Consider the following 57,335-nt stretch of genomic DNA (forward strand, 5'->3'; position numbering starts at 1 on the left):
ACTGCCCGCGATGAGCAAGGACCCCCGCGTCGCGGCCGTGCTCGATCACCCGCTGCAGTCCGAAGAAGTCCTGGAGCAGCGCACCGGCGGCCTGCTGGTGCACCGCACCAAGGCCTCCGACCTGCGCATGGCCGCGGCCATGGAGCATCTGGTGGAGACGCCGGGCAAGCACGCGGTGACCACCGAGGGCCACCCGGACTGGCTGCGCACGACCGTGGCCTGCAAGCTCGAGCCCGGCCAGAAACTCCGCGTCGTCAAGATCGCCGCGTACGGCTGGTCTTCGCACCGCTCGCTGCCGGCCGTCCGTGACCAGGTCGGCGCCGCCCTGGCCAGCGCCCGTCTCGACGGCTGGGAAGGGCTGGTCGACGCCCAGCGCGAATACCTGGACGCGTTCTGGGACCACTCGGATGTGCGGGTCGAGGGTGACCCGGAGGTGCAGCAGGCGGTCCGCTTCGGCCTGTTCCACACCCTGCAGGCCGGTGCGCGGGCCGAGCAGCGCCCGATCGGCTCCAAGGGCCTGTCCGGCCCCGGCTACGACGGGCACACCTTCTGGGACGCCGAGACCTTCGTGCTCCCGGCGCTGACCTACACCCAGCCGTCCGCGGCGGCCGACGTGCTGCGCTGGCGGCACTCGACCCTGGATCTGGCCCGGGAGCGGGCACAGACCCTCGGCCTGCAGGGCGCCGCGTTCCCGTGGCGCACCATCCGCGGGCAGGAGTGCTCGGCGTACTGGCCGGCCGGCACCGCCGGCTTCCACATCGGCGCCGACATCGCCGACGCCGTCCGCCGGTACGTGCAGGCCACCGGCGACTACGACTTCGAGCGCGAGTACGGCCTCGAACTGCTGGTCGAGACGGCCCGGCTGTGGCGCTCGCTCGGGCACCACGACCGGCACGGCCGCTTCCACATCGACGGCGTGACCGGCCCCGACGAGTACACGGCCGTGGTCAACGACAACATCTACACCAACCTGCTGGCCCAGCAGAACCTGCTGACCGCGGCCGACGCCGCCAAGCGTCACCCGGACCTGGCCCGCAAGCTCGGTGTCGACGACGAGGAGACGGCGAGCTGGCGCGACGCGGCGGCCTCGGTGCACATCCCGTACGACCGCGAACTCGGTGTGCACCAGCAGTCGGAAGGCTTCACCCGGCTGCAGGAGTGGGACTTCGAGAACACCCCGCCCGAGGCCTACCCGCTGCTGCTCAACTACCCGTACTTCGACCTGTACCGCAAGCAGGTGGTCAAGCAGGCCGACCTGGTCATGGCGATGTACATCCGCGGTGACGCGTTCACCCCGGAGGAGAAGGCCCGCAACTTCGCCTACTACGACGCCCGCACCGTCCGCGACTCGTCGCTGTCGGCCTGCATCCAGGCCGTCATGGCGGCCGAGACCGGGCACCTGGAGCTCGCGCACGACTATCTGGGCGAGGCCGCCCTGATGGACCTGCACGACCTGCACCAGAACTCCCGCGACGGCCTGCACATCGCCTCGCTGGCCGGCACCTGGATCTCGTTGGTGGCCGGGCTCGGCGGCATGCGCGACTTCAACGGCCAGCTGTCCTTCGCGCCCCGGCTGCCCAGCCGGATCAACGCGCTGGACTTCTCCCTGCTCTGGCGCGGCCTGCGCCTGCGGGTCAACGTCACGCCCGAGGAGGTCACGTACTCCCTGCGCAACGGTGGCGGCTCGGCCCGGCTGGTGCTGCTGCACCACGGCAAGGAGGTCGAGGTCACCCAGGTCAAGCCGGTGACCGTGCCCAACCCGCCGGCGATCCAGGCCGGCCCGTCGCCGGCCCAGCCCGCCGGGCGGGCCCCGGTGCGCCGCGCGACCGCCTGATTTCACGAAGCACGAAAAACGCCCCCCGGTCCTCGACCGGGGGGCGTTCATGTTTCACGTTCTAGAGCATCGACACATGCACGTGGTCGGTGTGGTCGCTGGGCCCGTGATAGGCCCTCCACTCGCCCTCGGAGGGGAACCAGATCTGCTTGTACCAGATCACGTAATAGATGCCGAGCCGGTCCGCGTTGCGGACCAGGAACGCCATCAGGTTGTTCCCGTACTCCTTCATGTCCGCGTTGTGCGCGACCGCGAATCCGCTGTCCTGCAGCGACCAGTCACAGGCCCGGCCCTTGGGATGCTCGAACGGCCCGCCGTCGCGGTGACAGCCCACGAATCTGTCGAAGCCCGCCTTCTTCGTCTCTTTGTACATATTCAATGTACGGGCGGTGATGCAGCCGTTGGTCGTCGGATCCTGGACCGTGCACGACTCGGGCGAGAAGCCGCCCTCGGAGTTACGCGGCGCGGGCTTGGCTTTCGGAGATGAGGCGAGCACGTGGCCCTGGGTGAGCCCCTCGCCGCCGACCAGGTTGAGGGCCTGGTTGGCCGCCTCTTTCTGCTTCTGCATCGCGACGAGATTGGTCTTCTGCTTCTTGACCTCGGAGTCCAGTGCGACCTTGGACTTCGTGACCTCGTCGATCGCCTTGTTGAGCTCGGCGAGCTTCCGGTCGTGCTCGGTGTTGATCTCCTCGAGCGACATCGCCCGGGCCAGGAAGTCGTCCGAGCCCTTGCTGCTGAGCAGGAAGCTGGCCGCGTTGAGCTGGCCGAACCGGTACTGCTGGTTGGCGATCGCGTTGACCTCCGGGATCAGCTCGTTGCGCCGGGCCTCGGCCGCCTTGATCTTGCCGGCGAGGGCCTTCTGCGCGGCCGTGGACTTGGCCACGGCGCCCTTGGCCTGGACGAACCGGCGGTTGGACGACTCGATCAACTCGTCCAGGGTCTGGTTTTCCTTGCCGGCCGCCTCGTCCGGTGCCGCGGAGGTCCCGTCGCCGGGCTCGGCGTAGGCCGGAGAAATGGGCGAGGCCAGGAAAGCGACAGACACGAGCGGCGCCAGGGCAAGCATCAGCCACCGGCGGGGTCGTACGGTCATGCAGGTTCCTTCCGGTTAACCGCCGACCGGGTTAGCTGACGGGTTCGGGACGGAAGCGATCCCTACCGCTGACGCGGATGCACCCCATGACTGACCTGGTTCCCCGGCTCGCCTCTCGGCGATTGGGCGGTGGCCGCCGGCACCTCGGGGGCGGTGCCTGGTTGGGCGGGCCGGCGGCCAGTTTACCCGAGAACAAGGCAGGCTTCAGGCCTCGTAAAACAGTATTCGCGTGTTCCACCTGTGACATTGCGTAATTGCGACTACAGTGCGTCGCCATTCAATTGCGTCGCGTGTGATAACTGTCGATCGTTCGATGTCTTCGGTATGGTCGGTGCCGGTCCCCACCCCCAGGGGATCGCCGCCTAATCGTTTTCGAACGAGCCGGGGAACCAATCTTTCCGGGGTGAATCCGCGCGAGCGGTAGGGATCACTTCCGTCCCGAACCCGTCAGCTAACTCGGTCGGCGGCCGACGGAAGGAACAAGTGTGCGGCAGAAGACTGTCCGGCGACGATTGGCAGCCACCCTGGCGATGCTCGTCGCGATCTCTGGCCTCGCGTTGGCGAGCCCGGCGTCGGCCGCGCCGGGTGACACCGGCGACGACGGCGAGGGCGCCCCCAAGACCCTCATCCAGCAGCTCGAGGCCGCCTCCAAGGGCTTCGTCGAGGCCAAGGAGGCGCTGGAGCGGTCGCGCAAGCGCCAGACCGAGCTCGCCGCCAAGCTCAAGGAGCTCGACAAGCAGATCGCCCCGCGCCAGGCCGCGCTGGACGACATCATCCAGCAGTCCTACCGCACCGGGCGGCTCGGCCCGATGAGCGCGCTGCTCGCGGCCCAGGGGTCCGAGGGCTTCCTCGACCGGGCCGAGACGCTCGAGACGATCGCGGTCAAGGAGAACGCGGCGGTGGCGTCGCTCAAGACCACCCGCGACGCCCAGCAGGCGGCGAAGGTGGCCATCGACACCGAGGTGCGCAACGAGCAGAAGCAGGTCGCCCTCATGGCCAAGCGCAAGGTGCAGGCCGAGAGCGCCCTCAAGGCCGCCAACACCGGCGGGGACGACAAGACCGGCGAGGACGCCCCGCAGTCGAGTGACAAGGCCGTCAGCAGCTCCAGCAAGCAGAAGGCGGGTGCGGCGCCGCGCAACTCCGACGGCTCATTGCCGTCCGAGAGCTGCTCCGAGCCCGATCCCACCACGAGCGGGTGCCTGAGTCCTCGTACGCTCAATGCCCTCAAGCAGGCGCAGGCGGACGGCTTCACCCGCTTCGTCGCCTGTTTCCGCGAGCAGAACAGCGGCGAGCATCCCAAGGGCAAGGCCTGCGACTTCGCCGCCGACAAGAACGGCTTCGGCGGCGTCGCCACGGGCGCGAGCAAGACGTACGGCACCAATCTCGCGAACTACTTCATCAACAACGCGGACCGGCTGGGCGTGCTCTACGTCATCTGGTTCGAGCGGATCTGGCTGCCGAGCAGTGGCTGGAAGGCGTACACCCGAGGAAACGGCGACCCTTCCAGCGACCACACGAACCACGTGCACTTGTCCATGCGCTGAGCTTCGCTCAGCGGGGCGATCGCCTTGTAACCGGTGAGATGGGGCGCGATTTTCCGTCGTCCGCAAACCCCGCGGCCGTCGAAAAACCGAGCCCCATCTCACCGGCGGCGATCGCGGGTCACTTGCGTACGTAGGTCTCGTACTCCTTCATGACGTCATCGGTCGGGCCGTCGGCGCGGATCACGCCCGACTCGAGCCAGATGCTCCGCTCGCAGGTGTCGCGGATCGACTGCTCGCTGTGGCTCACCAGGAAGACCGTGCCGGCCTCCTGGCGCAGGTCACGCACCCGCTGCTCGCTGCGCTTGCGGAATTTCGCGTCACCGGTGGCCAGCGCCTCGTCGATCAGCAGCACGTCGTGCTTCTTGGCGGCGGCGATCGAGAAGCGCAGCCGGGCCGCCATGCCGGAGGAGTACGTCTTCATCGGCAGCGAGCTGAAGTCGCCCCGCTCGTCGATGCCGGAGAACTCGATGATCTCCTCGGTGCGCTCCTTGACCTGGGCCGGCGTCATGCCCATGGCCAGGCAGCCGAGCTCGACGTTTTTCACGCCGGAGAGGTCGTTCATCAGCACGGCGTTCACGCCCAGCAGCGACGGCTGGCCGGCCGCGTAGATCGCGCCGCCCCGCTCGACCGGCAGCAGACCGGCGATCGCCCGCAGCAGCGTCGACTTGCCGGAGCCGTTGGTGCCGATCAGGCCGATCGCCTCGCCGCGGTAGGCGACGAAGTTGACGCCCTTGACCGCGTGCACCTCGCGCACGGCCGCGCTCTTCTTGCCGGTCACGATGCGCTTGAGGCTCGCCAGCGGGCTGTTGGCGCCCGGCGCCACCGAACCGTAGATGCGGTAGACGATGTGCGCGTTGTCCGCGATGACCGTAGGAATCCGCTCGTCAGCCACGGCCGTAGCCCTTCTCTCCGCGCCAGAAGTACACGTATCCACCGATGCCCACGAAGGCCGTCCAGATCACCGCGTACGTCCAGAGGCGCAGCGGCGAGGCGGCCAGCGTCACGTTCTCCATCAGGGCGTGCCTGATCAGCTCGATGAAGACCAGCATCGGGTTGGCCTCGACCAGGGCGAGCTGCCAGCCGCTGATCCGGTCGGAGAAGAAGGTGACCGGGTAGAGGACCGCGGAACCGTACATCCAGATCCGCATGATGTACGGAATCAGCTGCCGGATGTCGGTGATCTTGGCGCAGAGCCGGGACACGAAGAGCGCCAGGCCCGAGTTGAAGATCGCCTGAAGGACCAGGGCGGGCAGGACCAGCAACCACTCCACGGTGATCGGCTCGCCGGTGAGCAGGATGATCGCGATCAGCACGGCCATCGAGGCGATCATGTTGCGGACCTCGACCAGCGAGATCGCGATGGGCAGGCTGGCTCGGGGGAAGTGCAGCGCCCGGATCAGGTTGATGTTCGAGGTGATCGCCATGGCGCCGGCCTGGACCACCGATTGGGTGAATCCGAAGATGAAGACACCGGCGCACAGGTACGCGATGAAGTTGTCGGTGTCCTGCTTCGTGTTGAGCAGAACGCCGAAGATCACGTAGTAGACGCCGGCGTTGATCAGCGGGGTCAGCACCTGCCAGACCGCGCCCAGCCTGGTGGTGCCCAGCGAGGCGCTCACCTTGGCGTTGGCGAAGGCCGCGATGAAGTGCCGGTAGGACCAGAGATGCCGGGTGTACTCGGCTATGCCGGGGAGTCGCCCGGCCGCTGTCAAGCCGTTCCGCCGGGCCAGCTCCTTGAGCGATTGCCCGGTCTCGGAATCGGCGACCGCCGTCTGAGCCATGGGGTGGTGCTCCGATCTCGTCGGCCCGTGGGGGGTGCCGGGCCCTGGTTCTTTCCGCGAGAACACTTAAGCAGCATGTCAAGCCGCCGTCGATGGAACGCCTTCGTATCGACGTGCGGAAGGTTATCCGACCGAACGGCGGAACGCAACCGTTACGTCCTGGCGTATAGTGACCGAGTGGCAACTGGAAAGCGCGCACCAGCCGGAGCGGCTGTGCTCCGAGGCGACATCACCGTAGCGATTCGCAACGCCGTGATGCACGAGCTCGCCGAGGTCGGTTACGGCAGGCTCTCCATCGAGGCGGTGGCGCGCCGCGCCGGCGTGGGCAAAACGGCAATCTACCGTCGCTGGGGCAACAAACTCGAGATGGTCCTCGAGATCGTTTCCGATGTCGCGGGACGGAGCGTCCCGCTGCCCGACACCGGAAGCTTCGCGGGCGATCTCCAATTGATCATGATGATCGTCCACCGGGCCCTCCAACACCGTATCGCGTCGCAGATCATCCCCGACCTGATGGCCGAGGCGGCCCGCAACCCGCAGATCGCCGAGACCCTCCAGGCGGCGCTGCACACCCACCAGCAGGCGGTCGGCGAAAAGCTGGTCGGCCAGGCGATCGCCCGCGGCGAACTGCCCGAGGGCACCGACCCCGAGGTCGCCGTCGACATGATCCTGGGCCCGCTGTACTGGCGCCTGGCGGTCTCCCGCTCGCCGATGCCGGACGACTACCTGGAGAAGCTCACCACGGCCGTCACGGCCGCCCTGAAGTCGACCGCGCCCTGAGAAAAGCTTTCATCCGGCCCCGCGGCGCCGAAGGTAGGGGACCCGTCCCCGACCCCGGAGCCCCGATGCGCCACCACCCCGAACAGCACCTCGACATGACCGTCCTGGACACCGCCGCCCTGCTCGCCATCGCCATGCGCGAGCTGAAGGCGGGCGACGGCCCGCTGGGCGTCGCCGCGCCGAAGAAGACCGACCCGGTCGGCTCCTGACGCAGCGCCGACGGCACGGTCCGTCTGGACATCAGGACCGACGGCACGTACGCGGGAACGGTGGCCGGCCGCAAGAGGGCCGCACACGGCACATATCGGCTGGACGGCTCGACGATGACGCTGCGGGACGACTCGGGCCTGAAGACCCCGGTGACCGTGGGCCACGGCGTGCTGGAGATGGCGGGGCACCGCCTCGGGCCGGCCTGATCGCTCGACGGGTTTTCCACAGCGCCGACATTCGTCCACAGGGCGCCCCCGCGGGTTCGCTCCTACGCGTTGATCGCGTCAGACTGGAGCGGGACGGGGGCCCCCGGGAGGGTGGGCGCTGGACTGGTCAGACTGCGGCGGGCTCGGGGTGACGCTCCGGTTCAGGGGCCGGGACGCCGGGGTCCAGGCGGAAGCTCACCACGGCCAGGGCCAGGCCGGTCGCCGCCAGCAGCACGCCGATCCAGGCCGACGACAGATAACCCCAGCCGGCCGCGATGACCGCGCCGCCCAGGGCGGCCCCCGCGCTGTTCGCCACGTTCGAGGCCGACTGGTTGACCGCCGCGCCCATCAGCTGGGCGCCCGGCGCCACCGCGATGAGCCGGGCCTGCAGGGCCGGGCCGATGAACAGGGCGGCCGCGCCGACCAGGAAAGCGCCGAGGAACAACCCGGCCGGGTGGCGGGAGACGACGCCGAACAGGGCGATCGTGGCGATCATGGCGGTGAAGCCGAGCAGCACGCTGCGCCGCAGGTTCTTGTCGGCCGCGACGCCGCCGACCGCGTTGCCGACGGTCATGCCGAGGCCCATCACAGCCAGCACCCACGGCACGGCCGACTCGGACAGGCCGGTGACGTGCGTGGTGACCGGGGCGATGTAGCTGTTGACCGCGAAGAAGCCGCCGAAGCCGATCGCGGCCACGGCCGCGGCCAGCCAGATGTGCGGGGAGCGGAAGGCGGCCAGTTCCGAGCGCGGCGAGCCGCCGGGCGCGGCCGGGATCTCGGGCACCGTGGCCAGCACGGCGAGCAGGGTGAGGGCGAAGACGCCGGCCACCGCCAGATAGGCGACGCGCCAGCCGGCGGCCTGACCCAGGCCGGTGATCAGCGGAACGCCGAAGACGTTGGCCGCGGTCAGGCCGCCCAGCACCAGCGCGAAGCCCTTGCCCTCGCTGCCCGGGCCGAGCATGGCCGCCGCGAGCAGGCCGGCCGCGCCGAAGTAGGCGCCGTGGGCCAGGGCCGCCACGAACCGGCCGGCCAGCACGAGCTCGAAGGTGGGCGCAAGGGCCGAGGCCACGGTGCCCACGACGAAGAGGCCGAGCAGGGAGACGACCAGGCGGCGGCGCGGCCACCGGGCGGTGAGGGCGGCGATCGTGGGCGCGCCGGCGACCACGCCCAGCGCGTAGATCGAGATCATCCAGCCCGCCTTGGCGACCGCGTCGGCGGCGCTGTGCGCGTACTCGGTGGGCAGCAGGTCCTGCGCGAGGTTGGGCAGCAGGCCCATGGCGACGAACTCGGTGAGGCCGAGGCCGAAGCCGCCCAGGGCGAGGGCGAGCAGGGCCGCCCAGCGGCGGCCGGAGGTCAGGTGTTCCACGTGATCGACTCTAGAACGTTCTAGTAGCCGTGGTCTTAGAACGTTCTAGTCATCACAGGTAAAGTTTCGGCCATGAGCCGGACCACGCTGGCCGACGTCGCCGCCGAGGCCGGAGTCTCGGTGGCCCTGGTGTCGATCGTGATGCGTGACGCGCCGGGCGCGAGCGCGGCCACCCGGGAGCGGGTGCTCGAGGTCGCCCGCCGCCTCGACTACCAGCCCGACAACCGGGCCCGGCTGCTGCGCAGCGGGCAGAGCCGGCTGCTCGGCGTCGTCTTCGGCGTGGCCCACCCGTTCCACGACGACCTGCTCACCGGGCTCTACGACGCCGCCGAGCGGGTCGGCTACGAGCTGACGCTGAGCGCCATCACGCCGCGGCGCGACGAGCGGGCGGCCATCGCCGGGCTGTTGCAGGACCGGTGCGCGGCGCTGGTGCTGCTCGGGCCGCTGATCCCGTCGGCCGAGCTGGCCACGCTGGCCGGGCGGCTGCCGGTGGTGGCGATGATGCGCTCGGTGCGCCAGCGCCAGGTCGACGTGGTGCGCACCGACGACGCCCGCGGGCTCCACCTGGCCGTCGACCATCTGGTGGCGCTCGGGCACAGCCGCATCGCGCACGTCGACGGCGGCAAGCATCAGCCGAGCTCGGCCGACCGCCAGAAGGGCTACCGCGACGCGATGCGGCGGCACGGCCTCGAGGCGTACATCCGGGTCGTCGGGGGTGGCCCGGGAGAGGAGGACGGCGCGAAGGCGGCGCGGGAGCTGCTGACCGAGCCGCCGACCGCGGTCACCGTCTTCAACGACCTCAGCGCGGCCGGGCTGCTCGACGTGCTGCGCCGCGAGGGGATGGCCGTGCCGGGCGACATCAGCGTGGTCGGCTACGACGACAGCAGCTTCAGCAGCATGGCGCACATCGACCTGACGACGGTGGCCCAGGACATCGAGACCATGACGACGCTGGCGGTGGCCCGGGCGGTCGAGCGGATCGACGGCGCGGCCGTGGCCAACCGCGAGGTGGTGATCCCGCCGCGACTGATCATTCGGGGGACAACCGGACAGCTCGACTAAGTTCGTCCCTTTTCGCGCCGACGTTCAGAGTATGAAGGTCGCTCGTCTGGCGATTCTGCCGCTGGTGCTGCTGGCGGCCGGATGCGGCACATCGGGCTCGACCGACGCCCAGGCCAGCGCCCAGCCCGCCGCGCCCTGGGTGCAGGTGTCGTCGGGCAGCCGCACGCCGAGCCCGGTGGTCACCTACACCGGCTCCCCGCGGCCGGGCCTGCCGCCGGTCTCGTTCCTGCCCACCAGCACGGCCTGCGCGATCGGCTGGCCCGACGCCGACCAGGTGCTGATCCCGATGGTCGTGACGCCCGGCGCGGGATCGTTCTCCGTTCAGTGGCCCAACCGGTTCGGCAACACGTACCGGATCACGGCCGTGCCGCAGGAACTCGTCTCCGGCGCCCAGCCCGACCCGGTCTGGCAGACGGTGACCACCGGCGCCGAGTGCAACGCCAGCGCCACCATCACCGGGCTCCAGTCGGGCAAGCCGTACATCATCTGGCTCGACGCACCGGACACCCCGCGCGGCGTCGACGGATCGCGCAGTCTCTACAGCGGCAAGACCGGAGTGGTCAGGCCGAAATAGTGTTCCGGCCGCTCCACTTGGCCGCGTACAACCGGTCGTCGGCCGCCCGGAAAAGCTCCTCGCCCGTCATGCCCTCGTTCAGCGCGGCCAGCCCCACGCTGACGGTCAGGCGCACCCCCGGCAGAACATCGGAGCGGGCCACCGCCGTACGGATGCGCTCACCGACCTCGCGGCCCACCGTCAGATCGCCGCGCAAAAAGACGGTGAACTCGTCGCCCGCGTAGCGCACCGGCACGTCCTCGGCCCGGCAGTGGGCTCGCAGTATGCGCGCCACCTCGCGTAACGCCCGGTCGCCGGTGCTGTGCGAATACGCGTCGTTGATCGCCTTGAAGTGGTCGACGTCGACCAGCAGCAGCACCAGCGGCGCGGTCAGCCGTCCCCGGTCGATCCGCTCGATCAGCAGGTCGAAGCGGCGCCGGTTGTCCAGGCCGGTGAGCGGGTCGCGCAGCACCTCCCGCTCGGCGCGGGCCCGGGCGGCCTCGGACTCCTCGCGCTGGCGGGCCTGGCGCAGCATGCCGAGCCGTTGCAGCCGCAGCCGCCACAGCTCGCCGGTCTGCCCCTCGACCGCCTCGAACAGATCGCGCCCGGCCTGGCCGCCGTCGGCGGCGAGCGCGGTCAGCGCCATCTCGAACCGGATGATCGTCTGCTCGTCGGGGCGCGGGCCGAACGCGCACAGCTCGCGGGCGGCGACGAACTCGGTGCGGGCCTCGGTCAGCGCGCCCTGCTGGCGCAGGCTGATGCCGAGGGCCAGGTGGGCCATCCGGGCGTACCGGTAATTCTCGCTGGTCCGCAGCGGCAGCACGGCCTCGCGGACGGTCTTCTCGGCCAGCACGTCGTCGCCCAGCTTGGCCAGGGCCAGGGCCAGCATCGCGGTGGCGGCCATGTCGTCCGGGCGGTGCTCGACCTGGCGCCGGGTGATGGCGGCGCTGCGGCGCAGCCGGGTGGCGCCCTCGTCGTGCCGGCCGACGTGGCTCAGCCGCAGCCCCCAGTGCAGCAGCGTGGCCGCGTGGACCAGGCCGAACTCGGGATGGGTGACGCTGAGCCGCTCGTACGCCTCGGCGGCCGTCTCGTACATCTCGGCCGAGGACGCCGCCTCGGCGAACGAGCAGAGCGCCGAGATCCAGCGGTCGCGGTCGTGGTGCTCCCGGTCGAGCAGCACGGCCGCCCGGGCCAGGTTGCGCATGCCGTCGACGAACCGGCCGCGCAGCACGTCGAACTGCGCGAGGTCGCCGAGCGCCTTGGCCTCGCCGAGCGCGGAACCGGCCGCCCGGTGCAGGCGCAGCAGCCGCTCGCCGAGGTCGGCCGCCTCGGCGATCCGTCCCATGTGCAGGTTGGCGTACATCTTGCCCTGCACCAGGAAGATGACCGTGCGGTCGTCGCCGACGGCGCGGGCGAGGCTCAGATAGGCGTCGGCGGCCTCGATCGCCTCGTGGCCGTGCCCGGTCGTCGCCAGCCGGTGAACCCGGAGCGCCAGCAGGTGCAGCGGCCCGAACACGGTGACCGGCACGGGGAGCATGGTCCCAGTATCAACAAAAGTTCTCAGATCAACTAACGCCGGCGTACTTGTCGAGACCGTCCACCAGCAAGTCGAGGCCGAGCTCGAATCGCGCGTCCACACTGCCGCCGACCAGCGCCGTGGCGTACGTCGCGATATGGGGGTATATGTCGGCCGGGAGTTGCTCGAAATAGGCGAGGGTCTGGCGGCCCATCTCCGAGATGAAGGTGTCCTTGTCGGATCCGGCGTTGTGCACCTGATCGCGCCAGATCGAGTATTCGTACGCGTCCGCGGTGATGTAGAGGAAGATCCGGTCCATCGCCCAGGCGCCGATCCGCGGCGGGATGCCGCCGGCCAGCATCATCCCGAACATCGCGTTCGAGATGCGCAGCGCGTTCGGCCCGGTCGGTATGGTGGCCAGCGCGGCCCGGGCCAGGTCGTTGTGCTCGATCATCACCTGGTGCCCGGCGCGGGCCAGCTCCTTGATCTGCTCCTTCCACCGGGGCGGGTCGAGCTCCGGGATCGTCAGCAGCGCGCACATCTCGTCGAACATGAGCCGGAGCAGCTCGTCCTTGTTCGCCACGTGGGCGTAGAGGCTGGACGGGCCGGTGCCGATCTCGGTGGCGACGCGGCGCATGCTCAGCGCGTCGATGCCCTCCTCGCGCACGACGCGCAGGCCGATCCGCACGATCTCGGCACGGGTGATGGTTTTTCTCGGGGGACGTTCCGCAGGCCAGGTCATCGGCGCCTAATTTACGTTGCGGCGAACGTCGTTCGCCAGTAGAACGATGTTCGTGCTGACGAACACTGTTCAACCCGACACCGCGTACCGATATCGCTGGGTCGCGCTCTTCGTGATCCTGGCCGTCGAGGTGATGGACCTCCTCGACGCGCTCGTCACCAACATCGCCGGCCCGGTCATCCGCGACGAGATCGGCGGCAGCTACAGCCTCATCCAGTGGCTGGGCGCCGCGTACACCCTGGCCATGGCCATCGGCCTGCTCACCGGCGGCCGGCTCGGCGACATCTTCGGCCGCCGCCGCATGTTCCTCATCGGCGCCGCCGGCTTCACCCTGGCCTCGCTCGTCTGCGGCCTGGCCCAGAGCCCCGCTCAGCTGATCACCGCCCGGGCCGTGCAGGGCCTGTTCGGCGCGGTCATGCTGCCGCAGGGCCTCGGCATGATCAAGCAGATGTTCTCGGCCGACGAGCAGGCCAAGGCGTTCGGCGCCTTCGGACCGGTCATGGGCCTGTCCTCGGTCGGCGGCCCGATCCTGGCCGGCTGGCTCGTCGACGCCGACTACTTCGGCGCGGGCTGGCGCATGATCTTCTTCATCAACCTGCCGCTCGGCCTGTTCGCCCTCTTCGGCGCCGTGCGCTGGCTGCCGGAGTTCCGCAGCGCCAAGGCCCCGCGCCTCGACTGGCTGGGCGTGATCCTGGCCGCCGCGGGCGCCTTCCTGCTGCTCTACCCGCTGGTGCAGGGCCGCGAGCTGGACTGGCCGGTGTGGTGCTTCGCCCTGCTCGCCGTCGGCGTCGTGGTCTTCGGCCTGTTCGCGATCTACGAGGCCCGCCGTGAACGCTGCGGCCGCGACCCGCTGGTCACCCCGAGCCTGTTCCGCAAGCGCGCCTTCTCCGGCGGACTCGCGGTCGGCCTGGTCTTCTTCGCGGCGCTGATCGGCACCGGCCTGGTCTTCACGTTCTATCTGCAGATCGGCTTGGGCTACTCACCGCTGAAGGCCGGACTGACCACATTGCCGCAGGCGCTGGGCACGGTCGCCGGCTTCGTGGCCGCGGGGGCGGGTCTGGCCGAGCGCTTCGGCCGGCGGCTCCTGCAACTGGGCACGGTGGTGATGATCGTCGGTACGGCCGCGTTCGCGGTGTCGGTCCGTCTCGCCGGGGCCGACGTGACCCCGTACAAATTGATCCCGGGTCTGGTCCTGGTCGGCGCGGGCATGGGACTGGCCATGGCCCCGTTCTTCAACATCGTGCTGTCCGGCGTCGACGACGAGGAGACCGGCTCGGCCTCGGGCGCGCTGACCTCGGTGCAGCAGCTGGGCGGCGCCTTCGGCATCGCCGTGCTGGGCACGATCTTCTTCGCGATCCTGCCCGGCCAGGTGGCGTCCCACGTGGACGACTCGTCGGCCCGGCTGACCACCGTCCTGACCGCGGCCGGCGTCCCGTCCGACACTCAGCCCGCGGTGGCGGCCGGTCTGCGCGACTGCCTGCACGACCGCACGGCCGAGGACGATCCGGACGTGGTGCCGCCGTCCTGCCAGGCGGGCCCTCTGCCGGCGCCGGTCCAGACGTACGCCCAGGAGCAGGTCCGGGCCGGTTTCGAAGACGCGACCACCCGCACGACAGGCGTGACAATCGCGCTTTTGCTGCTGGCTTTGTGCCTTTCGTTCCTCTTACCCCATAAAGCAAAGCCAGAGGTACGGGGTTAGCAAAGAGCCGGCCCCCGCCGTAACAGCCGGGCCGTCGTTGGTAACGCCCTCACGCCGCCGCCGGGCTGAGCTGCCCACTCACCCGGCGGCCTGCGGCCGCAAAACCCGCGGCCTACGGCCGATCCGCCGGCCGTCGCCGGCGTGTTGCGCTCAAGTTGTCCACAGGCCGCTGCTTGTCCACAGGCATCCCCGCACGCACGCGCTTTCCGCCACAATGGGACAGGACGGGGGCCCAAGGGCCTGGGGATCAACCGCAAGACCGGCTACGAGTGGCGTAACCCGCTGGCGAAACCGGGTGAGAAGGCCCGCCGGCAGCGGGCCGCTGCGGCGGCACGGGCGGCTGGGTTCTCACCACGATGTCTGTCGCAGGGCCGAGCGGATCGTGATCGCCGACCGGTCGGGGAAGGCACCAGCCAAGCGGCGCTTGCGGCTGAACTGGGCCGGCCGGCGTGCACGGTCAGCCGCGAGATCCGCCGCAACCGGCATCCGGTCAGCGGCGACTACCGGCCGTATGCCGCGCGGAAACGCCGGGCCATGCGCCGCCCACATCGGACCCCTTGAAACCTCCGGGAGGGCGGGGTCTGTCGTCAGCGGGTCACCGGGAGGCCGGCGGCCTGCCAGGCGGCGTAACCGCCGGCCAGGTCGGTGGCGCGGTGCAGGCCGAGGTCGAGCAGGGCGGCGGCGGCCAGGCTGCTCGTGTAGCCCTCCTGGCAGGTCACGATGACCTCGAGGTCGTAGCTGCCGGCCCACGGCAGGCGGGCGTCACTGCGCGGGTCGAGGCGCCATTCGAGGACGTTGCGCTCGATGATCACGGCGCCGGGGATTTCGCCGTGCTGTGCGCGCTGGGCCGCGGGGCGGATGTCGACAAGGACGGCGCCGCGCGCCATCGCGGCGTGGGTCTCCTCCGGGCCGACCCGGGTCAGCCGGGCCCGGGCCCGCGCCAGGATCTCGTCGATGCCGACCGAGCCGGCCGGTGCGGTGTTCGGCGAGGTGCTGCCGATCGAGCTGGCCGGTGCGGTGTTCGGCGAGGTGCTGCCGATCGAGCTGGCCGGCGAGGTGGTGGCGCCGACCGGGGCGGTGAGGGCCGGTGTCTGGCCGGCGACTGGGGAGGTCTGGAGGGTGCTGGTCACCACTCGACTCCGGCGCGCTCGACGCTCAGCACCTCGAGGGCCTCGGCGCCCACGCGGTAGCGGGTCATCGTGGTCAGGGCCGGGCCGTAGACGTGCACGCTGATCGCGGGGCGGCTGGAGCGGTTGGTCATCCGGTGGATGTGGTGGGTGCCGAAGCGGCGGCCGGCGCCCTCGCCCAGCTCGCGTGAGGTGATGCGCGGGGCGCGGCCGGACGCGACCGACACCGTCTCCTCGGTGAGGGTGCCGCCGAAGACGTGGAAGGCGCCGGCCGAGCCGCCGTGGTCGTGCAGGTCGGTGCCCTGGCCGGGGAGCCAGGTCAGCAGCCACACCTCGTAGTCGCCGGTCACGTTCAGCCGGTGGTACCAGCGATCCACGGGGTTGAAGCGCGGGGCCACCGGCCACTGCTCGGGCGCCGCGGCGAAGCGCGTGGCGATGGCGAGATGGTCGAGGCGGGTGTCGACGACGGTCACGGGAGCTCCTCGCTTTGCATACATAACCTACCGGTCCTATAGGTTTACCAGCTCAACGTGCTCCAGGGTAGCGGGACTCGCGGGGTGCTGTCCGGAAGTTGGCCGATCCCGGCCGTGGGCCGGGGTGGCGCCCACCGATTACGGACATGCCCGAATGGTCCACGAGTAGGTCACTGCACAGTGGATTGTCGGAAGACCTGAAAGAAGCTCGCGGCCCTTTGCCTCTTTCGGGGGGAAGAGGATTGCCGCCCTGTGCGATCAGGTCGATACTCTCCGTCAGAGAAATGCACAGAACCATCACCGGATCGGTTCACCGCCTCAGCCGTTAAGGCGGAAATCGCTCTGAGCAGGTTCTTCCTTATCGAGAAAGCTATATGGTGACGTCGATCCTGAGGCCTTTGCCGAAGAGCACCCGACGAACGAGGACGGACACGTGTTGAAGTCACGCCGCGGTCTTCTTGCCGCCGGTCTAGCCGTTGCCGTGGTCGGCGCCTTCGGCGTCGCTTCGACCCTGAGTGCGGGCGCGGACCAGATCGCGCCGCCGACGGCCGCCGAGGTGTCGGCCGCGGTGGAGGCACCGCCGACCCCGCCGGTCAACCTGCCGTGGGGCGAGCGTCCTAAGAAGATCAAGCGTGGTCACGCCGGCGCCAGCTCCAAGTCGCTGCGCGCGGCCGGTCTCTCGGCCGCGGCCAACGACACCAGCGGTTCGGCCATCCCGCAGGACGAGGAGGGGCCCAAGGGCCGCTTCCGCACCACGACCGATGTGCTGCGCACGGAGAAGACCGACATCGCGCCGCCGGAGCCGCCGTCCGACTCCACTGGCGACCAGAAGGTCAACTACCTCTACAACGTGGGCGCGCAGGCCGCCGAGACCGACGGCGTGCACGCCACCGTGACGATCTCGAAGCCCCGCCTCGAGGAGAGCGACTACCACTCGCTGGCCGAGCTGGCCCTCCAGTCGGCCGACGGCCGCCAGATCGTCGAGGTCGGCTGGACGGTCGACCGCCTGGTCAACGGCGACGACGACCCGCACCTGTTCGTCTTCCACTGGATCGACAAGAAGCCCACCTGCTACAACGGCTGCGGCTTCGTCCAGTACAGCAAGAACATCAAGCCCGGCGACACGCTGCCGCAGGACACCGCCAAGAAGTTCGGCATCCAGTACTTCAAGAACGCCTGGTGGGTGGCGTACGACACCGAGTGGGTCGGCTACTTCCCCGAGACGATCTGGAACGAGCAGGGCATCACGTTCAACCGCTCCGGGCTGATCCAGGTCTTCGGCGAGGTCGCCGCGACCACCGCGACCCCGTGCTGGACCCAGATGGGCAACGGCAAGAAGCCCAAGAAGGACGGCCTCGCGGCCAAGATGGCCACGGTCTCCTACCTGAACGGCCCGACGGTCGAGCTCCAGATCCGCACGACCAACCCGGCCTACAAGCCGTTCAACAACCCGACCACCTTGCGGACGTTCCAGTTCGGCGGCCCCGGGCCGTGTGAGCCGGATGAGGACGAAGAGGGTTAAAAGAAGCATCTGAGCGCGAAGCCCGGTCCCAGCGAGGGGGACCGGGCTTTGTTCTTGTCGCGTCGTCGAACCGTGTTCACCGCCTGGGTGTAATAACTTGTGGCGGACAGGTGCGGAGGGGACGGGCGCGATGCGGCGACGGGTGAGCCCCGACGAGGAGCTGATGACCGCGCTCTACAACGAGCACTACGCGGTTCTGCTCAGTTTCGTCATGCGGTACGTGCACGACCGGCACCGGGCCGAGGACCTGGTGCAGGAGACGTTGCTGCGGGCCTGGAAGCACATCGACACCCTCGAGACCGACACCGGGCGCACCCGGTCCTACCTGCTCACCATCGCGCGCAACGTGGTGACCAACGCGTGGCGGGCCGAGCAGCGCCGTCCCCATCTGGTGGCCGACGAGGCCGCGGTCAACGCGATGCCCTCGGCCGACAACGTCGACCAGCTGGTCGAGGGGTGGCTGGTGGCCGAGGCGCTGGAGCGGCTCTCCGACGAGCATCAGGCCGTGGTCCGGGCCATGTACTACGAGGGGCAGAGCGTGGCCGACGCGGCGCGGAAGCTGTCGGTGCCGGAGGGCACGGTCAAGTCGCGGGCCTACTACGCGGTGCGGGCGCTGCGCACGGCGTTCGAGGAGATGGGGGTGCTGCGGTGAGCACCGATCCCCGGGAGAGCCACGACGACCTGCGCCGGCTGCTCGGCGGCTATCTGCTCGGCGGTCTCGACGAGACCGACACCGACCGGCTCGACGCCCACCTGCGCGACTGCGACGAGTGCCGCGACGAGCTCGACCGGCTCGCCCCGGTTCCGGAGTTGCTGCGGCGCCTGCCGGCCGCGGACAGGTCACGGCCGCCGGTCAGCATGTCGGCCCGCCCCACGCAGGAGAACATCGACGGGCTGCTGCGGCGGATGCGGGCCGAGCGCCATCGGCAGACCCGCCGCGCGGGAGTCCGCTGGCTGGCCGCGGCGGCCGTGGTGCTGATCGCCGTGGCCGTCGGCATCGGTGTGATCCGGGGCAGCCGCCAGGACAACCGGCCGGTCGTGCTGCCCAGCGCCGAGCTGGTCACCGCCCAGTTCGAACCGGCGCAGGGCAGCGGCATGTCGGGTCAGGCCGTGCTCACCCCCAAGACGTGGGGGGTGTCGGTCGCCCTCGACGTGACCAAGTTGCGCGGTGACGGTCCGTTCCACTGTCAGGTGCGCGGCTCGTCGGGCCAGGTCGAGCAGGCCATGGTGTGGGGGCCGACGCCGAGTGGCAACGCCAAGGTGATCGGCGCCAGCTCCCTGCAGATCCGCAACGTCCGGTCGATCGAGGTGGCCGACCACAACGGCCACGTGCTGGGCAAGGCGACTCTCAATTGACCCTTCGCAGACGTACGAGATAGGTCTGCGCCACCACGACCAGCGCCAGGAAAGCGCCGCTGATGACCTGTTGCCAGTTGCTGTTGACGTTGCCGACCTGGTTGATCAGGTTTTGGATCACCCCGAGCAGCAGCACGCCCGCGACGGTGCCGGCGATGGTGCCGGCGCCGCCGGTCAGCAGGGTTCCGCCGATCACCACGGCGGCGATCGCGTCGAGTTCCATGCCGGTGCCCAGGACCGTCACCCCGGAGCCGAGCTTGGCCGCGTTGATCGCGCCGGCGACCCCCGCCAGCAGGCCGGACAACACGTACACCCAGACCTTCGTCCGGCGTACGGGCACACCCATCAGCGCCGCCGCGTCCTCGCTGCCGCCGACCGCGTAGACGGAGGCGCCGAAGCGGGTCCGGGCCAGCACGATCATGCCGAGCGCCACCAGCGCGGCGACCAGCCAGACCTGATATCCGATGTCGAACAACGAGCCGTTGCCGAGCCGGCGCAGCGCGCCGTCGCGCACCAGATAGGTCTCCGAGCCCTCGGCGCTGATGGCCCGCATGAGGCCGCGCGCCCCGAGCAGGGCGGCCAGGGTCACAATAAAAGGCGCCATTCGGGTGTACGCAATGAGCAGCCCATTTGCCACTCCGATCGCTCCGCAGACGGCGAGCGGAAGCGCGAACGCGGCGAGAATTCCGTATTGCGAGGCCCAGGCGGCCAGCACGCCGCCGAGCACGTAAAGCGATCCCACCGACAGGTCGATCCCGCCGGTGATGATCACAAAAGTCATTCCGAGAGCGATCAACATGGGCGGCGCGGCGGCCACCAGAATGGTGGCCGCGTTGTCGAAACTGCGGAAGCCGGGAAAGGCCATCAGAGAGATCAACACGACGATGACCAGGACCGCGAGGGCGCCCTGGCGCTGCACGGCGCCGACCACATGGTCGGTGCGCTCGGCCTTACGGACGTCCTCGACCACGATGGCCGGCGCCTCGGACACGGTCACCGCGTCTTCCTCTCTCGGGCTACGTAGACCGCGATCAGGATGATGACGGCCTGCACCATCTCGGTCGTGGAGGGCTGGAGGTCGTGCTTGATCATCGTGGCGATCACCAGCTGCATGAGCAGGGCGCCGGCCACGGTGCCCAGGACGCGGACCTTGCCGCCGGTGAGCGGCGTGCCCCCGACGACCACCGCGGTGATCGCCGACAGCTCGATGAGCAGGCCGACCGCCGACGCGTCGCTCGACTGGATGCGGGCCACCGAGAGCAGGCCGGCGATCGAGGCGAGCACCGCGCAGAGGACGTACACCGTGATCAGCACGCGTGTGACCGGCAGGCCGGCCAGCTCGGTGGCCCGCCGGTTGCCGCCGATGGCCAGCAGCCGCCGGCCGAAGACGGTGCGCCGGACCAGGAACGCCACGGCCAGGACCAGCACCGCGGCCACCCAGACCAGCACCGGGAGGCCGAGCAGGTCGCCCGAGCCGAGGTAGAGAAGGTCGGCGTTGCGGACATCCTTGAGCTTGCCCTCGCTGATCACCACGGCCAGCCCGCGGCCACCGACGAACAGGGCGAGCGTGGCCACGATCGGCTGCAACCCGACCCGCGCCACCAGGACGCCGTTGATCAGGCCGACCGCGACGCCGGCCAGCAGCGACACCAGGACGGCGGCGATGACTCCGTACCCCAGATAAAGGGGTATGAGAGCCGCGGCGAGCGCCATGACCGAGCCGACCGACAGGTCGATGCCCTCCGTCCCGATCACCAGGGCCATGCCGAGGGCGACGATCACGATGGGTGCCACCTGGATCAGCTGGATGCGCAGGTTGCTCCAGGTCAGGAAGTAGGGCGTGAAGAAGATGTTGTAGAGCACGAGCAGCACGACGGCGAGATAGACCCCGTACTGGGAAAGCCAGGTCTTGTCGATCTTCGGCCGGCTGAGAACGGCGGTGGTCATGAGCGTTCCCCCGCGATCGCGGCCATCAGGTCCTCCGTCGTGACCTCGGCGCCGGTCAGCGTGCCGACGACGACGCCGTCGCGCAGCACCACCACCCGGTCCGAGCCCTCGATCAGCTCCTCGGCGTCCGACGAGACCAGCACGACGCCGAGCCCCTCGGCCGCCAGCTCGTCGATCAGCGACTGGACCTCGGCCTTGGCGCCCACGTCGATGCCGCGGGTGGGCTCGTCGAGCAGCAGCGCCTTGGGCCCGGTGGCCAGCAGCCGGGCCAGCAGCACCTTCTGCTGGTTGCCGCCGGAGAGGTCACCGACGGCCTGGTCGGGGCTCGCCGCCTTGATCCGCAACCGCGTCATGTACGCCGTGACGACCTCGTCGACGCGGGCGTCGGAGACGAGCCCGAGCCGGGACAGGCGCGGCAACACGGCGAGCGCGATGTTCTCCCGTACGGAAAGAGTGGGAATGATGCCCTCGGCCTTGCGATCCTCGGGCTGGACGGCGATGCCGGCCTTGACCGCACGCACGGTCGTCGGCTTGCGCAGGTCCTTGCCGTCGACCTCGACGTCGCCGCTGTCCAGGTGATAGGCCCCGCCGATCGCCTTGATCGTCTCGCTGCGGCCGGCACCGAGCAGCCCGCCGAGACCGACCACCTCGCCCGGGCGCACGTCGAAGCTGACGTCGTGCAGCTTGTGCCGGCTGTTCAGGCCGCGCACCCGCAGCACCGGCGGCGCGTCGCCGTCGCCGGTGGCCGCCCCCGAGAAGGCGGTCGCCCCCTCGGTCATCTCCCGGCCCAGCATCAGCGAGACCAGCCGGATCCGGGACAACTCGGCCAGTTGCCCGGTGTGCACGACGCGGCCGTCGCGCAGGATCGTGACCGCGTCGCAGATCTCGTAGAGCTCGTCCAGCCGATGGCTGACGTAGACGATGCCGATGCCGCGCGCGTGCAGGTCGCGGATCACCCCGAACAGGGTCCGCACCTCGCGCGGTTCGAGCGACGAGGTCGGCTCGTCCATGATGACCACCTTGGCCTCGATCATCACGGCCCGGGCCAGGGCCACCATCTGCTGCGCGCCGAGGGCGAGGGTGCCGAGCGGGCGCCGTACGTCGGTGGTGACGCCGTAGCCGGCCAGGAGCTCCCGGGCCTCGCGCTCCATCCGCTTGCGGTCGACCAGGCCGAGGGCGTTGCGCGGCTCCCGGCCCAGGAAGAGGTTCTGGGCCACGCTCATCAGCGGGACGAGGTTGACCTCCTGATAGATGGTCGAGATGCCCGCGTGCTGGGCGTCCATCGGCGTGCCGAACCGGGCGGGCGAACCCTGGTAGGTGAGCTCGCCCTCGTCGGGCTGGTACACCCCGGTCAGCACCTTGATCAAAGTGGACTTGCCGGCGCCGTTCTCACCGACCAGGGCGTGCACCTCGCCGGGCCTCAGGGTGAACGAGACCCGGTCGAGGGCGCGCACGCCGGGGAAGGTCTTGGAGACCTCGGTGACGTGGAGCAGACTCATCCGAGCGGCCCCGCGTTGTTCCAGGTCGCGTCGGCGTTGAAACTCGCGGCGTTGTCCCAGGTGTTGCCGCCGCCGTTGGTGGCGATGTAGACGGCCTCGGCGTAATGCCGCCAGTAGTAGCCCGGATAGTTGATCGACTCGAGCGAGACGTTGCCCGCCCCGCCGTTGAGCGGCGGCTGCCCGCAGAAGGTGGCGTCCTGGGCGAAGACGGCCGAGCCGTCGTTGCTCGCCTTCTGGAGCCGATAGCCGGCGTGCCGCAGGAACTGACCGGGATAGTTGACCGACTCGAAGGTGTAGCAGCTGTTGTCGGCCAGCCCGGTCCGTACGGTGAAGGTCGCGTCCTGCCGGTCGGTGACCGCACTGGCCGTGGTGATCACGTCGGTGCGGGCCAGGCCGTCGCGATGCCGCAGGTAGCGGGTGTCGTAACCGGCCGTGGTGACCCGGAACGACCGGTTCTGCCCGACGGTCAGGTCGGCGCCGCTGCGCCACAGCGGGGCGCCGATCGCCCAGGTCGCGTCGTCGTTGAACGAGCCGCCGCTCGCAGCGTCGACCCACACCTCCTCGTTGCGGTGGCGCAGGTAGTAGCCGGGCAGGTTGGCCGACTCCAGCGAGGTGCCGGCGCCGGACAGACCGGGCCGCCCGCAGAACGTCGCGTCGGCCGCGAACGTGCCGCCGGTGTTGGCCTCCCGGTAGACCCGGTAGGAGCGGTGCCGCAGGAACTGGCCGGGGACGTTGCGCGACTCGAACGAGTAGCAGGACGCGTTGGACAGGCCCGGCCGCACCCAGAAGGTGGCGTCCTGCCGGTCGGTGGTCGGACTCGACGTGCTGATCACATCGGTGCGGGCCGCGCCGGCCGCGTGCCGCAGGTAGCGGTTGGTGTACCCGGGCGTGGTCACCCGCAGCGAGGCGAGCCGGTTGACCGAGAGCGCTCCGCTGATCACCCGCTGGTTGACCTCGCGGACGCGGGCGAAGTCCATCTTCTGGACCTGACGGTCGTACGTGAAGAAGCCGTTGAGCTCCTCTTCGACATCGGTGGGCTCGGTGTAGACGGAGCCGGAGAGCCCGTTGCCGTTCATCAGATCGACCAGGCGGGACGTGATCTGCACGTAGCGGTTGGTCAGCGCGTTGGAGTCGGGCAGCCACTCGTAGGCGAACTTGCCGCTGGTCGGCCACTCGTGCCCGGCCGAGCGCAGGCCGAGGCCGCCGTACTCGCCGTTGACCACGAACCGGGTCGCCGTCGGCGGGCGCGAGATGCCGGGACCGACGTACGCGTGGTCGTCGATCACGTCGCCGTTGCCCGGATCGGGATCGGAGTCGCAGCAGTTGGAACCCGAGTTGTGGTTGACCATGCGGGTCGGGTCGAGGCTCTTGACCAGGTCGGCGATGCGGCCGGCGTCGTACTCGCCCCAGCCCTCGTTGAACGGCACCCACTGGACGATCGACGTGATGCCCTTGTGCTGGTCGATCATCGCGCGCAGCTCCTTCTCGAAGCGCGTGCGTCCCGCCGCCGACGGCTCGCGGCCGCTGGCCAGCGCCGGCATGTCCTGCCAGACCATCAGGCCGAGCCGGTCGGCCCAGTAGAACCAGCGGTCGTTCTCGACCTTGATGTGCTTGCGGACCATGTTGAAGCCCAAGGCCTTCTGCTGCTCCAGGTCGAAGCGCAGCGCGGCGTCGGTCGGCGCGGTCGAGATGCCGTCCGGCCAATAGCCCTGGTCGAGGGTGCCGAGCTGGAAGACGAACTTGCCGTTGATGGTCGGCCGCAGCACGCCGCCGATCATCGCCTTGCCCAGCGAGCGCATCCCGAAGTAACCGCCGACGGTGTCGCCGCTGCCCAGGGTGACGCGCAGGTCGTACAGGAAGGGATCGGTGGGTGACCACAATCGGGCGTTGGGGACCGGGACGCGGAACGAGGCGCCGACCGTGCCGGTGGCCGAGCCGACGACCGTGCCGCCGGAGAGCACCTGCGCGGTGACCGGCTGGCCGCCGGCGTTGGCCGCCTGCACGACCAGGTCGAGGCCGCCGGCGGCGACGTTCGGCGTGGTGTCGAGCCGGGTGATCCGAGCCGGGTTGGTCGGCTCGAGCCAGACGGTCTGCCAGATGCCCGAGTACGGGGTGTAGAAGATGCCGCCGCGGCTCAGGCGCTGCTTGCCGACCGGGATGTCCTGGGTCTCGACCGGGTTCCAGACACCCACCACGATCTCGTTGCTGCCGGACCGAAGGGCGCTCGTGATGTCGTACGAGAACTTGTCGTATCCGCCCTCGTGCGTGCCGAGCAGGGTGCCGTTGACCCAGACCTTCGACTGCCAGTTGACCGCGCCGAAGTTGAGCTGGACGTTGCGGCCCGACCAGCCGGCCGGGACCGTGAAGGTCCGCCGGTAGTACGAGAAGTCCTGGCGGCGCATGATCCCGGAGAGCGCGCTCTCGATCGGGTAGGGCACGAGGATCTCCTCGCCGAGCGTCTGCCCGGTCGGCGGGGTGTTCAGGTTGGAGGCGCCGGCGAACTGCCAGGTGCCGTTGAGGCTCTGCCAGTCGGGCCTGGTCAGCTGCGGCCGGGGGTATTCGGGCAACGGATTCGTGGTCGAGACCTGGTTGGTCCACGGAGTGACCAGTGGCGGGGGCTTGGGGGCAGCGATCTCGGCCGGGCCCGCGGTTCCCGCGGTGGCCACCAGAACGAAGGCGAGTGCATTCCGCACAAAACTGAACATGGACGCCTCTCAGTACGCGCTGGAGAGATCCGACGTGGCATTGCCCGCGTCATATTGACGGTCTTGAATGATGATGTCCTGACCGACCGGCTCGCCGGACAGGAACTTGCCGGCGGTCTCGAAGGCCAGCGGGCCGAACCGCGGGTTCGACTCGATGACGGCCGACGCCCAGCCGTCCACGATGGCCTGCACGGCGCCCTTGGTGCCGTCGATCGAGACGACCTTGACGTCGCCGGCCTTCTTGCCGGCGCCCTTGAGGGCGGTGATGGCGCCGAGAGCCATCTCGTCGTTCTCGCCGTAGATCCCGTTGATGTCCGGATTGGACTGCAGCAGTTGCTCGGTGACTTTCTGCCCGTCCTCACGGGCGAAGTTGCCCGTCTGTTCAAAGACGATCTGAACGTCCGGCGCGATCTTCGCGATCTCGTCCTTGAAGCCGCTCGTCCGCAGCGTGGTCACGTTGTTGCCGGGCGAGCCGAGCAGGATGGCGACCTTGCCCTTGTTGCCGAGCGCCTTCGCCATCTCGGTGGCAGCGCGTTTGCCCTGCTCAGCGAAGTCGGAACCGATGAAGGTCAGATAGTCCCGACACGGCGTGGCATTGATCTTCCGGTCGATCGTGATGATCGGGATGTGCTTGGCCGACGCCTTGGCGAACACCGAGTCCCATCCGTCAGAGTTCAGAGGCGCGATGACAAGCAGCTGCACACCGGAGTCGATCATTTGCTCGACGTCGCTGATCTGCTTGTTGAACTGCGAATTCGCATTGGTGGTCGTCAAATTGACGATGCCTTGTTTCGCGGCCTCGTCCTCGATCGACTGGGTCTCGGCGATCCGGAACGGGTTGGCCTCCTTCTCCGACTGGGAGAAGCCGACCTTGGCCGTCTTGAGGTCCACCTTGGACCCGCCGTACTGCTCGATCGTGCAGGTGGCGGCACCGGCGGCGGCCGACTGGGCAACCTGGGCACCGCCGCCCGCGGCGGCCGGGGTGGGGTCGTTGTCCTCGGACTTGGCGCAGGCGCTGAGCAGGAGAAGGGCCGCGCCGAGAATGGCGGCAGCAGGGCGCACACGGGTCATGAGGAGTGGCTCCTTGCGGTGGATGTGACATCGGGGAGTAACCGCTTGGAAACACATTCCTGCACTAACGAACTTTTCTTGTCAAGAGCATCCGCCGCAAACGATCAGGAACGCACGTGCTTCACCGGAAAGCGCTTTCCCGCATCGACACCGATGATCAGAATGCGACAACCGGCGGCGCTTGCGGGGTTCGGCGCTTCGTGGGCCGCGCTGTGCGCTTCCTTCCTTGCGCAGACGGGTGCGACGCCTGCGTTCCTGCGGCGGCGCCTGCGTTTGTGGTGCAGCGGCGCCTGCGTTTGTGGCGTAGCGGGCCCCCGTTGTGGCGCGGCGGGCCCGCGTTTGTGGTGCGGCGGTGGGGCGGGCTCGCGTTGTGGCGGGGCGGCGCGGCAGGGCCTGCGTTTGTCGTGCTGCGATGCGGTCGGCGCCTGCGTCTGTTTTGTGCGGACGTGTAGGAGACGTCTTGTTTGTTTGCGCGGCGGCGCGTGCGATGCACGGCGTTTTGACGCGGCGGCGCGGGCTTTCTTGCGCGAGGGCGCCCGCAAGGCAAGCGCCTCTTCACGCGGCGGGCCCGGTGGTGTGGGCACTTCGTTCGCGGCGCAGCGGGGGCGGCGTCGGGCGCTTGTTTGCAGGGAGGGGTTGGGCGTTTGTTTGCGCGGCGGCGCGGGCGGCGCGAGGCGCTTGTTCGCGGGGCGGGCTGGGCGGTGGTGGCGCTTTGGTTGCGTGGCGGCGCTGCTTCGCGGGGGAGGTGCTGGCGCTTTGGGTGCGTGGCGGCGCGGGCGGCGCTTGTTCGGGGGAGGGCTGGGCCGTGTGGGCACGTTGGTTGCGCGGCGGCGCGGACGCCGTGGGTGGCGTCGGGCGGTGGTTCGCGGGAAGGTGCTGACGCTTTGGTTGTGCGGCGGCGTGGGTGGCGCGAGGCGTTTGTTCGCGGGGTGGGCTGGGCGGTGCTGGCGCTTTGGTTGTGCGGCGGCGGGGGTGGTGTCGGGCGGTGGTTCGCGGGGAGGTGCTGGCGCTTTGGTTGCGCGGCGGTGTGGGCGGCGCGAGGTGCTTCTTCGCGGGCGGACGGGGCGGTGCGGCGGGTGTTTGCGCGGCGGTGGCCGGTGGGGGACGCCTGGGTTTGGTCAGGTGGCGGTGCGGGTGACGTCCCAGCGGGCCGACATTGCGGCGTAGAGGCGGCGGGCCTCGTCGGGGCGCTCGCCTCTGAGGGTGGCGGCGTCTTCGAGGGCCTGTGCCAGTTCGAAGACCCGGCCTACCTTGCGGTAGTGCTCGGCCGCGGCCAGGGCCGGGGCCGGGTCGCCCGTGGAGAGGGCCTGGCAGCGTAGGTTGGCCGCGTAGGCGCGGGCCGGGCGTACCTCGCGGTCGGCCTCGGCGGCGCAGATGGCGGCCGCGCGTTCGGCGATGTCGGTGCGGTCCTGGGCCAGGGCCAGTCGCACCACGCCGGGCAGCCACTGGTGGCGCAGCATGATCGGCGCGTAGGCGGGCTGGAGCAGGGGCTGAAGCAGTTCCAGGGCCTCGTCCGGCCGGCCCCGCTGCTCGGCCGCCAGCGCCCTCGCGACCAGGAGGAAGTCGCAGTTCTCGCGTTCGGCCTCGCTTGCCGGCACGGCGTCGGCCGCGCCCAGGTGGGCGGCGGCCAGGTCCTGCGCGTCGCGGTGCAGGGCGATCAGCGCCGCCACGCCGTGCAGGAGCATGGTGATCGCGCCCGGTTCGCGCTGGCCGTGGAAGGTGATATCGCCGCTGGCCTCGCCGACCTCGGCCAGCGCCTCGTCCCAGCGGCCGAGCCAATAGTCCTGCACCGCCGCCGTGATCCGAAGACCGGCCGGCAGCGGCACAGCGTCGGGTGGAAGTGGCGCGCCCACGCCGGCGGCCCGCAGGGTTGACTGCGCCTCCTCCAGGCGGTCCAGGTTTTGCAGGGAGAAGAGGCGGTTGTCGAGCAGGTCGAAGTAGGTTCCGGACAGCGACGGATCGCGGCGCACCACGGCCAGGGCCCGGTCGGCGTGTTCCAGGGCCCGCTCGTGGTCGCGCCGGATCGAGCTGGTCAGCCAGATCGTCTGGAGGGCGAACGCCGTCTCGTACGGCTGGCCGGCCGCCACCGCCTCGTCGTGCACCCGGCGCGCCCGCTCCTCGGCCCGGTCCAGGTCGTCCAGGTCGCCGCGGCGGAAGTTGGCCAGCAGCACCCGGTGCCGCGAACGCCAGATCGAGGGCACCCGCTGATCGTCGACCGCGTCGCGCAGCATCGCCACCGCCTCGGCCTCCTCGCCCCGGCGGTGCCGCATCGTGGCCAGCAGCTGGCGCATCTCGGCCCGGTCGCCCGGGTCGGCGGCCAGGCTCAGCGCCTCCTCGGCCTCCGTCATCGGGAAGCGCTCGCGCCGGAACTCCAGCCGCACCAGCGCCACCAGCAGCACCCCGCGCTGCTCGGCCGAGGGCAGGTCGGTGGCGAGCGTGCGCCGGATCAGGTCGCCGGCGATCTGCGGGGCCCGGCGCACCACCTCGGCGTGGTGTTCGACCAGCCACGACAGCACCCAGGTGTCGACCGCGGGGGCCGAGGCGTTGAGCTGCTCGGCGACCCGGGTCAGCGGCGCGCCGCCGGCCGCCAGCACCTCGGCCGCGTGCCGGTGCAGGCCCGCCCGCAGTGCCGGCGGGACGCTGGCGACCAGCGCCTGGCGCAGGAACGGGTGGCGGAACGCCAGGTCGGTGCCGCTGTCCACCAGCACGCTGGCCGACAGGGCCTCCTCCAGCGCCCCGACCAGGTCGAGGGCCGAGCGGCCGGTGACCGCCACGACTTCGCTGACCGAGAACTCCGAGCCGAGCAGGGCCGCCAGCCGCAGCACCTCGCGGGTTTCGCCGGAGAGCACGTCCAGGGCCGCGTGCACCGCGTCGAGCAGGGTCTGCGGCGGGTCGACGGTCACGTCCGGCCCGATGTCGGCCCGGCCGCCCGAGATCTCCACCGCGTCGCGCTGTCGCAGCGCCTCGACCAGTTCGCGGGCGAACAGCGGGTTGCCGCCGGAGCGGGCGGCCAGCGCCCGCAGGTTCGGGCCGGGCGGGGCGCCGATCAGCGCGCCGACCAGGCGGTCGAGCTCGGCCGGGGCGAGCGGGCCGAGGTCGAGCGGCATCCGCTGGCGGGAGCGGACCCGGTTGCGCAGCGCGGCCTGGTGTGCGTCGGGCCGGGCCGCCGCGACCAGCAGCAGCGGCGTGCGGGGGACCAGGGCCAGCAGCCGTTCCCAGACCCGTACGGTCGCGCTGTCGGCCCATTGCATGTCGTCGACGACGAGGATCAGTGGCGCCGTGCCGCAGGCCGAGCGGACGGCGGCCACGATCTGGTCGTCGGCCGGCTCCGGCCCGTCCTCGTCGCGGGGCTGGCCCAGGGCCCGGAACAGCACCTGCAACGGCACCCGGGAGCCCAGCTGGTCGGCCGCGCCCCAGGCCACCCGGCATCCGGAGCGGGCGGCGTCGGCGAAGGCGTGTGTCAGCAGCTCGGTCTTGCCGATGCCGGGCTCGCCGGAGATCCAGACGGCGCCGCCGACACCGGCCGCCACCGAGCGGACCAGACTTCGAAGGTGATCAATTTCGGCCACCCGGCCGACCCAGGATCGAGCGGCCAGCCCGTCCCGCAGGGCCTTGGCGATCGGGGTCGGCACGACCGTGCGGGTCGGCCGCTCCTCGGCCCCGCCGAGCACCTGGCGCTGCACCGACCGCAACCCTGGGCCGGGCTCGATGCCCAGCTCGGCGACGAGGGTGCGCCGGGCCGTGCGGAAGACCTCCAGGGACTCGCCGTGCCGGCCGGCCTGGTGCAGCGCGCGCATCAGCAACTCGTGCAGCGGTTCGTGCAGGGGATGGTCGTGCACGAGCGCGGTCAGCTCGGCGATCAGCCCGTCGTCGCCGCCCGCCTCCAGCCGCAGCCGGGCCTGCTGCTCGGCCGCGGCCAGCCGCAGCTCGGCCAGGCGCTGCCGGTCGAGTTCGAGGAAAGGGCCGGCCAGGGTGGCGTACGCGTCGCCGCGCCACAACGCCAGACCGTCGTCGAGCCGGGCGATCGCGGTGGCCGCGTCGCCCGCCGCCAGGGCGGCGCTCGCCTGCGCACGCAAGGTCTGGAACCGCGCCGAGTCGAGCTGCTGCGGGTCGAGACGCAGCAGATAGCCGCCGGCGCCGGTGCCGAGCATGGGCGGTTCGAGCATGCGGCGCAGCCCCGACACGTACGTATAGACGCTGCCGACCGCCGTGGCCGGCGGTGAGTCGCCCCAGATGGCGGTGATCAGTTCGTCGCGGCCGACCGTGCGGCCGGCGTGCGCCGCCAGCACCGCGAAGACGGCCCGCTGGCGCGCCGGGCCCAGGTCGATCTCGTCGGCGCCGACCCACGCGCGCACCGGCCCGAGCACACTGACGCGCAAGTCGTTCGCCACGTGTCCTCCCAGGTCGGTGAGTGTCAACTTCAGGGGAGACGGGCCGGGTGTCAATGGATAACACAAACGGCACGGACGGGCACTGATCGGGGTGAGCGCTTCCCACCCCGTACGAGCCTCTGTTGAACTGTTTCATCGGCCTTCCCCGCCCGATGAAGGTTCCGTGAAGGTTCCCTGAAGGCGCTTCTCACAGACTGGCTCCACCGCCAGACAGGGGAGCAGCCGTGGAACAGATCCGGGTCGCCGTGCAGGCGACGGACCCGCTCAGTCATGCCGGACTCGCCGCGTTGCTGCAGTTCCGGGGTGACCTGACCGTCCTGCGCAACGCGCAGCGGGCCGAGGCCGACGTGCTCGTGGTGGCCGCCGAGCGGCTGAGCACCGAGGTGGTGGCCACCCTGCGCCGGGCCGGCGGGGAGACGAGCGCGCCGGTGGTGCTCGTGGTGCAGGACATCGACGAGGGCGACCTGCTGACCGCTGTCGAGTGCCGGGTCGTGGCGATCCTGCCCCGCGGCGCCGTGAACCCGGACCGGCTGGCCCACAGCGTGCGGGCCGCGGCCACCGGCGGCGGGGTGATGCCGCCCAACCTGATCGGCGAGCTGCTCAAGCACGTCGAGCGGATGCAGCGTGACGTGCTCGCCCCGAACGGGCTGAACGCGTCGGGGCTGAGCCCGCGCGAGGTCGACGTGCTGCGGCTGATGGCCGACGGCTTCGACACCAACGAGATCGCCGGCAAGCTCTGCTACTCGGAGCGCACCGTCAAGAACGTCATCTACGGCGTGACGCACCGGCTCAAGCTGCGCAACCGCTCGCACGCCGTCGCATATGCGTTGCGGGCCGGGATGATCTAGTGCGGTGTCCACTAACGTTCACCGGTTGAGGTCCGGTGATGTTGTGGATCCTCGCCCACGGGTGTGGGCGAGCGACTCCCTACCGCTAATTAGAGGTGGGGCGGGCCTCCGCCGGCCAACTGACCCGCCTGCCGCCGCCCGGGGTGGGGGGCGGCGAGGGTCACGCCGTGCCGTGGCGACTCCGGGCAGGCGCCGTCCGGCTCGACGGTGCGTGACCACCTGCGCCGCTATGGGGGTGCAGGTGGTGATAGCGCTGCCCGGGGTGCGGGCGGCGATGGTGAACGCCGTGGCGAGGTCGCGATGCCCGGCGAACTGACAATGCCGGCAGGCCATGGTCCTGCCGGATGGTTTGGTGATCTTCTTGCCGCAGTGTGGGCAGGTTGAGGAGGTGCCGCGTTCGTCGACCAGATGCACCCGGATCCCGGCCAGGGCGGCTTTGTCTTGCAGGATTTGCAGTGTGCGGCCGATCTGCCACTGCCGTAGCCGCAGGTTGTGCCGCCGCCCAGCTTGCACGTCGAGGACGTCGCGGGGATCTCCGACGGTCAAGGTGCCGATCCGGTGGTCGACGGCCCAGCCGACCACCGTCTTGGCGGCTTCGTGCAGGGCCTGCCGGGTCCGGCGCCGGTGCCGGCCTCCTATTAGCCGGGCTCGGCGGCGGGTCTTACGCCAGCGCCGTGACCCGCGTTGCCCTTTGCTGGGTGCTCGGCGGGCGGTGGCCCGGCGGCGGCCTTTGGTGTCGGCCAGATGCAGGCGGTGCTCGGCGCGGATCGCCCTACCGGACACCAGCAGGGCGTGGCCGTCGCGGGTGGCGACCGCGAACGGGTGGATGATGCCCAGGTCGACCCCGGCCACCCGGTCCGGGTCGGGTTGCTGGTCGGCCGGGTAGGTGGCGACCGGCAGTTCGGCGGTGACATCGATCCACAACCGACCGTCGGCGAACAGCAACGTCACCGACCGCACTGTTGCGGCCGGATAGGGCACCAGCCGGGCCAACCGCAGCAGCAACGGCGGGTAACCCCGCGCGACCGGCAACCGCACCCGGCACCCCTCGAGGCCGAAGGTGCCGTGATACCAGCGGATCGGCATCAGAGATCGCCGCCGGCGTGGGAACCGCACCTCGACCGCGCCGGCCTTACGGCGGGCGGCGGCGGAGAACCACGCGTCGGAGTAACGGCGTAACACCGATCGGGCACCGGTGCTGTCGAGTTCGCCGAAGGTGCCAGGGCCGGACTGGGCCAGTAGCCGGCACAACTCCTGATAGCCCGCGGCCGGGGCATCCCCGCGCCGGCGCCGCCACCCGTTGATCTCCAGCGCGCAGGACCACACGTCGCCGGCCGAGCGCAGCAGGCCGAAACAACGCTGACGCTGGGCGTGGGTCAGCCGCAACCCGGTCCGGGCGGTGCGATGCACCATCGATGCGGCACTAGCGTCGCGCCGTCTAGGCGTGGGGCTAGCATTCCATGGCTGTCAACCTGGCGAATCTTAATGGACACCGCACTAGCTAGATTCGGCGGCATGGATGTTTCCCCGAAACTGAAACAGGGCGACCGGGTTGCCGTCGTCTCGCCGTCATGGGCCGGTCCGAGCGTCTTCCCGGCCGTGCACGAGCGGTCGCTGCACCGCATCCGTGAGGATCTCGGGCTGGAGCCGGTCGAGTTTCCCACGACGCGCGCACAGGGGACGCCGGCCGAGCGGGCAGCCGATCTGATGGCCGCCTACGCCGACCCGGCGATCCGGGCCGTCTTCGCGACGATCGGCGGCAGCGACCAGATCACCGTACTGCCGCACCTCGATCCCGCGGTTTTCCGGGCCGACCCCAAGCCGTACTTCGGCTATTCGGACAACGCCAACATGCTGAACTGGCTGTGGTCGCACGGGATCGCCGGATATCACGGCGGCTCGACGATGGTGCACCTGTCGCGGGGGCCGGCGATCGACGCCGAGCATCTGGCCTCGCTGCGGGCGGCGCTCTTCGAGACCGTCGACCTGCCGATCACCGAGGTGCCGGGCTTCCGTGACGAGGAGATCAGCTGGCAGGATCCGCGGTCACTGATCGACGCGGCGCCGGCCGAGCCCAATCCCGGCTGGGTGTGGCACAACGCCGACCGGGTGGTCACCGCGCCGACCTGGGGCGGCAACCTGGAGATCTTCCACTGGAACCTGGCCGCCAACCGGTGGATCCTGCCCAACGACGCCTACGCCGGCTCGATCCTGTTGCTGGAGACGTCCGAGGAGATGCCGTCCGCCGAGAGCGTCTTCCGGGTGTTGCGCGACGCGGGCGAGCGCGGGCTTCTCCAGCAGTTCCCGGTCGTGCTGCTGGCCGCCGCGAAGGCCAGCCACTTCGGTTCCCGGCCCGATCGCGCGGACCGGGACGCCTACCGCGATGAGCAGCGTACGGCCGTACTCCGGGCCCTGGAGACCTACAACCCCTCGGCGATGGTGGTCTTCGGCGTCGAGTTCGGGCACACCGGGCCACAGTGGATCTTGCCGTACGGCGGGCGCCTGACGGTCGACGGCCCGCAACGGAAGATCATCGCCCACTTCTGACCGGTGCGGTGCGGCTCGGGTGCACCGGCGGTGCGCTCGGGTCGCAGAACGCCTTGACCGGCGAGTGCGACGGCAGCCGGCTCGGAATCAGGAACCAGGCCAGCACGCCGCCCGCGACCATCAGCGCCGCGCAGATCATCATCGTGTTCCGGTAGACCGGCGACAGCTGCGACGCGTTCGTCAGGCTGCCGCCGCCCAGGCCGGCCGCGAGCGGCAGCACGGCCACCGACAGCAGACCGGCCGCCCGGGCCACGGCATTGTTGACCCCAGAGGCGATTCCGGCGTACGCGTCGTCGAGCGCACCCAGAGCCGTCGACGTCAGGGGCGCCACGAGCAACGTCAGGCCCAGCCCGAAGACGATCACCGAGGGCAGGACGCCGGTCCAGTACTCCGCGCCGGCGCCGATCCGCGACATCATCAGCAGCGCCAGGGCGCAGATCAGCGGGCCCACGGTCATCGGGATGCGCGGGCCGATCCGCTGGCCGAGCGCGCCCGAGCGGGCCGAGAAGAGCAGCATCAGCACGGTCGAGGGCAGCAGCGCCGTACCGGCCAGCAGGGGCGAGAAGCCGGCCACGACCTGCAGGTTGATGACGAACAGGAAGAAGACGCCGCCGTTGGCCCCGTAGACCAGGAAGGTGACCAGGTTGGCCCCGCTGAACGCCTTGTTCCTGAAGATCGACACCGGCATCATCGGCTGCCGCGCCCGGCGTTCGGCCAGCACGAAGGCGGCCAGGCCGAGCACGCCCAGCGCGAGCGTGGCCAGCACCACCGGGTCGCCGGCGCCGCGCATCGGCCAGGCCGTGAAGCCGTACGTCAGACCGGCCAGGCCGATCGCCCCGGTCAGCACGCCGACGTAGTCGATGTGGCCGCTGGCGTCCGGATTGCGCGACTCGGGCACGTGCCGCGCCGCGACCAGCAGCACGATCGCGGCCAGCGGCACGTTGATGAGGAAGATGTAGCGCCAGTCGCCGATGCCGACGAGCCAGCCGCCGAGGAACGGCCCCAGCGCACCGCCGATGCCGGCCAGGCCGGACCAGGCGCCGATCGCCTTGGACCGGTCCTCCCGGTCGAACGACGCCTCCAGGATGGCCAGCGAGCCCGGCGTGAGCAGCGCCCCGCCGATGCCCTGGAGGATGCGGGCGACGATCAGCCACCCGATGTTCGGGGCCAGACCGCAGAGCAGCGACGCCACGGCGAACCAGGCCACACCCAGCATGAAGATCCGCTTGCGGCCGAACCGGTCGCCGAGCGATCCGCCGAGCAGGATCAGGGCGGCCAGGCTCAGCGCGTACCCGTTGATCGTCCATTGCAGACCGGCGGCATCCGCGCCGAGATCGCGCCCGATCTCGGGCAGCGCGATGTTGACCACCGTCGAGTCGATGAAGGCCAGGCTGGAGCCGAGCACCGTCGCCAGCAGCACCCAACGGCCGGCCGCCGTGCTGAACCGCACCATCCCATCCATGGGCCCGACACTATCCCCGGCCGGACCATCCAGGGATCAGTCAGTTGACTGTCAGTCGCTGCGTCCCCGACCAGGTCTTGCGCGGCGACTTCAGGGCGGCCGCGGCCACCGCGGCCGGCGGCCGGCTCACACCGGGCCGGGGCCGCAGCAGGCTGCTCAGCCGCGCGCAGAGCGCTTCCCGCTGGAACGGCTTGAACAGGTAGTCGTCGGCCCCCGCGTCGAGAGCGTGCCGGATCCGCTGGTCGTTGACGTCGGCACTGATCACCATGATCGGCAGAAAGGCGGTGGCCGGCTCCGACCGCAGCCGCCGGCACAGCTCGATCCCACTCTCACCGGGCATCCGCACGTCGAGCAGGGCGGCGTCGATCCCCCCACCGGCCAGCGCGGCCCGCGCCGACTCGGCGTCCGGCGCCCGGATCACGGTGTGCCCGGCCCGCTCGAGAGCCAGACTCATCAGCTCGAGGTGGTCGGCGTCATCGTCGGCTATCAGCACGGTGGGCATGCGAACCTCCAACAAGCGCAGGACCAGCGATCACAAAGATGTTCGGACACCCGGCCGAATCACTGAGCCGTTAAGCGAGTGTGCACGTACGTACACAACAGTTGAAGAAGAGCACGTACGTGCACACGTGCAACCGTGGTGCACGAGCGTGCACACCGGGAGGGCCTGTGAGGCTGGACGATGCCGGCGATCTGGGGCGATATGTTCGTGAACGCCGGATGGCGGCCGACCTCACGCAGGTGGATCTGGCACGCCAAGCCGGAGTGAGTCGTAGATGGCTACTGGAGTTGGAGGGTGGCAAAGCGACCGCCGAGCTGGGTCTGATCTTCAAGGTGATCGCCGCGCTGGGCCTTCGCCTCGAGGTCAGGCCTGCTTCCAGCGATGACATCGACTTGGACGCCTATCTCGACTCCCTGGGCGGCCCCGCATGACCAAGTCGCTGGTGGTGCTTCTCGGCGGCCGCCACTTTCGCTATCGATGCGGCTGATTCAAGGCACCCACACGGGTCCCGTCGTTCGGGCGTTCTGCCAGGGTCTTCTGCCCGACAACGAAGCTGTGCTGGAGCGCTGGGGCCGGGAGTTCCAAGTCTCCGCGGGCAATCCGTTCGCCTTGCTCACGCACGTCGGCGAGTGGCTGGGGTGATCCATCGGGTTCCGTCCCGACCACCCACATCCTCAAGCCGGCGATCGCCGGGTTCGATGAAAACGAGTGCTCTCCTTCAATGGGGAGCGGGCGGTAGCCGTGGATCGTTACGATCGCCTCCCGCGAGGCGACGGCACGATCACGCGGCTGCACCAGGAGGACATGTGCCAGGCGCTGGGCCTACCGCCTTCAGCGAAGTATCAGAGTGAGGGCGGACCTACGCCGGAGCAGATCATCAGCTTGATCCGCCATGTGGTTCGGCCGATGGTGGTGGCGGAAGCCGAAGTTGACCGTTTCGTCGGTGCGCTGGCACTCAACTGGTTGCTGGGCGGAACGGACGCGCACGCCAAGAACTACTCCCTCTTGCTGATGCCGGGGCAGGTGCGGCTGGCGCCGCTCTACGACGTCGCCAGCAGCCTGCCGTTTGACGACATGTATCGGCCCCGGTTGCGGCTTGCCATGAAGATCGGCTCCGAGTATCGGATCGAGGCGATCACCGGGCGGCACTGGCGGGCCTTCGCCGAGCGGAACAAGCTCGACGCCGGCCGGCTGCTGGCCCGGATCGATGATCTGGCCGCGCGGCCGCCGGAGGCGCTGCGGCAGGCGGCGAGTGCCGAGATGGTGGCCTCGCTCGGGTCGTCCCTGCCGGAGCGGCTCGTGGCCGAGGTCCGCGACCACGTCACACGTTGTCGCGGGGCGCTCGCCACCGGGTAGTCCTAGGGTGGGTGGATGCGTGCTGCTGTGTTCCACGAGCCCGGTCCGGCGTCCGTTCTGACGATCGAGGAGCGGGATCTGCCGCCCGCCGGGCCCGGGGAGGTGCGGGTGCGGATCGTGTTGTCGGCGGTCAACCCGACCGACACCGGGACCCGGGCCGGTAAGGGGGTGCCGGACGGCGTGTCGCCGCCCCGGGTGCCCAATCAGGATGGCGCCGGTGTGGTCGACGCCGTCGGGGACGGGGTGACCGGGCTGGAGCCGGGGGACCGGGTCTGGGTGTGGGACAGCGGCTACGGGCGGGAGAACGGGACCGCTCAGGAGTTCGTGGTGTTGCCGCGGCGGCAGGTGGTGCGGATGAACGACGACGTGCCGTTCGAGGTCGGTGCGGCCCTCGGTATTCCGGCGCTGACCGCGCACCGCTGCCTCACCCTCGCCAGCGACGGGCCGCAGCGGCTGGCGCCGGGGGCCCTCGCGGGGCGGACCGTGCTGGTCGCGGGTGGGGCCGGCGCCGTCGGCAACGCGGCCATCCAGCTCGCCAAGTGGGCCGGGGCGACCGTGCTCACCACCGTCTCCTCCAAGGAGAAGGCCGACTTGGCCGTGGCCGCCGGCGCCGACGCGGTCATCAACTACCGCGAGGAGGCCGTCGTCGCCCGTGCCGGTGAGCTCGCCCCGGGCGGGGCGAACATCATCGTCGAGGTCAACACGGACAACCTGCCGATCGACCTCGACGTGGTGGCGCCGGGCGGCAACATCGCCATCTACGTCGGCGGCAAGATCACGATTCCGAGCTTCAAGGCGATGCTCAAGAACGTCAGCCTCGATTTCGTGCTCACCTACACGACCACCGCCGAGGAGAAGGACAACGCCGTCGCCGCGGTGGCCGAGGCCGTCAACGCCGGCGCCTTCCGGGTCGGCGAGGAAGCCGGCCTGCCGATCCTGCGCTACCCGTTCGAGCAGGCCGGCGCCGCGCACGAGGCTGTCGAGGGCAACGCCGTCGGCAAGGTCGTCATCGAGGTGACCCAGCCTTAGCCAACAGCGCGTCGGCCACCCGCGACACGCCCTGGCCGTCGACCGCGGCCCACGCCTTCCGCGCCAGATCGGTGCGGAGGGCCGGGTCGGTCAGCAGCGTCCGCAGCGTGGTGACCGCGTCGGGGCCGAAGTGGCCGAGCTGCCCGATGCCGGCCGCGAAGCCGCGGGCCAGCGTCCGGTCGTAGCCCAGGATCTGGTTGTCGACCACCCAGACCAGCGCGGCCGGCAGTCCGAGGCAGAGCAGTTCCCAGGTCGACGTGCCGCTGGCGCTGACCGCCAGGTCGGCCCCGGCCAGCAGTTTCGGCAGGTCGTCGGTGGGCGGGATGATCTCGAAGCGCTGCCCCTCGGCCGGCGCCACCGCGTACAGCTCCTGGCGCAGTTCCTCATTGGCCCCGATGATCGTGGCGTCGAGGGGCGCTTCCGTCTCGGCGAGCAGCCGGGCGATGGCGGGGGCGGCGCGATAGGCGTCGGTGCCGCCGAAAAAGGCCACGACCTTGGGTGTACGTCCGGAGGTGTGCACCGGCGGCGCGAGCGGCCGCAGCTGCCGCACCGAGCCCCGCAGCAGCGCGTAGTCGAGCCCGGCCAGGCCGATCGCGTCCTCGACGTCGATGACCGCGTCCAGGTTCTGGTCGACGTAGATGTCGGCCGACTGCCCGCGGAAGTCGCCGTCGACGATGGCCAGCACCGGCAGCCCGGTCTTGCGGACCGCGACCGTGTGCGAGGGCGGCAGCGTGTACGAGTCGACCACCAGCGCGTCGAGCTGGAGCCGCTCGGTCGCCGCGACCAGGCCGACCTCGTCGAACGGGGCCGGGTGCCAGGGCAGCCCGCGCTGGGTGAGCTGGGCCTCGGCCCATTCCACGCCGCCCAGGTCGCTGAGGAACCGGACGGACACTCCGCGCGACACCAGCTCTTCGGCCAGGGCCACGCAGCGGACCAGATGCCCGACGCCGGTGCGGGCACCGGCGTCGCAGCGAATTCCGACGATCGTCACCGTTACGCCTGTACCAGGGCCTTCTGAAGGACGTGCGCGTTCAGCTCGGTCAGGTCGGGCCGGCCGGCCAGCCAGTCGGTGAGCTTGCGGACCGAGATGGGCTCGTCGCCGAAGTGCTGGACGATCGCCTCGATCAGCTTCCAGTCGTCCTCGGTGTCGAGCGTGAGCCGCAGGTGCGACAGGTCGGGCTGAAGGGTCAGCCCGATCACGTCGAACTCCTCCGAGTGCGTGTAGATGTACGACGTCACGTGCGTGCGGTGGTGCTCGGTGGCCAGCGCGTCGATCTCGCGCAGGACCGGCGTGCGGACCACCTCGACGTCCAGGCCGCGGGGCAGCGTCTTGACGATCGACGTGGTCATGTAGTCGGCCTCGGCAGCCATGAACACCCGGTAGGCGCGGGCGATCAGCTCCGGGTCGAGCAGCGGCGAGTCGGCGGTGAAGCGCAGCACGACGTCGCTCTCGTGCTCGTCCAGCACGCCCAGAAAGCGGTCGAGGACGTCGTCGACCGACCCGCGGTAGCAGGGCACGCCGAGCGCGGCGCACTCGGCCGCGACCGCGTCGTCGTCGGGCTCGGTGGTGGTGGCCACGACGATCGTGTCGAGGACACCGCTCTGCGCGGCGGCCCGGACGACCCGTTCGAGCACACTGCGGCTACCCAGCTTGCGAAGCACCTTGCCCGGCAACCGGGAGGAGCCCATCCGGGCCTGGATGATGCCGAGGGTTGTCATGAAAGTCCTTTTCGAAGGCGATTGCGGGCCTTGCGGGCTACCCCGACTCCGAGTTTTGCAACACGGAAACTCACGGAGCCGCTGAAGGCGGCGATCTGCATGCGGGCCTTGCGAAGTTCGGAGTCCCGGCGGCCGAGCTCGCGCTCGAACCACTGGGCACGGGTGGTGGCGTCGGCCAGTTGCCGGCGCAGCGCCCGGATCTGTTCCTCGTGCTCCCGGCGCGAGTCCGGCAGCGGTGGTTCCTCGCCCGCCTCCACGTCGTCGCCGGGCAGGCCCGCGGCGGCGTGCAGGATCGAGGTGAGGGTCGGTACGTCGACGGCGGCCGGCCAGGGGTGCGCGTAGCCGCCGCCGATCAGCGTCTGCGCGAACCGGCGGATCACGTCGGTCTGCGGCGGGACACTGGGGTCGAGCACTGAAAAAGAGGGCACTGTGTAGTTGTCCTCGTGGACCACCACGTTGTCGGCGGCGGCGCCGGGGTGCGCGGAGGTCCAGCCGGTGAGCAACCGCCGCACGATCGGAAGATCGTGCCGCAGGCAGGCGGCCAAGAGCAACTCCTCGAGCAGGCGACCCCGCGGCAGCGGCCCGTTCAGCGCGGAGAGGTCTCTACCAGGGACTTCATGGAGTACGCGCCGTGTCCACACGCCGTCACGGCCGGGCGCCAACTCGACCACCGGGCCGTCACCGATCAGCACCGGCGGCAGGCTCAGGGCGGCCGCCGGGCGCGGCGCGCGGTGGGCCACGACGAGCCAGGCCGAGGCGAGCTCCGGCCCCAGGCCGCCGCGCACCGCGGCCGCGGCCAGCCGGCGGGGATCACTCAGGACCGACTTCTCGGCGTACGCCCGGCCGGCGGCGCCCGCGGTGACGGCGGCCAGCGCGTCGGCCGGTCCGTCCTGAAGCGCGTTCGGCGTGGCGATCAGGGTCGGCTCGTGCGGAACGGGCCAGGCCGCGCCCAGCCAGTCGACGGCCAGGCCCTCGGCGGCGAGCCGGCCGGCCAGGCGGCCCGGGTTGCCGGGCTTGGTGTCGAACTCGCCCAGCGGGCGCCAGGCACTGTCGGCCTGCGACGCGGTGGACGACGACGGGTCGACGAGCTTGTGCACGCCGAGCTCGTTCTCGACGGCCAGCAGCAGCGTGCCGCCGGGCCGCAGCAGACGGTGGAGCGCGCGCAGGCTTTCCACCCAGTCGAGCTGGGGTCCCTCGACCGAGCAGAGGCGCTCGAGGCCGTCGAGGGCGACCACGACGTCGTACGACTCGTCGGTGACCTTGGCCAGGCTGCCGCACAGGACGCGCACTCCGCGGCTCTCCAGCCCGATCGCGTCAGGCTGGGAGCGGAGCAGGCAGGTGACGGTGGCGCGGGCGGCGAGCGCGTCGATCAGCGCGGCGTCGTGCGGCCCGGCGACGAGCACCTCGGCGCCGTCGGGCACCTGCTCGGTGAGGTAGCCCAACAGGACGCCGCCGGCGGATGGCCGATCCTCGGTGAAAGAGGGCATCTCACCCCCAACCATTTGCATCACGCGGGCACCCTAGCCTTCGCGCTCCACCCCAGAATCGCGCGGAGCTCGGCCGGCGAGGCGAGGTAGCCGTCGCCGAGCTCGCTCAGCGCCGACGGCCCGGCGACGGACATGTCGAGGTGCTTGCCGTGCAGCTCGGGCCACTCGCGGCGGATCCGCTCGGCCATCGGCAGGTCTTCCCGGTCGAGGTGCATCGGGTCGCCGTAGACGGCCGGCTCGCAGCCGGCCGCGACGCCGTGGAAGATCGCGCTGCTCAGCCTGTTCGAGGCCACACGCTTGTGCCGCCGCAGCTCGGCCAGCTGCTTGTCGAGGAAGTGGCGGTCGGTGTCGAGCCACTGCTTGCCGCGGTAACCGTGGCAGACGACGCGGCCGTACCGCTCGTACGACTCCCGGACCTGGTCGTTCTGGAATTCGTTCCAGTACAGGCAGAAGGTGACCGGGCCGTCCTCGGTCTCCAGGATCTCCTCGACCTGCCGCTGGTGGTCGCCGACGACCTGCTGGTTCTCCCAGCCGTGGAACGGATAGAAGATCGTGCCCTCGCGCTCGGGGGCGTCCTCGGCCTCCGGCCGCATGGTCAGCAGATAGAGGAAGGGGGCGCCGATGACCGTGACATGCCGGCGCCCCATCGACCACGCCCGTCGCCTCGTGCGCTCCGAGTAGACGAGGATGGGCCGGCCCGGCACATAAGGCGTGCCGTAGCCGAGCCCGTCCACCACGTTCCAGCCGTGCTGCACGAAGCCGTTGATCCGGGGTGGATCGTCCGGATCGAGGCCGCAGTATTCCGCGAGGATGTGCGCGTGGCCGTAGAAGTGGTTGGCGTGGTGCACCCGTCTAGCTCCCGAGGATGGTCCGCAGCGCCTCGACGACTCGGTCCTGGTCGGCATCGCTGAGGTCGACGAAGAGCGGCAACGATAGCTCTTCAGCGTAGAAGGCCTCGGCGACGGGGCACATCCCGCGGCGGTAGCCCAGCTCCTCGAAGGCCGGGTGCCAGTAGACCGGAATGTAGTTGACCTGCACACCGATGCCCGCCTCGCGCAGCCGGTCGTACACCTCGCGGCGACGGCCGTCCAAAACCCGAACGGGGTACAGGTGACGCAGCGGGTCGACGCCGTCACGCTGGATCGGCAGCCGCAGGCCGGGCACGTCGGCCAGCAGCGCGTCGTAGCGGGCGGTCAACTCCTGCCGGCGCGCCTTGAACGCGCCCAGCCGCTTGAGCTGCGAGCTGCCCAGCGCGCACAGGATGTCGGGCAGCCGGTAGTTCAGCCCGAGCTCCTGCACCTCGTAGAACCAGCCGCCCTCGTCCGGGTGACGCAGCTTGGCCGGGTCTTTGACCATGCCGACGTTGTGGAACGTGCGGGCACGCTCCAGCAGGTCGGTACGGATCGAGGCGACAGCGCCGCCCTCGGCCGTGGTCAGGTTTTTCGTCGGGAAGAACGAGAACGTGGTCAGGTCGGCCAGCGAGCCGACCGGACGGCCGTTCAGCGACGACCCGATCGAGTGGGCGGCGTCGCCGATCAGCACCGCGCCCGCGCCCTCCGAGATCTTCCGGAGGGCGTCGTAGTCGGCCGGGTGGCCCGCGTAGTCGACCGCGGCGATGGCCTTGGTCTTCGACGTGACCAGCGACTCGACAGCGGCCGGGTCGATGTTGGCGGTGTCGTCCTCGATGTCGGCGAAGATCACCTTGGCGCCGAGCATCATGGCGGTCGAGGCCGTGGCCACGAACGTCATCGGGGTGGTGACCACCTCGTCGCCCGCGCCCACGCCGGCCGCCGCGTACGCCGTGTGCAGCGCGGTCGTGCCGTTGGTGACCGTGACGGCCGGCGCGCCGGCCGCGGCCTCGATGTCCGCCTCGAACTGGGCGACCCGCGGCCCGGTGGTCAGCCAGTCGCTGCCCAGGGCCGCGACGACCGCCTCGGCGTCGGACTCGTCGATGGACTGCCGCCCGTAGGGCAGCATCAGTTGTCCTCGAGGAGGGCGCGCATGTCCTCGACCGACAGCCAGAGGTCGTTGTTGTCGGAGCGGTAGTTGAAGCCGTCCGGCACCTCTTCGCCGCCCTCGGGAGCCTCGTAGCCCCAGCTGGCCACGACCGGCTGGACCACGTAGCGGTCGGGGAAGCGCAGGGTACGGCGGCTGTCGTCGGAGGCGATCATCTCCTCGTGGAGCTTCTCGCCCGGCCGGACACCCATCTCGTGGGTCGGCGAGTTCGGGGCGACGGCCTCGACCAGGTCGAGGATCCGCATGCTCGGGATGCGCGGGACGAACAGCTCGCCACCCTGCATCACGTCGAACGAGTCGACGACGAACTTCACGGCCTGGGGGAGCGTGATCCAGAAGCGGGTCATCCGCTTGTCGGTGATCGGCAGGCTCTTGCCCTCGGCGGCGAGCTTGCGGAACAGCGGGACGACCGAGCCGCGGCTGCCCATAACGTTTCCGTAACGAACGACCGCGAGGCGCGTCGGGTGGGTCGCGGCGTAGTGGTTGCCGGCGATGAAGAGCTTGTCGGCGACCAGCTTGGTGGCGCCGTAGAGGTTGATCGGGCTCGACGCCTTGTCGGTGGAGAGCGCGACGACCTTCTTGACGCCCTTGTCGATCGCGGCGTCGATGACGTTCTGCGAGCCGTTGATGTTGGTCTCGACGAACTCCGAGGGGTTGTACTCGGCGGTGTCGACCTGCTTCAGCGCGGCGGCGTGCACGACGTAGTCGACGCCGTGCATGGCGCGCTCCAGGCGAGACTTGTCGCGGATGTCGCCGAGGAAGAAGCGCAGGCGCGGGTCATCGTTGAACATCTGCCGCAGCTCGTACTGCTTCAGCTCGTCCCGGGAGAACACCACGATGCGCTGCGGGTCAAGGTGGGTCAGGGCGTAGTTGAGGAACGCCTTTCCGAAGGAACCGGTCGCGCCGGTGACCAGGATCGACGATCCGCTCAGAACAGACACTTGATTTTCTCCCGGGGGGTGGGACAGGACGCAGTACGAGCCGGAAGCATAACCATCCGACCTGCCGATTCGCGGGTCAAGCCCAAACGATCACCGTAGTTCACCTCGTGTTCAGCTAGCATTGGCCCGGCCTTCATGAGCCACCGTCAGTTTTAGAATCCTCTGTCCACACCCCCTTGGAGTAACCCCGTGAGCGAACTGCAGAGACTGCGTGAGGCGTTCCGTACCGCCCTCGACCTTCCGGCGGACGCCCCCGTGGACGACCTGCGGTACCAGGACAACGAGAAGTGGGATTCGCTCGCGCACATGTCCCTGGTGGCGACCATCGAGGACGAGTTCTCGGTGATGATTGACACAGACGACGTCATCAACATGTCGAGCTTCCAGGAAGCGATCAGCATCCTCGGTAAGTACGGGATCAACTTCAATGAGTGATCGGGCGGCCCTGGTCACAGGCGCCTCCCGCGGCATCGGCAAGGCGACCGCCACCAAGCTGGCGGAGCGCGGCTACGACCTGGTCCTGCACGGCCACGGCGCCGACGCGGTGGCCGCGGTCGCGACCGAGCTGAGTGACAAATTCGGCGTCACCGTGCTGCACGCGCACGGCGACATCGCCGACCCGGCCACGAGCAAGGCGCTGGTCCAGCTCGCGTTCCAGAGTTTCAAGCGCCTCGACGCGCTGGTCGTCAACGCCGGCACGCACGCGGCCGGCATGCTCGGCATGACCGACGACGCCACCATCGAGCGACTCTTCGCGGTCAACGCGACCGGTGCCGTGTTCACCCTCCGGGGTGCCGCGCGGCTGCTGGCGCGGGGCAAGAACCCGGCCGTGGTGCTGCTCTCGTCGATCACCGCCAGCCGCGGCATCGCCGGGCAGGCGGCCTACTCGGCCTCCAAGGGCGCGGTGGCCGCGCTGGCCCGTTCCGCCGCCAAGGAGCTCGGGCCGCAGGGCATCCGGGTCAACGCGGTGGAGCCCGGATTCATCCGTACGGACATGCTCGACACCCTCGACGAGAAGGGCCGCGAGCAGACCGTCGGCGACACCGCCCTCGGCCGGCTCGGCGAGGCCGACGATGTGGCCGACGTGATCGCCTTCCTTCTTTCCGACCAGGCCCGCTTCGTCACCGGACAGGTGATCGGGGTCGACGGAGGACTCAAGCTGTGAACCTGTTCCACCCCGGTGCCCGCGTCGTCGACGCGGCCACCGGCGAGACGCTGACCGAACAGACCATCGCGGCGGCGGCCGCCGTCCTGGCCGAGGAGCCGGGCGGGGTGGTCTTCCTGCCGATCGAGACGACCATCGCGTCGATCGCCCGCTACCTGGCGGCGCTGCGGCTCGGCCGTCCGGTCGTCCTGCTCGACCCGGACGGCGACCACAGCGACCTGGTCGAGCGGTTCAGCACCACCGAGGTGCACCCCGACCTGGCGATCCTGCTGACCACCAGCGGCTCGACCGGCAACCCCAAGCTGGTCCGGCTCTCGGCGTCGGCCGTCGAGACCAACGCCGACCAGATCGCCCAGGTCCTGGACATCACGGCCGACTCGGTGGCCATCACCACACTGCCGCTCTTCTACTCGTACGGCATGTCGGTCCTGAACTCGCACCTGCTGCGCGGAGCGACCGTCGTCCTCGAGCGCACCGGCATCATGCAGCGCGACTTCTGGGCCGCCGCTGTCGAGCACAACGTCACCTCGATGGCTTTCGTGCCGTCGCAGTACGAGATGTTGCGCCGGCTGCGCTTCGACCCGGCGAAATACCCGTCGCTGCGCAACCTCACCCAGGCCGGCGGCCGCCTGCGGGCCGAGCTGGTCACCGACTTCGCCGAGCGGATGGCGAAGGTCGGCGGCCGGCTCTACGTCATGTACGGCCAGACCGAGGCCGCCCCGCGCATGACGACGCTGCCGCCCGGCCGGCTCGCCGAGAAGCTGGGCTCGGTCGGCCTCGCGCTGCCCGGCTCGCACTTCACGATCGAGGACGACGAGGTCGTCTTCCACGGCCCGAACGTGATGATGGGCTACGCCGACACCGCGGCCGACCTGGCCAAGGGCGACGAGCAGGGCGGCGTGCTGCGCACCGGCGACCTGGGCCGGCTCGACGACGAGGGCTTCCTGTTCATCACCGGCCGGATCAAGCGGATGGCCAAGGTCTTCGGCGTCCGGATCAACCTGGACGACGTCGAGAAGAACTTCCCGGTGACGGCCGTGGCCGGCGACGACAAGCTCGAGGTCTTCGCCGTCGGCGTCTCCGACGACGACGCCCGCAGCCTCCGCACCAAGATCGCGGAGTGGCTCGGAACACACTTCACCGGCGTGAACGTGCGTACTGTTGACGCGCTGCCGTTGCTGCCGAACGGCAAGATCGACTATCGCGCGTTGGAGTCGTCGCTGTGAGTGTCTTCACCCTTCCGCAGGCCGCGAAGGAGGAGGTCCTTCTCAAGGAGCTCTCCGCGCTGGTCGAGCACCACCGGGAAAAGTGCGAGCCGTACGAGCGGATCCTCGCCGCGTCCGGCTACACCCCGGCCGACTCGATCGCCGGCCTGCCCTGGCTGCCCGTGCGGCTGTTCAAGAACCTCGAACTCAAGAGCATCCCGGACGACGAGATCTACAAGGTGCTGACCTCCAGCGGCACCACCGGCGAGGTCAGCAAGATCTACCTCGACAAGGAGTCGGCCGCCGAGCAGACCCGCCGCCTCGGCGCCACCGTGCAGAGCGTGCTCGGTCCCAAGCGGCTCCCGATGATCCTGGTCGACACCAAGGCCATGCTGAAGGACCGCAAGTCGTTCAGCGCCCGCGGCGCCGGCGTGCTCGGCATGTCGAACTTCGGCCGCAACCACGTCTGGGCGCTCGACAACGAGGGCCACGTCGACCTGCCGGCACTGAAGGAGTTCCTGGAGAAGTACGGCGACGAGCCGTTCCTCATCTTCGGCTTCACCTACCTCGTGTGGCTGCACCTCTACGAGGTGGCCCGCGACAACGGGCTCGACCTCAGCAACGGCATCCTGATCCACTCGGGCGGCTGGAAGAAGCTGATCGACCAGGCCGTCTCGCCCGAGGAGTTCCGGGCCCGGCTGGCCGGCGTCGGCCTGACCAGCGTGCACAACTACTACGGCATGATCGAGCAGATCGGCACGGTCTTCCTCGAAGGTAAGTCCGGCGGCTCGCTCTACTGCCCCGACTTCGCCGACATCGTGATCCGCAACCCGCAGACGTGGGAGGAACAGCCCGTCGGCGAGCCCGGCCTGATCGAGGTGATCAGCACGCTCCCGACCTCGTACCCGGGGCACATCATCCTCACCGAGGACCTCGGTGTGGTGCACGGCGTCGACGACGGCGACTGGCCCGGCAAGCGCTTCTCGGTGCTCGGCCGGCTCCCGCGGGCCGAGGCCCGCGGCTGCTCCGACACCTACCGGGAGGCGGCGTGACCACGATCAGGTACAGGTTCGGGGCCGAGGGCGACCTCACCGCGCCGTCGGACGACCGGCTCACCGTCGGCGACCCGCGGGTCATCGACTTCCTCGGCAAGCTGGCCCGCAAGCTGCTCGTGCCGGCGGTCGCCCGCCGCCACCCCGAGCTCGGCTCGCTCGGCTTCTTCCTGCGCCCGGCCGAGCTGCACCGCGTGGTCAAGCACATGCAGCGCGACGACGACGCGATCGTCTTCCCGCGCGGCAACGTCTTCCACGTGCCGCCGGCGAACGTCGACACGATCTTCGTGTACTCGTGGGCGCTGTCCGCGCTGGCCGGCAACCACAACGTGGTGCGCATCTCGGAGCGCTCGGCCACCGCGGCCGACACCATTCTGGGCGCGCTCAACGAGGTGCTGGCCGACGCCGACCCGGTGATCGGCCGCACCCAGCGGATGATCACCTACGGCCGCGACGACGCCGTCACCGGCGCCCTGAGCAAGTGGGCCGACCTGCGGGTCATCTGGGGCGGCGACAGCGCCGTGGAGGCGATCCGCAAGCACCCGCTGCGCCCGTCCGCGCGCGACCTGACCTTCCCCGACCGCACGTCGTGGGCGGCCCTCTCGGCCGCCGGCTGGCGCGCCGCCGAGCCCGCCCGCAAGCGCGAGGCCGTCCTCGGCTTCACCAACGACGCGTACTGGTTCGACCAGGCCGCCTGCTCGTCGCCGCGCACCGTCTTCATCGTCGGCTCCGACACCGGTGACGTGCGCGAGGAGTTCATCGAGCTGCTGATCGAGGTCTCCGGCCAGCGCGGCTGGGAGGTCGACGCGGCCATGGCGGTCGAGAAAAGGGTCAACGCGTACGGCCTGGCCGCCACTGGCGCGATCTCGTCGATGGAGTTCCCGGCCAACTCGGTCACCGCGATGTCGCTGGTCACCGTGCCGGACGCGCCGCGGCGCTGGATCGGCGCCGGCGCCTTCCCGTTCGCCGAGGTGAGCTCGCTGCTCGACCTGGTGCCGGCGATGAACCGGCAGGACCAGACGTTCAGCCACTTCGGCTTCGAAGCCGAGGAACTGCGCGAGTTCGCCCAGGCGCTGGGCGGCCGCGGCGTCGACCGGATCGTGCCGTTCGGCTCGGCGCTCACCTTCGGGTCGATCTGGGACGGCTACGACCTTCCGCGCGAGTTCACCCGATTGACGACGCTTTCCCTGTGACGGGGGCGACGACCGGCCTGAAGAACGTGACCGGGCTGATTACGCTCCCTGTGTGACAGCTGTTCTCGAGACCGCCGGCCCGCCGGCGGTCTCGACGCATAATCGCCTGACCTCCGTGGCCCTCCGGGCGCTGCCGTGGCTCCTCCCGGCCGCGGCGCTCGTCGCCGGGCTGCTCCACACCGGTGTCTCCGTCGCGGAGATCGCGCTCTACACGGCGTACTTCGCCCTGGGCGTGGTGCTCCCGGGCACGCTCGTGCACCGGGCCGTGCGGGGCAGCCGGGGCAACCTGCCCGAGGACCTCGGTCTCGGCGCCGCCACCGGCATGCTGGTCATGCTCGGCGGGTGGGCGCTGGCCGCCGCCCTCGACTGGTTCTGGCTGCTGCCCTGGTGGCCGGCGCTGATCGTGGCGCTGTTCCTGGCCGTGCCGGGCCTGCGGCGGCACTGGCGGATGAGCGAGCCGCGGCCGTTGCCGGTGCTCTGGTCGTGGATCGTCGCGGCCGGCCTGCTCCTGGTGGTCGTCGTGGCGTACCCCAACTGGGTCCGTAGCCCTTTGCCGCCGGCCGGCGGGGCGATCTATCAAGATCTGCTCTACCACCTGGCGCTCGTGCACGAGATGACCCGGGCCATGCCGTTCCAGGTGCCGCAGGTGGCGGGCGAGGCGCTGCACTACCACTATCTGAGCGACGCCGACATCGCCGTGGGCAGCATGATCACCGGGATCGATCCGGCAGTCATGCTGCTGCGCCTGTGGTTCGTGCCGGTCACCGGGGTCGCGATCTTCGTGTGCGCCGCGCTGATCCGCGAGCTCAGCGGTCGCTGGTGGGCCGGCGCCGGTGGCGGGGTCGCCGCCATCCTGGCCTTCCCGCTGCTGCTCGGTAGCCCGGTCACCCCGATCGGCGTGATCCCGATCAGTTTCGTCAGCCCCTCACAGACGTACGTCCTCGGACTGCTCGGTCTTTTGATCGTCTTCGCCGTCGACGTGCTGCGGGGGCGCCCGCTGCGCTGGGGCTGGCTGGTGATCTTCCCGCTCGCCCTGGCCGTGGCCGGGTCGAAATCCAGCGCCCTTCCGCCGTTCCTGGCCGGGCTGGCCGCCGCCGTGCTGATCGTGCTGCTGCGCGAGCGCCGCCGGCTGCTGCCCGTGCTCGGCCTGTTCGGCCTGGTGCTGGCGGCCGTGGTGGTCGGCTTCCGCCTGTTCGCGGGCGGCGGCGCGGGCACGCTCAAGCTCGAGCCGCTCGCGGTGCTCTACTGGGTGGCGCCCTATCGGCAGACCTTGGGGCGGGAAGACACGATCGAGGTTCCGTACGGGGTGGAGCACGCCGGCCTGACCGGCGGAGTGTTCCTGGCCGGGCTGCTGATCTGGTGGGTGATCATGCAGGCGCCCCGGATGCTCGGCGTGGCCGGTCTCGCCCTCGGGCGCACCCGGCGCGAACCGGCCGCCTGGCTGTTCGCCGGCATGATCACGGCCGGCGCGGGCGCGGCCTACCTGCTGTGGCACCCGTCGGCCAGCCAGAACTACTTCTACCTGTGCGCGGTGCCGTTCGGCACGGTCCTGACCGCCTGGCTCCTGGCCGACCAGGCCCGCAGCCTGCGCCCGGTGGTGGCCGGCGCGATCGCCGGCGGCATCTGGGCGGCGATCGCCCCTCGCGTGCCCGCGCCGAAGCCGCCGACCAAGGCCGGATGGGCCTGGGCGCTGGCCGAGCCGCTCCTGCTCACGGCGGCCGTCGCGCTGATCGTCACCCTGATCGCGCTGCACCTGTGGCGGCGGCGGACCGGCCGCCTGGCCTGGCGGGCGATCTTCCCGGCGCTCATCGCGGCCACCCTGATGGCCGGGCTCGTCGGCGGGGCCGAACAGCAGGCCCGCGGGGTGGCGAGCGCGGTCAAATGGTCGCACTCGTCCCGTCCGGCCCTCGACCGGCAGCGGGTCATCCAGCCCGAGGAGATGCGGGCCGCCGCCTGGCTCGACCAGCACGCCGGCCGGTACGACCTGGTCGCCACGAACGTGCACTGCCGACCCATCGCCGGCACGCCCGAGTGCGACTCCCGGGCCTTCTGGGTGGCCGGGCTCGGCGGGCGCCGCACGCTGGTCGAGAGCTGGGGCTACACCGACTCGGCGGTCGCGGCCGAGGGCGTCAACGGCAAGCGCTACATGTACCAGCCCGCCCCCGACCAGGAGGCGTACCAGCTCAACCAGCGGGTCTTCGCCTCGGGCCGGCCGGCCGACGTGGCCGAGCTTCACCGCCGTTACCAGGTGCGATGGCTCTTCGGCGACTCCCGCGCCCAGGGCGGCGTCTCGCCTCAGCTCTCCTCGGTGGCGACGCTGCGCTACCGAGCCGGGCCCGTGAGCATCTATCAACTACCGTGACGGTAGGGCCAGCCCTACCAAACAGACGGCGGTCAGCGGGATCGGAACGGGGGGCGCCGATGCCTAACGTCAAGGACATGACGACGTACGCCTCACCCGCGCCCACGCAGGCCCCCGCCGCCCGGCTCCTGCGCCGGATCGGCATCGACACGCAGTACGTGCTGCTCGGCTTCCCGCTCGGACTGGTGACGCTGGTCGTCTGCATGACCGGCTTCTTCACCGGCCTCGGCCTCGTGGTCATCTGGGTCGGCCTGCCCCTGCTGGTCGGCACCCTGATGGTCTCCCGCGGCTTCGCCACCATCGAACGGGCCCGCATCGGCCCCGTCTTCGGCTACCGGATCCCGCACCCGGCCTACAAGAAGAACCCCGGCGGCGACCTGCTGCGCCGCACCTTCACGCCGTTCACCGACGGCCAGTCGTGGCTCGACATGCTGCACGGGATGTTCCGCTTCATCCCCAGCACCATCGGTTTCAGCTTCGTCATCACCTGGTGGATCGCCGCCATCAGCGGCCTCACCGTCCCGCTCTGGGACTGGGCCATCCCGGACGGGCCCGACCGGCACGACCTGCCCGAGCTGCTCGGCATGGGCGACGCCACCAGCACCCGGCTGATCTTCTACTTCGCCATCGGCGTCTTCTTCGCCGGCACGCTCTACCCGGTCGTCCGCGGCGCCGCCCTGATGGAGGCCTGGTTCGCCCGCGGCCTGCTCTGCGGCGTCAACGAGCTCCGCGAGCAGGTCAACCAGGCCAACGCCGCCCGCGACGTGGCCCAGCAGCAGAAGGCGGCCGCCGTCTCGGCCGAGGCCACCGCCCTGCGTCGCCTCGAACGCGACATCCACGACGGCCCCCAGCAGCGCCTGGTCCGCCTGGCCATGGACCTCGGCCGGGCCGAGCAGCAGTTCGCCACCGACCCCGACGCGGCCCGGGCCACCGTGGCCGAGGCCCTCGCACAGACCCGCGAGACCCTCGACGAGCTGCGCGCCCTCTCCCGCGGCATCGCCCCGCCGATCCTGGTCGACCGCGGCCTCCAGGCGGCGCTCACCGCGCTCGCCGGCCGCTGCACCGTCCCGGTCGACCTCGACGCGCCGGTCACCGAGCGTCTCGACCCGCTGGTCGAGTCCACCGCGTACTTCGTGGTGGCCGAGGCGCTGACGAACGTGGCCAAGCACAGCCACGCCAGCGAGGTCCAGGTCACCGTCAAGCGCAACCAGGCCGGCCTGCTGGTCTCGGTCAGCGACGACGGCGTCGGCGGGGCCAGCCTGGCCAAGGGACACGGCCTGGCCGGCCTGGCCGACCGGGTGCAGGCGGCGGGCGGCCTGCTCGACGTCACGAGCCCGGCGACGGGTGGAACGCAGCTGACAGCGGCCCTGCCCCTCTGAACGGCACCGCGTCTGACAGCATGACTGCATGCGGGTGGTAATTGCCGACGACGCGGTGCTGTTGCGCGAGGGACTTGTGAGGCTCGTCGAGGAGAACGGTCACACCGTGGTGGCGGCCGTCGGCGACGGGCCTTCCCTCGTGTCCGCCATCGCCGAACACAAGCCGGACGTGTCCATCGTGGACGTGCGCATGCCGCCCTCACACACCGACGAGGGCCTGCGGGCCGCCGTCGAGGCGCGCGGCCTGGTCTCCGGCACGCCCATCCTGGTGCTCTCCCAATACGTCGAGGTCTCGTACGCCGACGACCTGCTGGCCGACCGCATGGGCGCGGTCGGCTATCTGCTCAAGGACCGCGTCTCCCTGGTCGCCGAGTTCCTCGACGCCCTCCAGCGGGTGGCGAGCGGCGGCACGGTGCTCGACCCCGAGGTGGTCAGCCAGCTGCTGGTCCGCCGGCGCCGCGACGACCCGCTGCGCACGCTGACACCGCGCGAGCGCGAGGTGCTCGGCCTGATGGCCGAGGGCCTGTCGAACACGGCGATCGCCCGCAAGATGGTCGTCACCGACGGCGCTGTCGAGAAGCACGTCCGCAACATCTTCACCAAGCTCCGCCTCCACCAGGACGACGAACAGCACCGCCGCGTCATGGCAGTGCTGGCCTACCTCCAAGGGTAGGGCTGGCACTACCCCGAACACGGGGGTCAAGGGGATCGAGCGGCCTCGTCATTCTTCATAGCGTTTCCCTATGACTTCCAGGGGGAACGTGAAAGGGATCGCGGCTCGTGCCGCGTTGTGGAGTGCCCGGCATCGGACGCTCGCGATACTCGGGTGGATCGCCTTCGTCATCGGTGTGACCGTCCTGGCCGGACAGTTCCAGACGATCGAGGCGACCGGGGCCGACCAAGGGCACGGCGACTCGAAGAAGGCCGACCAGATCATCGACGGAGCCGGCTTTCCGGAGCAGCCCGCCGGCGAGATGGTCATCGTCCAGAACCGGTCGTCCTCCGATCGCGCGGCGGCCGTTGCCGACGTGACGGCGGCACTGAAGAAGACCGCGAACGTCGTGGACGTGCAACCGGCGATCCAATCGCCGGACGGGCGCTCCTCGCTGGTCACCTTCGGCATCAGCGGCGATCCCGCCACGGCCTCCGAACGGGTCGGGCCGCCCCTGGACACGGTCGCTTCGGTGCAAGCCGCACATCCCGATCTCTACGTCGCCCAGGGCGGTGACGCGAGTGGGGACAAGCTGATCGGCGAAGACCTGGACAAGGGGCTGCACACACTGTCGCTGCTGTCGATCCCGGTCACCCTCGGCATCCTGCTCATCGCGTTCGGCGCGGTTGTCGCCGCGTTCCTGCCGGTGCTGCTGGCCGTGATGGCGGTGGTCGCGGCCATCGGTCTCCTGGCCTTCGCCAGCCGCTTCGCGCCGGCCGTGGACACCACGATGCACGTGATGCTGCTGGTCGGGCTGGCCGTCGGCGTCGACTACTGCCTCTTCTACATCCGCCGGGAACGCGACGAGCGGCGCAACGGCGCCGACCCGCACCGCGCCCTGGTGATCGCGGCGCAGACGTCGGGCCGCTCGATCTGGGTCTCCGGCCTCACGGTGATCGTGGCGATGGCCGGCATGTTCCTGACGCTCGACGCGACCTTCACCAGCTTCGCGGTCGGCACCATCCTGGTCGTGGCGACGGCCGTACTCGGATCCCTGACCGTGCTGCCGGCGCTGCTGTCCGCCCTGGGCGACAAGGTCGACGCGATCAAGATTCCCGGGCTGTACCGCAAGCGCAGCGACGGCCGGGTGTGGAACGCCTTCCTGGGCCTGGTGCTGGCCAAGCCGCTGATCTCGGCGGTGCTCGCGGTGGCGGCGCTGGGCGCACTGGCCTGGCCGGCGCTCGACCTGCGTACGAAGGGGGAAGGAATTGAAGATCTTCCGCCGGACGCCGCGATCGTGCAGGCGTACAAGGCGGTCGAGGAAGCTTTCCCCAGTTCGATCTCGCCGGCCGAGGTGGTTCTCCAGGGCCGGGTGGATCAGCGGAAGATCACCGAATTCGAGAAGGCGGTCGGCGCCAGCGACGGGCGGCTCGCCGGGCCGGTCGAAGTGAAGGTCAATCCGGCCGGAACGGTCGCGGTGGTCTCGGTCGGTCTGGCCGACAAGGACGCGCTGCCGCTGCTGCGCGAAGACGTGGTGCCGGCCGTGTTCGGACCGTCCGCCCTGGTTACGGGTGAGGCGGCGGGAGAGGCGGACTTCAACGCGAGGCTGAACGCGAGCCTGCCGTGGGTGTTCGGCTTCGTGCTCGGGCTGGCCTTCCTGCTGCTGCTCGTCTCGTTCCGGTCGGTCGTCGTGGCGATCACCGGGGTCGTGCTCAACCTGCTGTCGGTGGCCGCGGCGTACGGCATGCTGGTCTTCGTCTTCCAGTACGGCCACTTCGAGAGCCTGCTCGACTTCCACGCGGCCGACGGGATCATCAACTGGATGCCGCTGTTCCTGTTCATCATCCTGTTCGGACTGTCGATGGACTACCACGTGTTCGTGCTGAGCCGGATTCGCGAGGGCCACGACCGCGGTTTGACGACCCGGCAGGCGGTCCGCGAGGGCATCGGCCGTACGGCGGGTGTCATCACCAGCGCGGCGGTGGTCATGGTGGCGGTGTTCGCGTTGTTCGCCACGCTGCCGCTGGCCTCGACGAAGCAGTTGGGCATCGGCCTGGCGGCGGCGGTTCTGCTGGACGCGACGATCATCCGGGCCGTCCTGCTGCCGGCCGTGATGGCCCTGCTGGGCGAGAAGAACTGGTGGCTGCCGCGCTGGCTGGGCTGGCTGCCGCAGATCGCCCACGAGCCGCCGCCGGCTCCGGAGGCTCCGGCGCCGTCGCGCGAGCTCATCTCGGCCTGACAAAATCCCGCACTCGCACAAGGCGGCGTCGTCCATACAGGCGGCGCCGTCTCGCGTCGGGCGGCGCCGTCTCGCGTCGGGCGGCGCCGTCTCGCGTCGGGCGGCGTTGCTTGCGTCAGGCGCGCTGCTTGCGTCGGGTGGCGTCGCTCGGATGGGTCGCGTCGCGTCGTCAGGTGTGCGGGCGGAACGGGGCCAGCGTGGACCGGATCGTGTCGGCGGCGCCCCAGTCGTCGTCGAACTGGGACAGGACCGCCAGGTGCTGTCGCAGCTGGATGATCGGCATGCGGGCTTGCCAGTCATCGTCGAGGCCGGTCAGCTCGGCGTAGACGTCGAAGAAGCGGCGTGCCTCCGGCGGGGGCGCGGTGATCCACAGGTGGGCCAGGTCCACCTCGGCCCACATGTAGGACACTGCGGGGTCGATCAGCGCGGCTCGTCCGTCGGCGGTGGCCAGCACGTTCTGGGTCCACAGGTCGCCGTGGGTCAGGCAGGCCGGGCGGACCGGCAGCAGCTCGGGGAGCCGGTCACACAGGCGTTCCAGCGCGGCCCGGTCGGCCGGGTCGAGGGCCGCCTCGACGCGGGGCTCGGCGAGCCAGCGGAGCAGCCGGTTTTCGGCGAAGAAGGCGAAGCCGTCGCCGGACCACGTGTTGACCTGACGGCGGCGGCCCAGCCAGTTGTCGCGGTGCCATCCGAAGCGGGAGTGGACGGTGCTGGTGTGTAGGTGGGCAAGGGCGTGGGCGAACCGCTCCCAGAAGGCCTCGTCGTTCGGTCTCGGCTGCAGGAGCGACAGAACGAGCACCTCGTGGTTGGCCACGATCACCTCGGGGGTGGCCAGGCCGCCGAGGTCTCGCAGGGCCGTGAGACCCTCCGCCTCGGTGAGGAAGGCGTCACTGTCGGGCGCGTCGGCGAAGGCTTTGACGAAAACCGGCGGCGCGTTCTCGCGCGTGGCTATGCCGGCCAGCGCGGCCAGGCCGCCGCTCGCTGGCTCGACGGTGACGACGTCGCGGATGCCGGCCCGCCGGAGCCGCTCGGCCAGGAACTCAGTCGTGGTCATCGGTCACGGCCTCAGAGGGAGCGTCGTCGGCGAGGGGATCGGGGGAGCGTCATCGGTTACGGGGTCAGGAGGAGTTCGGAGGCGACCGGGCGGTAGCCGGCGGCCTGGAAGGTGCGGACGCTGCGGGCGTTGCCGGGGGACTGCTGGGACCAGAGCCAGCAGCCGGGTGGGATCAGGTGGCGGGCGGCGGTGGCCAGCCGGCGGCCCAGGCCCTGGTGGCGGGCGGCCTCGTCCACCTCGATCGAGATTTCCCAGCGGCCCGCCACGCCGCGGCCGAGGGTCACCACGCCGCCGTCGGCCCACCACGCTTGGACGTCGTCGCGGTGGGCCTGGGCCCGGCGTACGCGGGAATGGTCTTGATCTTGATGGGTGAGGGCGACGGGAGGTGGGCCGGGCAGGGCCGAGGCGACTGTCAGCAGGTCGATCGTGTCGGCCGAGCGGCCGGTGCGGGTCAGCAGGGCGGTCAGGAACAGCGGATGCATGGTCTTGGCCAGGGGGTCGACGTCGAGGGCGGCCAGCGTCGCGGTGATCCAGTCGGGGTCCTCGTCCAGGAAGATCACCGTGTGGGCGGTGAAGGCCAGCACGCCGGCGTCGCGTTTGTTCGGCTGGGGGACCACGGTGACGCCGCCGTTCGGTGGCGGGAAGTAGCCGTCGGC

General features: G+C 70.4%; 50 protein-coding genes, 1 pseudogene and 2 riboswitches (1 of these 53 running past the window's edge). Of the genes and pseudogenes, 26 read left to right on the forward strand and 25 right to left on the reverse strand.

The genetic code is table 11. The features are described 5' to 3' along the window. A partial coding sequence (locus CRP55_RS47925) for a glycoside hydrolase family 65 protein (RefSeq protein ID WP_101536260.1) occupies positions 1-1,834 on the forward strand: 1,834 nt, incomplete at its 5' end. Positions 1,835-1,895: 61 nt separating this feature from the next. Here CRP55_RS47925 and CRP55_RS47930 read toward each other — a convergent pair. Beyond that, positions 1,896-2,924, reverse strand: a complete 1,029-nt coding sequence (locus CRP55_RS47930) for a coiled-coil domain-containing protein (protein WP_097328782.1) — start codon at positions 2,922-2,924, stop codon at positions 1,896-1,898. A 5-nt stretch (positions 2,925-2,929) separates the two neighbouring features. Then, positions 2,930-3,063, reverse strand: a riboswitch (cyclic di-AMP (ydaO/yuaA leader). 210 nt (positions 3,064-3,273) lie between these two features. After that, positions 3,274-3,406, forward strand: a riboswitch (cyclic di-AMP (ydaO/yuaA leader). A gap of 3 nt (positions 3,407-3,409) precedes the next feature. On the opposite strand from CRP55_RS47930, the gene CRP55_RS47935 reads away from it, so the two are divergent. Continuing rightward, entirely contained in the window at positions 3,410-4,468 is a 1,059-nt protein-coding gene (locus CRP55_RS47935) for a coiled-coil domain-containing protein (protein WP_245923905.1), read from the forward strand. Between the two features lie 118 nt (positions 4,469-4,586). On the opposite strand, the gene CRP55_RS47940 is transcribed toward CRP55_RS47935, so the two are convergent. Beyond that, the gene (locus CRP55_RS47940) at positions 4,587-5,360 is read right to left on the reverse strand and encodes an ABC transporter ATP-binding protein (protein WP_097328783.1); all 774 of its coding nucleotides are present in this window, start codon (positions 5,358-5,360) and stop codon (positions 4,587-4,589) included. Further along, positions 5,353-6,249, reverse strand: coding sequence for an ABC transporter permease (locus tag CRP55_RS47945; protein ID WP_097328784.1), 897 nt, complete (start codon positions 6,247-6,249; stop codon positions 5,353-5,355). The genes CRP55_RS47940 and CRP55_RS47945 overlap by 8 nt, the downstream gene beginning before the upstream one ends. 177 nt (positions 6,250-6,426) lie before the next feature. On the opposite strand from CRP55_RS47945, the gene CRP55_RS47950 reads away from it, so the two are divergent. From CRP55_RS47950 to CRP55_RS55445, 3 genes and pseudogenes are all read left to right on the forward strand, one after another. Beyond that, positions 6,427-7,029: a TetR/AcrR family transcriptional regulator gene (locus tag CRP55_RS47950; protein ID WP_245923908.1), complete on the forward strand. Its 603-nt coding sequence runs from the start codon at positions 6,427-6,429 to the stop codon at positions 7,027-7,029. 65 nt (positions 7,030-7,094) lie between these two features. After that, positions 7,095-7,238 (forward strand): hypothetical protein, encoded by a 144-nt coding sequence (locus CRP55_RS55440; protein WP_245923910.1) that lies wholly within the window; start codon positions 7,095-7,097, stop codon positions 7,236-7,238. Between the two features lie 18 nt (positions 7,239-7,256). Next, a pseudogene (locus CRP55_RS55445) lies at positions 7,257-7,445 on the forward strand (Atu4866 domain-containing protein); the annotation flags it as partial. Positions 7,446-7,572: 127 nt separating this feature from the next. Here CRP55_RS55445 and CRP55_RS47960 read toward each other — a convergent pair. Continuing rightward, positions 7,573-8,811, reverse strand: a complete 1,239-nt coding sequence (locus CRP55_RS47960) for an MFS transporter (RefSeq protein ID WP_097328786.1) — start codon at positions 8,809-8,811, stop codon at positions 7,573-7,575. 72 nt (positions 8,812-8,883) lie between these two features. Here CRP55_RS47960 and CRP55_RS47965 point away from each other — a divergent pair, with 72 nt between their 5' ends. Together CRP55_RS47965 and CRP55_RS47970 are read left to right on the forward strand one after the other, a co-directional pair. Further along, on the forward strand, positions 8,884-9,873 hold the full coding sequence (locus CRP55_RS47965) for a LacI family DNA-binding transcriptional regulator (RefSeq protein WP_097328787.1): 990 nt from the start codon (positions 8,884-8,886) through the stop codon (positions 9,871-9,873). A 31-nt stretch (positions 9,874-9,904) separates the two neighbouring features. After that, positions 9,905-10,447 (forward strand): hypothetical protein, encoded by a 543-nt coding sequence (locus CRP55_RS47970; protein WP_097328788.1) that lies wholly within the window; start codon positions 9,905-9,907, stop codon positions 10,445-10,447. Here the strand turns inward: CRP55_RS47970 and CRP55_RS47975 are convergent. Together CRP55_RS47975 and CRP55_RS47980 are read right to left on the reverse strand one after the other, a co-directional pair. Continuing rightward, a complete protein-coding gene (locus CRP55_RS47975) occupies positions 10,434-11,963 on the reverse strand; it encodes a GGDEF domain-containing protein (protein WP_097328789.1) in 1,530 nt (509 codons plus the stop codon). The two genes, CRP55_RS47970 and CRP55_RS47975, sit on opposite strands and share 14 nt — an antisense overlap. Before the next feature lie 28 nt (positions 11,964-11,991). Continuing rightward, positions 11,992-12,684: a TetR/AcrR family transcriptional regulator gene (locus tag CRP55_RS47980; RefSeq protein WP_097328790.1), complete on the reverse strand. Its 693-nt coding sequence runs from the start codon at positions 12,682-12,684 to the stop codon at positions 11,992-11,994. A gap of 52 nt (positions 12,685-12,736) precedes the next feature. Here CRP55_RS47980 and CRP55_RS47985 point away from each other — a divergent pair, with 52 nt between their 5' ends. Then, positions 12,737-14,383, forward strand: coding sequence for an MFS transporter (locus tag CRP55_RS47985; RefSeq protein ID WP_245923914.1), 1,647 nt, complete (start codon positions 12,737-12,739; stop codon positions 14,381-14,383). 587 nt (positions 14,384-14,970) lie between these two features. Here CRP55_RS47985 and CRP55_RS47995 read toward each other — a convergent pair. Next, positions 14,971-15,384, reverse strand: a complete 414-nt coding sequence (locus CRP55_RS47995) for a rhodanese-like domain-containing protein (RefSeq protein ID WP_097328835.1) — start codon at positions 15,382-15,384, stop codon at positions 14,971-14,973. A gap of 125 nt (positions 15,385-15,509) precedes the next feature. Continuing rightward, positions 15,510-15,983: a cysteine dioxygenase gene (locus CRP55_RS48000; protein ID WP_245923916.1), complete on the reverse strand. Its 474-nt coding sequence runs from the start codon at positions 15,981-15,983 to the stop codon at positions 15,510-15,512. 433 nt (positions 15,984-16,416) lie between these two features. Here CRP55_RS48000 and CRP55_RS48005 point away from each other — a divergent pair, with 433 nt between their 5' ends. From CRP55_RS48005 to CRP55_RS48015, 3 genes are all read left to right on the forward strand, one after another. Beyond that, positions 16,417-17,505 (forward strand): neprosin family prolyl endopeptidase, encoded by a 1,089-nt coding sequence (locus tag CRP55_RS48005; RefSeq protein ID WP_245923918.1) that lies wholly within the window; start codon positions 16,417-16,419, stop codon positions 17,503-17,505. Positions 17,506-17,635: 130 nt separating this feature from the next. Further along, positions 17,636-18,157: a sigma-70 family RNA polymerase sigma factor gene (locus CRP55_RS48010; protein WP_097328795.1), complete on the forward strand. Its 522-nt coding sequence runs from the start codon at positions 17,636-17,638 to the stop codon at positions 18,155-18,157. Next, positions 18,154-18,861, forward strand: coding sequence for an anti-sigma factor family protein (locus CRP55_RS48015; RefSeq protein WP_097328796.1), 708 nt, complete (start codon positions 18,154-18,156; stop codon positions 18,859-18,861). The genes CRP55_RS48010 and CRP55_RS48015 overlap by 4 nt, the downstream gene beginning before the upstream one ends. Here CRP55_RS48015 and CRP55_RS48020 read toward each other — a convergent pair. The 6 genes from CRP55_RS48020 to CRP55_RS48045 all read right to left on the reverse strand — a co-directional run bounded on the left by CRP55_RS48020 (position 18,854) and on the right by CRP55_RS48045 (position 30,474). Beyond that, positions 18,854-19,858, reverse strand: coding sequence for an ABC transporter permease (locus tag CRP55_RS48020; RefSeq protein ID WP_097328797.1), 1,005 nt, complete (start codon positions 19,856-19,858; stop codon positions 18,854-18,856). The genes CRP55_RS48015 and CRP55_RS48020 overlap by 8 nt on opposite strands. Then, entirely contained in the window at positions 19,855-20,808 is a 954-nt protein-coding gene (locus tag CRP55_RS48025) for an ABC transporter permease (RefSeq protein ID WP_097328798.1), read from the reverse strand. Before CRP55_RS48025 ends, CRP55_RS48020 begins: the two co-directional genes overlap by 4 nt. After that, positions 20,805-22,307 (reverse strand): sugar ABC transporter ATP-binding protein, encoded by a 1,503-nt coding sequence (locus CRP55_RS48030; protein ID WP_097328799.1) that lies wholly within the window; start codon positions 22,305-22,307, stop codon positions 20,805-20,807. The genes CRP55_RS48025 and CRP55_RS48030 overlap by 4 nt, the downstream gene beginning before the upstream one ends. Then, positions 22,304-25,000: an AbfB domain-containing protein gene (locus CRP55_RS48035; protein WP_218855128.1), complete on the reverse strand. Its 2,697-nt coding sequence runs from the start codon at positions 24,998-25,000 to the stop codon at positions 22,304-22,306. The genes CRP55_RS48030 and CRP55_RS48035 overlap by 4 nt, the downstream gene beginning before the upstream one ends. Before the next feature lie 21 nt (positions 25,001-25,021). Next, positions 25,022-26,083, reverse strand: coding sequence for an ABC transporter substrate-binding protein (locus tag CRP55_RS48040; RefSeq protein ID WP_097328801.1), 1,062 nt, complete (start codon positions 26,081-26,083; stop codon positions 25,022-25,024). Between the two features lie 1,118 nt (positions 26,084-27,201). After that, on the reverse strand, positions 27,202-30,474 hold the full coding sequence (locus tag CRP55_RS48045; protein WP_097328802.1) for an ATP-binding protein: 3,273 nt from the start codon (positions 30,472-30,474) through the stop codon (positions 27,202-27,204). Positions 30,475-30,698: 224 nt separating this feature from the next. On the opposite strand from CRP55_RS48045, the gene CRP55_RS48050 reads away from it, so the two are divergent. Further along, entirely contained in the window at positions 30,699-31,322 is a 624-nt protein-coding gene (locus CRP55_RS48050) for a response regulator transcription factor (protein ID WP_097328803.1), read from the forward strand. Between the two features lie 18 nt (positions 31,323-31,340). Here CRP55_RS48050 and CRP55_RS48055 read toward each other — a convergent pair whose 3' ends face one another. Beyond that, entirely contained in the window at positions 31,341-32,735 is a 1,395-nt protein-coding gene (locus CRP55_RS48055; protein WP_097328804.1) for an RNA-guided endonuclease InsQ/TnpB family protein, read from the reverse strand. 102 nt (positions 32,736-32,837) lie between these two features. On the opposite strand from CRP55_RS48055, the gene CRP55_RS48060 reads away from it, so the two are divergent. Beyond that, the gene (locus CRP55_RS48060; RefSeq protein ID WP_097328805.1) at positions 32,838-33,869 is read left to right on the forward strand and encodes a S66 family peptidase; all 1,032 of its coding nucleotides are present in this window, start codon (positions 32,838-32,840) and stop codon (positions 33,867-33,869) included. Here the strand turns inward: CRP55_RS48060 and CRP55_RS48065 are convergent. Beyond that, complete coding sequence (locus CRP55_RS48065; protein ID WP_097328806.1) at positions 33,853-35,331, reverse strand: MFS transporter; 1,479 nt, start codon at positions 35,329-35,331, stop codon at positions 33,853-33,855. The genes CRP55_RS48060 and CRP55_RS48065 overlap by 17 nt on opposite strands. 40 nt (positions 35,332-35,371) lie before the next feature. Beyond that, a complete protein-coding gene (locus tag CRP55_RS48070; protein ID WP_097328807.1) occupies positions 35,372-35,833 on the reverse strand; it encodes a response regulator transcription factor in 462 nt (153 codons plus the stop codon). Between the two features lie 167 nt (positions 35,834-36,000). Here CRP55_RS48070 and CRP55_RS48075 point away from each other — a divergent pair, with 167 nt between their 5' ends. The 4 genes from CRP55_RS48075 (at position 36,001) to CRP55_RS48090 (ending at position 38,218) form a co-directional block, all read left to right on the forward strand. Beyond that, positions 36,001-36,264 (forward strand): helix-turn-helix domain-containing protein, encoded by a 264-nt coding sequence (locus CRP55_RS48075; protein WP_218855131.1) that lies wholly within the window; start codon positions 36,001-36,003, stop codon positions 36,262-36,264. Continuing rightward, the gene (locus CRP55_RS55955; protein WP_097328809.1) at positions 36,215-36,475 is read left to right on the forward strand and encodes a HipA N-terminal domain-containing protein; all 261 of its coding nucleotides are present in this window, start codon (positions 36,215-36,217) and stop codon (positions 36,473-36,475) included. Before CRP55_RS48075 ends, CRP55_RS55955 begins: the two co-directional genes overlap by 50 nt. Before the next feature lie 66 nt (positions 36,476-36,541). Further along, positions 36,542-37,189 carry a HipA domain-containing protein gene (locus CRP55_RS48085; protein ID WP_179855679.1) on the forward strand — a complete coding sequence of 216 codons (648 nt, stop codon included), beginning with the start codon at positions 36,542-36,544 and terminating at the stop codon, positions 37,187-37,189. 15 nt (positions 37,190-37,204) lie between these two features. Beyond that, entirely contained in the window at positions 37,205-38,218 is a 1,014-nt protein-coding gene (locus tag CRP55_RS48090) for an NADPH:quinone reductase (protein ID WP_097328811.1), read from the forward strand. Here CRP55_RS48090 and CRP55_RS48095 read toward each other — a convergent pair. From CRP55_RS48095 to pseB, 6 genes are read right to left on the reverse strand one after another with little or no spacing between them, the layout of a single operon-like run. After that, positions 38,196-39,209 carry a PseG/SpsG family protein gene (locus CRP55_RS48095; RefSeq protein ID WP_097328812.1) on the reverse strand — a complete coding sequence of 338 codons (1,014 nt, stop codon included), beginning with the start codon at positions 39,207-39,209 and terminating at the stop codon, positions 38,196-38,198. The two genes, CRP55_RS48090 and CRP55_RS48095, sit on opposite strands and share 23 nt — an antisense overlap. A gap of 2 nt (positions 39,210-39,211) precedes the next feature. Further along, positions 39,212-39,937 (reverse strand): cytidylyltransferase domain-containing protein, encoded by a 726-nt coding sequence (locus CRP55_RS48100; protein ID WP_097328813.1) that lies wholly within the window; start codon positions 39,935-39,937, stop codon positions 39,212-39,214. Then, positions 39,934-41,445 carry a class I SAM-dependent methyltransferase gene (locus CRP55_RS48105; RefSeq protein ID WP_245923926.1) on the reverse strand — a complete coding sequence of 504 codons (1,512 nt, stop codon included), beginning with the start codon at positions 41,443-41,445 and terminating at the stop codon, positions 39,934-39,936. Before CRP55_RS48105 ends, CRP55_RS48100 begins: the two co-directional genes overlap by 4 nt. Further along, a complete protein-coding gene (locus CRP55_RS48110) occupies positions 41,445-42,272 on the reverse strand; it encodes a hypothetical protein (protein ID WP_097328815.1) in 828 nt (275 codons plus the stop codon). Before CRP55_RS48110 ends, CRP55_RS48105 begins: the two co-directional genes overlap by 1 nt. A gap of 4 nt (positions 42,273-42,276) precedes the next feature. Beyond that, entirely contained in the window at positions 42,277-43,401 is a 1,125-nt protein-coding gene (locus tag CRP55_RS48115; protein ID WP_097328816.1) for a DegT/DnrJ/EryC1/StrS family aminotransferase, read from the reverse strand. Then, positions 43,401-44,381 (reverse strand): UDP-N-acetylglucosamine 4,6-dehydratase (inverting), encoded by a 981-nt coding sequence (pseB, locus tag CRP55_RS48120; RefSeq protein WP_097328817.1) that lies wholly within the window; start codon positions 44,379-44,381, stop codon positions 43,401-43,403. The genes CRP55_RS48115 and pseB overlap by 1 nt, the downstream gene beginning before the upstream one ends. A 189-nt stretch (positions 44,382-44,570) precedes the next feature. On the opposite strand from pseB, the gene CRP55_RS48125 reads away from it, so the two are divergent. The 9 genes from CRP55_RS48125 to CRP55_RS48165 all read left to right on the forward strand — a co-directional run bounded on the left by CRP55_RS48125 (position 44,571) and on the right by CRP55_RS48165 (position 55,628). Next, entirely contained in the window at positions 44,571-44,816 is a 246-nt protein-coding gene (locus CRP55_RS48125) for an acyl carrier protein (RefSeq protein WP_097328818.1), read from the forward strand. Continuing rightward, positions 44,809-45,546, forward strand: coding sequence for an SDR family NAD(P)-dependent oxidoreductase (locus CRP55_RS48130; protein WP_097328819.1), 738 nt, complete (start codon positions 44,809-44,811; stop codon positions 45,544-45,546). The genes CRP55_RS48125 and CRP55_RS48130 overlap by 8 nt, the downstream gene beginning before the upstream one ends. Next, positions 45,543-46,772 carry an AMP-binding protein gene (locus tag CRP55_RS48135; RefSeq protein ID WP_097328820.1) on the forward strand — a complete coding sequence of 410 codons (1,230 nt, stop codon included), beginning with the start codon at positions 45,543-45,545 and terminating at the stop codon, positions 46,770-46,772. The genes CRP55_RS48130 and CRP55_RS48135 overlap by 4 nt, the downstream gene beginning before the upstream one ends. After that, positions 46,769-47,803: a LuxE/PaaK family acyltransferase gene (locus CRP55_RS48140; protein ID WP_097328821.1), complete on the forward strand. Its 1,035-nt coding sequence runs from the start codon at positions 46,769-46,771 to the stop codon at positions 47,801-47,803. The genes CRP55_RS48135 and CRP55_RS48140 overlap by 4 nt, the downstream gene beginning before the upstream one ends. Next, positions 47,800-48,996, forward strand: a complete 1,197-nt coding sequence (locus CRP55_RS48145; protein ID WP_097328822.1) for an acyl-CoA reductase — start codon at positions 47,800-47,802, stop codon at positions 48,994-48,996. Before CRP55_RS48140 ends, CRP55_RS48145 begins: the two co-directional genes overlap by 4 nt. 52 nt (positions 48,997-49,048) lie before the next feature. Further along, complete coding sequence (locus CRP55_RS48150; protein WP_097328823.1) at positions 49,049-51,358, forward strand: hypothetical protein; 2,310 nt, start codon at positions 49,049-49,051, stop codon at positions 51,356-51,358. 77 nt (positions 51,359-51,435) lie between these two features. Continuing rightward, entirely contained in the window at positions 51,436-52,737 is a 1,302-nt protein-coding gene (locus tag CRP55_RS48155; RefSeq protein WP_245923920.1) for a sensor histidine kinase, read from the forward strand. A 28-nt stretch (positions 52,738-52,765) separates the two neighbouring features. Then, entirely contained in the window at positions 52,766-53,410 is a 645-nt protein-coding gene (locus tag CRP55_RS48160) for a response regulator (protein WP_097328825.1), read from the forward strand. A gap of 70 nt (positions 53,411-53,480) precedes the next feature. Then, positions 53,481-55,628 carry an MMPL family transporter gene (locus CRP55_RS48165; RefSeq protein WP_097328826.1) on the forward strand — a complete coding sequence of 716 codons (2,148 nt, stop codon included), beginning with the start codon at positions 53,481-53,483 and terminating at the stop codon, positions 55,626-55,628. Between the two features lie 169 nt (positions 55,629-55,797). On the opposite strand, the gene CRP55_RS48170 is transcribed toward CRP55_RS48165, so the two are convergent. Both CRP55_RS48170 and CRP55_RS48175 read right to left on the reverse strand, forming a co-directional pair. After that, positions 55,798-56,679: a fructosamine kinase family protein gene (locus CRP55_RS48170; RefSeq protein ID WP_097328827.1), complete on the reverse strand. Its 882-nt coding sequence runs from the start codon at positions 56,677-56,679 to the stop codon at positions 55,798-55,800. A 56-nt stretch (positions 56,680-56,735) separates the two neighbouring features. After that, positions 56,736-57,335 carry the 3' portion of a GNAT family N-acetyltransferase gene (locus tag CRP55_RS48175; protein WP_097328828.1) on the reverse strand. 30 nt of this gene lie beyond the right edge of the window, so only the last 600 of its 630 coding nucleotides appear in the window; the start codon falls outside the window, past its right edge — the gene reads right to left on this strand; it ends in the stop codon at positions 56,736-56,738.

It is taken from the genome of Paractinoplanes atraurantiacus (assembly GCF_900215205.1).
GTDB lineage: Bacteria > Actinomycetota > Actinomycetes > Mycobacteriales > Micromonosporaceae > Actinoplanes > Actinoplanes atraurantiacus.

What these genes read in the sequence shown, in the direction of transcription:
- CRP55_RS48165 (WP_097328826.1), top strand. Translation starts at nt 53,481, where the DNA reads ATGACTTCCAGGGGGAACGTGAAAGGGATCGCGGCTCGTGCCGCGTTG.
- CRP55_RS48155 (WP_245923920.1), top strand. Translation starts at nt 51,436, where the DNA reads ATGACGACGTACGCCTCACCCGCGCCCACGCAGGCCCCCGCCGCCCGG.
- CRP55_RS47970 (WP_097328788.1), top strand. Translation starts at nt 9,905, where the DNA reads ATGAAGGTCGCTCGTCTGGCGATTCTGCCGCTGGTGCTGCTGGCGGCC.
- CRP55_RS48100 (WP_097328813.1), bottom strand. Translation starts at nt 39,937, where the DNA reads ATGACAACCCTCGGCATCATCCAGGCCCGGATGGGCTCCTCCCGGTTG.
- CRP55_RS48105 (WP_245923926.1), bottom strand. Translation starts at nt 41,445, where the DNA reads ATGCAAATGGTTGGGGGTGAGATGCCCTCTTTCACCGAGGATCGGCCA.
- CRP55_RS48030 (WP_097328799.1), bottom strand. Translation starts at nt 22,307, where the DNA reads ATGAGTCTGCTCCACGTCACCGAGGTCTCCAAGACCTTCCCCGGCGTG.
- CRP55_RS48130 (WP_097328819.1), top strand. Translation starts at nt 44,809, where the DNA reads ATGAGTGATCGGGCGGCCCTGGTCACAGGCGCCTCCCGCGGCATCGGC.
- CRP55_RS47945 (WP_097328784.1), bottom strand. Translation starts at nt 6,249, where the DNA reads ATGGCTCAGACGGCGGTCGCCGATTCCGAGACCGGGCAATCGCTCAAG.
- CRP55_RS48040 (WP_097328801.1), bottom strand. Translation starts at nt 26,083, where the DNA reads ATGACCCGTGTGCGCCCTGCTGCCGCCATTCTCGGCGCGGCCCTTCTC.
- CRP55_RS48060 (WP_097328805.1), top strand. Translation starts at nt 32,838, where the DNA reads ATGGATGTTTCCCCGAAACTGAAACAGGGCGACCGGGTTGCCGTCGTC.
- CRP55_RS47975 (WP_097328789.1), bottom strand. Translation starts at nt 11,963, where the DNA reads ATGCTCCCCGTGCCGGTCACCGTGTTCGGGCCGCTGCACCTGCTGGCG.
- CRP55_RS47980 (WP_097328790.1), bottom strand. Translation starts at nt 12,684, where the DNA reads ATGACCTGGCCTGCGGAACGTCCCCCGAGAAAAACCATCACCCGTGCC.
- CRP55_RS48115 (WP_097328816.1), bottom strand. Translation starts at nt 43,401, where the DNA reads ATGCTGCCCTACGGGCGGCAGTCCATCGACGAGTCCGACGCCGAGGCG.
- CRP55_RS55440 (WP_245923910.1), top strand. Translation starts at nt 7,095, where the DNA reads ATGCGCCACCACCCCGAACAGCACCTCGACATGACCGTCCTGGACACC.
- CRP55_RS47965 (WP_097328787.1), top strand. Translation starts at nt 8,884, where the DNA reads ATGAGCCGGACCACGCTGGCCGACGTCGCCGCCGAGGCCGGAGTCTCG.
- CRP55_RS48065 (WP_097328806.1), bottom strand. Translation starts at nt 35,331, where the DNA reads ATGGATGGGATGGTGCGGTTCAGCACGGCGGCCGGCCGTTGGGTGCTG.
- CRP55_RS48170 (WP_097328827.1), bottom strand. Translation starts at nt 56,679, where the DNA reads ATGACCACGACTGAGTTCCTGGCCGAGCGGCTCCGGCGGGCCGGCATC.
- CRP55_RS48160 (WP_097328825.1), top strand. Translation starts at nt 52,766, where the DNA reads ATGCGGGTGGTAATTGCCGACGACGCGGTGCTGTTGCGCGAGGGACTT.
- CRP55_RS48070 (WP_097328807.1), bottom strand. Translation starts at nt 35,833, where the DNA reads ATGCCCACCGTGCTGATAGCCGACGATGACGCCGACCACCTCGAGCTG.
- CRP55_RS48090 (WP_097328811.1), top strand. Translation starts at nt 37,205, where the DNA reads ATGCGTGCTGCTGTGTTCCACGAGCCCGGTCCGGCGTCCGTTCTGACG.
- CRP55_RS48025 (WP_097328798.1), bottom strand. Translation starts at nt 20,808, where the DNA reads ATGACCACCGCCGTTCTCAGCCGGCCGAAGATCGACAAGACCTGGCTT.
- CRP55_RS47930 (WP_097328782.1), bottom strand. Translation starts at nt 2,924, where the DNA reads ATGACCGTACGACCCCGCCGGTGGCTGATGCTTGCCCTGGCGCCGCTC.
- CRP55_RS48055 (WP_097328804.1), bottom strand. Translation starts at nt 32,735, where the DNA reads ATGGTGCATCGCACCGCCCGGACCGGGTTGCGGCTGACCCACGCCCAG.
- CRP55_RS48010 (WP_097328795.1), top strand. Translation starts at nt 17,636, where the DNA reads ATGCGGCGACGGGTGAGCCCCGACGAGGAGCTGATGACCGCGCTCTAC.
- CRP55_RS55955 (WP_097328809.1), top strand. Translation starts at nt 36,215, where the DNA reads ATGACATCGACTTGGACGCCTATCTCGACTCCCTGGGCGGCCCCGCAT.